The following is a 57,671-nucleotide window of genomic DNA, read 5'->3' as shown; positions in this document are numbered from 1 at the left end:
GATTGAAGCCGACTTCGGATACATGGTTTGTCAGAAGTCATATGCACCAACCGCAATACGGTTCACAGTCGTTTTCATTGCCGATAATTTTCACATGCGGAGCCGACGCCGCGTTGTCGAGCGTGCAAATCATCGTGCTTCGTCTGCTGCTGAGCAGACTGTCATATAACAACAAACACACTACCTTTGCATAACCTAGAATAAATAACGAGTTAAGTGACATTTTTCGTAAACGCTTACTTTCCTAAATTTGGCGTCACGTAAACGGCCGTATAGATGACAAGAGGTTTGAGCCATGCTGATCGGCTACATGCGGGTATCGAAAACGGACGGATCGCAAAGCACCGACCTCCAACGCGATGCACTCCTGGCGGCAGGGGTCGACCCGTCGAAGCTCTATGAGGACCACGCCTCGGGGAAGGAGGACGACAGGCCGGAACTGGCTTCCTGCCTGAAGGGCATGAATGCGGGAGACACCCTGTTGGTGTGGAAGCTTGACCGGCTGGGCCGGGACCTGCGCCACCTGGTGAACACCGTCCACAACCTCACCGAACGCGGCATCGGACTCAAGGTCCTCACCGGGGAGGGCGCGGCCATCGATACCACGACAGCCTCGGGGAAACTGGTCTTCGGGATCTTCGCCGCCCTGGCCGAGTTCGAACGCGAACTCATTTCCGAGCGCACCAAGGCAGGATTGGCCTCGGCCCGGGCCCGCGGCCGCAAGGGAGGCCGGCCCTACAAGATGACACCGGCCAAGGTCCGCCTGGCCATGGCCGCCGTGGGACATAAGGAAACGAAGATCGGCTCCCTGTGCGAGGAACTGGGTGTTACCCGGCAAACCCTCTACCGGCACGTCTCCCCGACCGGGGAGCTTCGGCCCGACGGCAAGAAACTCCTGAAATCGAAATAGCGGCCGTGTAGGTGACTTCTGAAACTCGTGCGGACGACTTAGAGGAAAACGACAATTTTGGTGGTGCTTGAATCGTCGAGTGACCCGCTTGCGAGCGGAATGATAGACAGTTTTTGTCCACGCGTCGTTTGGTCTCGTTGGGTGGATGCCGCACCAGAATCCTGTCTATGATGCGTCTGCGCTTGGAATACCTGCGGGAGAGGGCGCGTTGCCACCAATATGAAGGCTATTGGAGTTAGTGAATTCGGAGGGCCGGAGGCCCTCACCGTGCACAATGTCAGCGAACCGCATCCCGGCCCGGGCGAGGCCCGCCTACGCGTGAAGGCCGTTGCAGTGAGCCCGGTGGATACCAAGGTGCGCTCCGGAGGCCTGGGTACCGGTGAATTTGAACCGCCGTATGTGCCCGGCATGGACGCCGCTGGCGTCATCGACGAAACAGGCCCAGGTAGCCGCTGGGAAATCGGCGACGAAGTGATGGCCATGGCCCTGCCGTTGAGCGCCCACGGTGGCGCATATGTCGAGTATTTGGTCGGCCCCGATGAATCGATGACCCGTATCCCCACCAATCTCGACATGAACGCCGCATCGACTGTGCCGATGAACGGACTCGCCGCGATCCAGGCCCTTGAAATGGCGGGACTGGAACCCGGGCAAACCCTGGCGGTGACCGGCGCCGCCGGCACACTGGGCAACTATGTCATCGAGTTGGCCAAACATGCCGGCTTGGTGGTCATCGCCGACGCCGCAGAAAAAGACCGCGGGCTCGTGGAAGACCTCGGTGCCGATCACGTGGTTGCCCGAGGAGACGACGTGGCCGACCGCATCCGCGCCATCGTTCCCGACGGTGCCGACGCGCTCATCGATGCTGCCCGCATGAACGAGAAAGCACTGCCCGCCGTCCGCAATGGTGGTGCCTTCGTTTCAATCGGTCGTTGGGCGGGGCCGCCGACCCGAGACGTCACGTTCCATAAGGTCAACGTATTCCGCGAGTACCGTTCGGCCGACAAGCTGGACTTACTGCGCCGTTACGTCCAGGACGGTGTCCTCACCCCGCGCGTGGCCGCGGCACTCCCGGCCGAGCAGGCGGAACAAGCACATCGACGCCTCGAGGGCGGCGGGGCCCGCGGGCGACTCGTGCTGACGTTCTGAGTCGCCCAAGAGCACTTACCCAGGCCTGATGTTCCCGGCAGCACGAGCCACAGCCGTGGATGGCGCACCGGTTTCACCCGGGTGTATGGACGTGCGGCACGCGCTATTGGGTAATTCCGCCTTTAGCAGCAGTGCTGGATCCAGATCGTAGAAGTGGATCCCTCTGCGCCATAAAGTGGAGCCCAGTCCAAGGCCCGATTAATCCACGGGCGGCTTTACCGGTGCTGGCGCTTCGACCAGAAGCGGACGTGGAACGTGTGGGCAAAAGGGCATCATGCCCTTTCGCCCACACATTCCACGATATCGACCTAAAATGTTTGCCGAACCGTTCCTCGGTACAGAACTATTTCTTCAACATTCCGTTCGGGTCGATGACGAACTTTTTCGACGAACCAGCACTGAATCGTGCGTACGCGTCCGGTCCCTGGTCGATCGGAACGACTTCGGTGTTCATTACAGCCGGAAGATCGATGCGGTTCCAGAGGATGGCTTGCATGAGTTCGAGACTGTAATTTCTCACGGGAGCCATGCCGGTGACCAAAGTCAGGGACTTGAACCACGCTGCTCCGAGCGCCAAATCAAGGGTGCCATTTTTCGCTCGATCGTGCTTGCTGCCTGGATCGTTGCCGACATAGATTCCGGGGATACCAATGGCCCCGCCGGCTCGAACCACTTCAAACATCGAATTCAAGGCTGCTTCGGGAGCTTCCTTGTCACTGGACTCGCCAAGTCCGTGGGCTTCGTAGCCGACAGCATCGACACCGCAGTCAACTTCCGGGACACCGAGGATTGCGTCAATCTGGTCGGTCAGTGGAACGCTACTACTCAGGTCGGCCGTTTCGTAACCCGCCTTCTCCATCACCTCCAGACAGTTCCTTGTTTTGGTCGCCGATGATGACACATGCCGCTCCCAACAGCCGCGCACCGGCTGCCGCACAACGACCTACGGGTCCGGCCCCGGCAACATAAACGGTCGATCCCGGCTTGACCTGGGCGCTGACGCATCCGTGAAAGCCGGTCGGCAAGATGTCCAAGAAGAACAAGTTCAGTGGTTACCCGGGCAGGAACCAATAGCCCGGGTATTGGGGTTTGGGCGCTGAGGCCAATCTTCGGTCACGGTTCACCACCGGTTTCCGCAGAGCGAACCCCGGCGGAAACCAGATCTCATTTTCGATATCTGGCTTCACATCCAGTCCCGACACAGCTGGCCCGCCTGGATTCGACAGCGAGTACCGCGGCTTGCGGATCGTGATCATCATGGACAACTACAGCCCGCACCGTTTCACGAAAGGCGATTCCAGAGTCGGGGACTGGGCGGCGGCGAACAACGTGGAGCTTGCCTACGTGCCGTTCCACGGTTCACTCCTGAACCGGATCGAACCCCGGTTCACCGCGCCGCGCTACTTCGCGCTGAATGGCACCGACCATCCCGGCCACCGGGCGCAACCGGGCATGATCCGTCGGTACGTCCCCTGGCGCAACCAATCCAACAACGAATTGTGTGCTTTGTTTTCATTTTGGCGGCCCCGTGGTTGACGTTCATCTGCAAGGGGTCGTCTCGGAGTGCAAGGGGTCGTCTCCGAGCGACCTGTATCCATGCATTCGCGGCGGGGGTCCGTTCAGGGTTTGCCTGACCCTGTAGGTCTCATTGGACCTGTGGAGGCTTCGCTGGAGGTGGACCAACGCGGCTGGATCGATTCCTCAAGCTGGATGGACCGGGGCCACCGCCCTACGGGCCAATCGTCAGGGTTGCACCACGTTTTGCCGGTTCTATGTGGGAGGAATCAGGGGTGTTGGTGCGCGGGTTTGACCTCACTCCGTCCCTGCACTGTCAACGGAGTCCGTGGCTGTGCGCCAGGGCAATGGCTTCGGTTCGGGAGCCGACGTCGATTTTCTTGAATAGGTTCCGCACATGGAATTTGACCGTGTTTTCGCTGATGCCCAGTTTCGATGCGATGGTCCGGTTGCTGTGACCGGCGACAAGGTGCTGGAGTACTTCGAGTTCCCGAGCGGCAAGGTTCCAAGCGGCTATGTACCCGGCCAAGGGGGCAGGCGGAGCCAGCGGAAGAGTAACAACTACGTCTGCACCCCAGCCCGGCATAACGTCGATCTGCAGGTGGCCGGTTAGCGCTTCGACGCGGCGATCCAAACGCATAATGCTCGGATCGTCGGCAGCGAGTGTCCCGTCGCCGTCGTCGCGCACGTTGATCAGCAAGTTTTCACCGTCGCAGTCCCATTGCGTCCGGATTCTGTTGAGCTTGGGTTGCTCCATCATGGCCAACAAAAGCCCGCGAACGATGGCCCGTGCCGCGTGGGCAACCTCGCCTGGCAAGGCCCTACCTGTTAGTGGTGGTTCAATAAACTCAAACTCGATGTCGCTGAAGCGTGTCAGCGACTGCAGGTTCTCCCGGAGGCGTTCAAAGGCGGTTCCAACTGACTCCTCCACCAGATCTGTCGTTCGGTCGTTCAGGGTACGGAGCCCGACCAAGGCCTTGGAGGCGAGGTCCGTGACGGTGGAGCGGGCTGCAGCATCGTCCAAGGAGGATGAACGCAGGGCCGCCAAGAGGGTCTCCAAGGTCGTGGAGTGCAGGTCCGTTAGTTCCGCAGTCACGCGGATGCGTTCGGCCGAGGAAGCCCGCGATTCCAACAGGTATGCAGGTGGCGCATCGGCTACTTTCTCCTGAATCCGCCGGGCAGCAACGCGCCAAAGGTACGTCACCAAGTCAAGCCCCGCTTCGTACCCTGGATCCGCCGGGCGGGGATCCGTCAGCACGAGGAGAGCGTGACTGGGAGCGTATTTAAGGGCGAGTACGGGGCGTGGACGGCCGGCGAGCTCGGCTTCCCCGAACCAAGGTGCCTCATCCGGCAGGGAGGCACGAAGCGCGTCGAGCTCGGCGATGGAGACCCGGGAAATAATGTCTTCCTCGCCCGCTTTCTTTTGGGGTCGTCCCGTGCAGTCTTCGGTAAAGATGACCAGCGCACTGCTTCTGTAATAGGGAAGCACAGCCTCGCGTAGCCGTTTCGCTATCTCGGACAGCGGAGACTCGGCCAGTGCTGCCACGTTCTGCAAGAGCGGCCACGGTAGATCTGGATGGTGCATGGTGGATCCCTTCGGGGAGTGGGGGCGGTCGTTCCGCTTCTGGGACGAAGTCCTTGGGACCAACGCATCCACCCATCCTAAAGTGTAGTTACAACTGTCATAAAACAGCGTTACCCCTACCCCTTTTTTCCGAGAGGATGGATATCAAGCAGGAAACATCCATGCGGCCGCCACCGGCCACAGATCGAATCGGAGGGAAGATATCGTGAACCCAACACCGAGCGCGACACATACCGTGCACACCAGCGGGGGTGGGATCGACCGCAATCTGTCCCTCGTACGGGACGAGATCTCCGACACGACGGCCGCAGTCGATGGCCAAGAGATGGCCGACCTAGCAGACCTTTTGGGCCAGGGACGCCGGGTATTCGTTGCCGGTGCGGGCCGAAGTGGCCTGGTACTGCGCATGGCCGCCATGCGGCTGATGCACCTGGGCATGACCGTCCATGTTGCCGGAGCCACCACCACCCCGGCCATCGGTCCGGGTGACCTGCTCTTGGTGGCCTCCGGCTCCGGAACGACGCAGGGAGTGCTCAGGTCGGCGGAAACGGCGCAGCGGGTTGGAGCGCGCATTGCCGCCTTCACCGCCACCCCGGAGTCGCCGCTCGCCAAACTCGCCGACTCGCTGGTGATCATTCCCGCCGCCCTGAAAACAGACCACGGCTCCGGCCTCTCCCGCCAGTACTCGGGTTCCCTCTTCGAACAGGTGCTTTTCCTCCTCACCGAAGCGATTTTCCAGTCATTGTGGGACAGCACCGATGAGCCTGCCGAAAAACTCTGGGTCAGGCACGCCAACCTCGAATAACCAACGTCTTCGTTTTTAGGACATACCGCAGATCCCTACAGAAAGATCTAACATCTTGAAGCTCCAAGTAGCCATGGACCTCCTTACGGTCGAAGATGCCCTATTGCTGGCCGGTCAAGTTGCCGAATACGTGGACATCATCGAGCTCGGAACTCCTTTGATCAAGGCCGCAGGGCTGTCCGCTGTTACCGCCATCAAGGCGGCCCACCCGGACAAGATCGTCTTTGCCGACATGAAGACCATGGACGCCGGAGAACTCGAGGCCGACATCGCCTTCAAGGCCGGTGCCGACTTGGTATCCATCCTCGGAAGCGCGGACGATTCCACCATTGCCGGTGGTGTCAAGGCGGCCAGGGCCCACAACAAGGGCATCGTCGTTGACCTCATCGGTGTGGCGGACAAGGTCACCCGCGCCAAGGAAGCCCGGGCACTGGGGGCGAAATTCGTGGAGTTCCACGCCGGCCTCGACGAGCAGGCCCAGCCCGGTCACGACCTGGGCGGTCTGCTGGCGGCCGGGGAAGAGGCCCGTGTCCCGTTCTCCGTTGCCGGCGGTGTAAGCCTGGACACCATCGAATCCGTCCAGCGTGCAGGTGCAGATGTTGCCGTTATCGGCAGGTCCGTCCACAGCGCCGCGGATCCCGCATTGGAAGCCAAGAAGCTCCGCGCAGCAATCTCCTCATCCAACTCTTGACGATGGCTTCCCGCACCTTCCAAGAAGGACGGGTACTCCAGCTTCGGAGCGAGTTCCAACACTAGTTGCGCCACCCCGGCGTCAAATACAGTCTCAATATCAATAAAAACCGTGGCCATGCTTCCGCAGGCCACACATGAATGGAGTGTCATGTCCCAGAAAGTCCAAGCAGTCATCGTCCGAGCCAAGGACGCCCCGGTTGAAACCGTCACCATCGTGATCCCGGACCCCGGACCCGGGGAGGCAGTGGTCGACATCCTCACCTGCGGTGTCTGCCACACCGACCTGCACTACAAGCACGGCGGCATCGGGGACGAATTCCCCTACCTTTTGGGCCACGAGGCCACCGGTGTGGTCTCGGCCCTGGGCGAGGGCGTCACCAACGTCGTCGTCGGGGACCGGGTGATCCTGAACTGGCGTGCGGTGTGCGGGCAGTGCCGTTCCTGCGCCAAGGGCCAGCCGCAGTACTGCTTCAACACCGCCAACGCCACCCAGAAAATGACCCTGGAGGACGGCACCGAACTCTCCCCGGCCCTGGGCATTGGCGCGTTCGCCGAAAAGACCCTGGTCGCTGCCGGGCAGTGCACCAAGGTCGATGAGGATGTCGACGCCGCGGCCGTGGGCCTGCTGGGGTGCGGTTTGATGGCCGGGATCGGTGCGGCGATGAACACCGGCGAGGTCAAGCGCGGGGAATCCGTGGCAGTCATTGGGTGCGGCGGCGTGGGCATTGCAGCGATCGCCGGAGCCAAGCTGGCCGGAGCCACGACCATCGTGGCCGTGGACATCGACGACGAGAAGCTGGCGATGGCCAAGAACCTCGGTGCCACACACACCGTGAACTCCAAGACCTCCGACGCCGTCGAGGGAATCAAGTCCCACACCGGGGGCTTCGGCGCCGATGTGGTCATCGACGCGGTGGGCCGTCCCGAAACCTACAAGCAGGCGTTCTACGCCCGCGACCTCGCCGGCCGCGTGGTGTTGGTCGGTGTCCCGAACCCGGAGATGAAGCTCGAGCTTCCGTTGCTCGATGTCTTTGGCCACGGCGGATCGTTGAAGTCCTCCTGGTACGGCGACTGCCTGCCGAGCCGTGATTTCCCGATGCTGGTCGAGCAATACAAGCTCGGGCGCCTGGATTTGGATGCGTTCGTCACCGAACGCATCTCCCTGGGCGATGTGGAGGCGGCGTTCACCAAGATGGGCGAGGGCAAGGTCCTGCGCTCGGTGGTGGAACTCTAAATGGGCGCGCAGATCCAAAACATCATCACCTCCGGCACTTTCTCCCTGGACGGGGGGACCTGGGAGGTCGATAACAACGTGTGGATCATCGGGGACGACTCGGAGGTTTTCGTGATCGACCCGGCCCACGACCCGGAAAAAATCAGGGAAGCGGTCGGGGACCGCGCGGTCAAGGCCGTGCTGTTGACCCACGGGCACGACGACCACATCCGCTACGCCCGCGAGTTCGCCGAGGCGGTGGCCGCCCCGGTGTTCCTGAACCCGGCGGACCAGATGCTCTGGGAAGATGTTTTCCCCGGCACCACCGCGGACCACGAGATCAAGGACGGGGACACGTTCGAGGTTGCCGGGACCACCCTGGTGGCCCTGCACACCCCGGGGCACTCCCCCGGCTCGACCTGCTTCCACGTCCCGGATCTGGACACCCTGTTCTCCGGGGACACCCTGTTCAACGGGGGCCCCGGGGCCACCGGGCGCAGCCATTCGAGTTTCGAGACGATCATCGACTCGATCCGCGAACGCCTGCTCACACTGCCGGGGCACACGGTGGTCAACACCGGGCACGGGGACGGAACCACGATCGGTGCCGAGGCACCCACCCTAGAGAAATGGATCAAGAATGGCAACTAATCCGATTCGGGTTGCAATCGTTGGCGTGGGCAACTGCGCCACGTCATTGGTTCAGGGTGTCGAGTACTACCGTGACGCGGACCCGCAGGCCACCGTTCCCGGTCTGATGCACGTGCAGTTCGGCAAGTACCACGTCAACGACGTGCAGTTTGTCGCCGCATTCGACGTTGACGAGAAGAAGGTCGGGCTGGACCTGGCCGACGCCATCCTCGCTTCCGAGAACAACACCATCAAGATCGCCGACGTGCCGGCCACGGGCGTCACCGTGCAGCGCGGCCACACCCTTGACGGCCTGGGCAAGTACTACCGCGAGACCATCACCGAATCCTCCGCCGCTCCGGTGGACATGGTTGCAGCCCTGAAGGACGCCAAGGTCGACGTGCTGGTTTGCTACCTGCCCGTCGGATCGGACGCGGCTGCCAAGTTCTACGCCCAGGCATGCATCGACGCCGGTGTCGGCTTCGTCAACGCGCTGCCGGTGTTCATCGCCGGAACCAAGGAGTGGGCCGACAAGTTCACCGCTGCCGGTGTCCCGATCGTGGGCGACGACATCAAGTCCCAGATCGGCGCCACCATCACCCACCGCGTGATGGCCAAGCTGTTCGAAGACCGCGGGGTGGTCCTGGACCGCACCTACCAGCTGAACGTCGGCGGCAACATGGACTTCAAGAACATGCTTGAGCGCGACCGCTTGGAATCCAAGAAGATCTCCAAGACCCAGGCAGTCACCTCCAACACCTCCGCCAAGTTGGAAGCCGACGACGTGCACATCGGCCCGAGCGACTACGTTGCCTGGCTCGATGACCGCAAGTGGGCCTTCGTGCGTCTTGAAGGCCGAAACTTCGGCGATGCCTCGGTGTCCCTGGAGTACAAGCTCGAGGTGTGGGACTCCCCGAACTCCGCCGGTGTCATCATCGACGCCGTGCGCGCCGCCAAGATCGCCCTCGACCGTGGCATCGGCGGACCGATCCTCTCGGCATCCTCCTACTTCATGAAGTCCCCGCCGGAGCAGTACAACGACGACATCGCCAAGGAAAAGGTCGAGGGCTTCATCCGCGGCGACATCGAGCGAGACTTAGCAACTCAACCGGAACCCAGATCCGGTTCAGAGGCTTCCAAAGGTCTCCAATGCACGGCGGGGTACCTCATTCCAGCCTGAAAAGTGACGAATATTTCTTATAGGCGCCGAGGCGAGGAAGCCAAAATTGGTGCCCGCGCTTCGACGCTGGAACCAGTCACCCGTGGTGAGTTTTTAACCTGAATCCACCGATCCGCCTCTGACCGTCGTTTGATTTCTGCGGTCGGGGGCGGTTTCGTTTTGGGCACGGCTGGCCGGCCTCGCTGCCAGTGGATGTTCCACGGTGGTTTCCCAGCTTCGCCGGTGAAGGCGCGATGAACGGTTCCCATGCCACGTGGGGTGGGGCGTGGATGGCTGTGAAGACCCGTTCCCATTCGGGTTGCCAAGGCCAAGCCACCGGCATGCGGAGCCGGATTTTCCTGGCCCTTGTGGCGATGCGCGCCGGAACCTGGATGAGTTTGCGGCGCACCGTCCCGGTTCGGGCCTTGGTGACGGGGCTACCCCGACTAGTTTCAGCGTCGGCGGTGCCCGTCACACGTCGGCTGTCCCCAGGTCAGTCGGTGGGTGGGGACATCAACGCAGGGGGCACGCCCACGTCTGAGCCGCCCTCGTGGGTGAGACGCTCTTGAACCTTGAGCAGAGTCGGCGCCGGCACGAAGCCGCCGGCGAAGAGGGCTTCACCCTGTTGAAATCGGGGCGAACGGGCGAGCATTGACGGGGGAACGAACCCGAAGACGGTTGCAAGTTCCGTAAGGTCCACGGGCGAGCTCATTCGCATCAGCGCCAGGTTGTCGCATTGGGAGAGAATGCTCGGATGGATCTTGGAGGGCCTCTGGGTCGACAGCAGCAACCACAACCCGAACTTGCGGCCTTCGGCGGCGATCTGGATGATCCGCTCGCGCACGGCCCGATGCAGGGGGCTGTCGTTATCAGGTGAACACAGGTTGTGTGCCTCGTCGATGACGATGAGGATCGGCCGGCGGGCTTCGCGCTTCGCCCACAGGTCATCGAGAACGGCGAGGGCGATGACTAGCTTCTCGCCGGGGTGATAGGCGAAGCCTCCGATGTCGAGCACAGTCGCGTCGGGTCGCTCATCCAGGACGGTGTTCACGTCTGCACCACCATGGGCCCACACGGTCCAATCGGCCATCCGAAGATTCTCGACCCGCTTGATGAGCAGATCCGCTGCAGGATCATCGTTGGCACGCAGCGCTGGCAGGATCCCCTCACGGTCTATGTCTTTGTCGCCGGTGACCCGTGTGAGCACGTTGTACTCGTCCCTGTCGACTATGGGGTCGAGACGGAGGACCGCTGCTCTTGATTGCATGGAAAAATCTCGAAAGCGTGCTCGGAGGGCTTCCGGACCCTGTCCAGCGGGCCTTAGGACCCGGATGTCGCGGCCCCGGAGAGCGCGATGCGCGTCGGTCTGGCTGTCTGAGCGCAAGTCGCGGAGACGTACGAAGCCGGCATTGGGGTCGAAGATGACCATCGGCAATGCCGTGTGGATCAAGAGCTGTTCCAGTACGACGCCGAGCGCATAGGTCTTGCCTGAGCCACTCTGCCCACACCAGAATGTGTGTCGGTTGAATCTGCTAGGAATGAGTTTTGCCTCGATCTCGGGCGTTTCCACGAGTGTGCCCACGCCAAGCGTCGCACCGGCCGCCTGGTATACCGACTCGATCTCGTCAGCCGTCGCCTTCAGAAGCGCAGTCTCGAAGAATGGGCTCGCACGTGATGTGGTTAGGTTGCCGTCTGCGTCGATTGACCCCAGCACACGACCTTCGCCGGAGAGCGCGCCGGTGTCGGTGAGGGTGACGTGGTCGATGAGTCCGATGTGGCGCAGGCCGGATGAGCGCCCCGTGGTGACGAAGGAGCCCGGGACGAAGGGGGCATCGATTGATCCCAAGTACTGAAAAGGCGACCGTCGATCGAGCTAGCTGTTGTCACGGTGCATCCTTCGGCTAAGGGCGACTGGCGAGACCACCGGTACGCCAGCAATTAGCGATGGAGTGGTCTTCGCCTCATCTTATCCTCGGCGTCTTAACGGAGTCACCTGATGTGGAAGAAACGTGTCGCACCATAGAAAGATTAATTGGACTGAGTCCAGAAAAGCAGGTAGGGTCGAACCATGGCTACCGATCAGGAATTCGAGAAAATGTTGCGGGCAGCTTCGCTGCGCGTGACGCGTGCCCGTATTGCTGTTCTTAATGCTGTTGATGCCCGACCCCATGCCGATGCCAATGATGTTTTTGATGCCATTCACCAAGGGACGGATAGCATTTCTAAGCAGGCTGTCTATGACGTGTTGACTACATTGGTTGATGTTGGACTGCTGCGATGCATTAAACCTTCCGGGTCAACGGCACGCTATGAACGCAGGGTGGGGGATAATCATCACCACGCGGTGTGCCGCGATTGCGGAAAAATCACCGACGTGGATTGTGCCATCGGCCAGGGGCCTTGCCTGCATGCCTCTGACAGCCACGGTTACAGCATTGACGAAGCCGATGTGATCTATTGGGGAATTTGCCCGGACTGCACAGCCACAAAACTTTTGACGCAATCATCGTCGAACACCACAAGGAGCGAATAACAATATGACTACTGAGAACACTGCGCCACTGACCACCGCTGCAGGAGCTCCTGTTGCTAACAATCAGGACAGCCTCACCGCTGGTCCCCGCGGACCAATGTTGCTGGAGGACGTATGGTTTCTGGAGAAACTGGCCCACTTCAGCCGCGAGGTCATCCCCGAGCGCCGCATGCACGCCAAGGGCTCGGGTGCTTTTGGTACCTTCACGGTCACCAACGACATCACTAAGTACACCAAGGCGAACATCTTCTCCGAGGTTGGCAAGCAGACTGAGCTGTTCACCCGCTTCTCCACTGTTGCCGGTGAGCGCGGCGCTGCCGACGCCGAGCGTGATATCCGCGGCTTTGCCATGAAGTTTTATACCGAAGAGGGCAACTGGGATTTGGTGGGTAACAACACCCCGGTCTTCTTCTTCCGTGACCCGCTGAAGTTCCCTGACCTGAACCGTGCTGTTAAGCGCGATCCTCGCACCAATCTGCGCAGTGCCGAGAATAACTGGGACTTCTGGACCAACCTACCTGAGTCCCTGCACCAGGTTACGATCGTCATGTCTGACCGTGGCATTCCGGCAAGCTACCGTCACATGCACGGTTTCGGCTCCCACACCTATAGCCTGATCAACGCTGAGGGAGAGCGTTTCTGGGTTAAGTTCCACCACCGCACTCAGCAGGGCATCAAGAACTTGACGGACCAAGAAGCTGCTGCCGTGGTTGCGGGGGACCGCGAGTCGAGCCAGCGCGACCTCTTCGACTCGATTGAAAATGGGAACTTCCCGAAGTGGAAGCTGATGGTACAGATCATGCCTGAAGCTGATGCTGAGACTTACAAGTACCATCCGTTTGACCTCACCAAGGTCTGGTCCAAGAAAGACTACCCGCTGATCGAGGTCGGCGAGTGGGAACTGAACCGCAACGCCGAGAACTACCATGCAGATGTTGAACAGGCAGCTTTTACCCCGGCTAACGTTGTCCCCGGCATCAGTTTCTCTCCGGACCGTATGCTTCAGGGCCGTCTGTTCTCCTACGGCGATGCCCAGCGCTATCGCGTCGGTGTGAACCACCACCAGATTCCTGTGAATGCAGCGAAGAACGCTCCGGTCAATACGTACCATCGTGATGGTCAAGGCCGTGTTGACGGTAACCAGGGCCGCACCCCCGGCATTGAGCCGAACTCCTACGGCCGCTGGCCCGAGCAGCCAGCTTACGCCGATCCATCCCAGTCGATTGGCGCCGTTGCGGACCGTTTCAACTACCGCGAAGATGATGCCAACTACTTTGAGCAGCCTGGTATTCTCTTCCGCGAGAAGATGACGCAAGAGCAGCGTCAGGTGCTCTTCGAGAATACTGCCCGCGCCATCGACGGTGCGTCACAGGCCACCATCGAGCGCCACATCTACAACTGCACTCAGGCCGATCCGGCCTACGGTGCAGGTGTCCGTGCAGCCATTGAGGCTTTGCAGGCTGGAAAGATTTCCAACGTGGATGTCAACTCTGATGCCGTGTAGCCAATACTGACCATCGCGGTGGCACCCACCTTGAGCATTTGTGCATCAGGTGGGTGCCGCCGTTGTATGTCAGGACCTCACCTGCTGAGGCCGGGGTTCAACCAGCGGGGTTAATCAGGTGTTCGCGGGAGAACATCGTGGCAGCGGCTCGGGGCGACGGGGTGCCCGCATCTAGATCGGCACCGGCCGCCACAAGCTGCACGCAAATAGTCTCTTCACCCTTGAAAAGGGCTCCGGCGAGGGGCGACTGGTCCCTGTTGTTGCGGATATCGACGTTGGCACCGCGGTTGAGCAGCATGGTGACCGTGTCCACTTCGCCTTTATAGGCGGCGAGCATCAGCAAGGTGTTGCCGTCGGGGTCCTGAATATCTATTGGGAATCCATGGTCTAAGAATTCTGTTAATTCTGTGATTTTGCCTTCGCGGGCCAGGTCCATGGCAAGAGCCGTCAGTTGAAGAATCTGTTCTTTATTGAGGGAGGAATCGTTGTTCATTTCTCCACAGTAGGCGATGGGCCACTATTTTCCATTGCCTGATCAGTCCTTCCCACGCCGACACTGGCCTAGCGGCGCTAATCTGAATCCCTGACCGTACTATGTGTCGGATTCATGTCGCTGCACGAGAACAAATCTTTCTACCTCATGCATAACTGACACGCTGACCGCGGAGGGCCTTGTTCCCTCGATCGGTATTATGGGTGAGCATAAAATGACGCCGCTTCCGAAAATATAATGGGCTTGTTCAAAAATGAGGCAGTGCCCAAAGAGCCACCGTTCAGAACCGAAGCTTTGGCTACTGAATCCGATGTGCTTGATGCCGTGATTGCTTGGGTTCATTGGTAAAACTTTGACGGGCTGCATTCGAAGATAGGATGGTGCCGCCGGTGGAATTTGAACAGAAGACCAAGGCTCGGAAGAAGACTATGCAGAGCGCGAAGAAGTACTCACGCCACCTGCGTAACGTCGCATAATTGTCTACTCCTTGCAGGCAACCCCATTCGTGCTACGCGGTACCACGTGGATTCGGTTTTTTATGCCTGAGGAGCAGCGACATCGGTTGACCGGATCCCGACCTGACGGACGCAATTGTTGGCGCTGTTTACCTCTACGGATTCGGCAGCGGTCCAGGACCATTCGTTAAGCGTTACGCCATGGGTAGGTCACGGAAGTGAGTGGTGTTCTCGATCACCCTCTCCGTTCTGCTTATATGCGGAATCGAACTGTGGGTCTCCTGAATGCATCCTAGATCCGTTGTGAGTATTAGCTGAGAAAAGATGAGATCAACTGGTAAGTATAGGAGTGTACTTGCAAGCCTCTCATAGAGCGGCGCATCTAGTCGGAGATTGGCTGATGTCCCGTTCTATTCTTTTCTCCTTGCCCGCGCTGTTGTTGGTGAGATGAGCTGTCTTGGTGTGCCGGCACGGTCGCTCGCGACGTTCAGATCAACGTCTTCGGCGATGATGAATAAGATTTTCGGGCAGGAACCGTTGCGCGAATCCGGGATGAATTCTTCTTGCTTGTCGCCCTTATCGTAGCCGAGGTGGTCGGTGCGCTCGGCTTTCAGCCCGCGTTCAAACCCGGCGCGGATGATCTGTTGCTTGAAACCGTCTTTATCGTTGAGCTGGTCTCACCTCGGTTAATGAAGTCCATGAGCTCGTCGAAGAAGCCGGAGTCCTTGGCGGCCTTCATGAATACGAATGCGGTGAATTTCACAACTAGTTTCGTTGTTATGCTTTTATGACTGTTCGAAACGCATGATTGTAGAACCTCTGCTGCTCGAATGTTCCACGATTCTGATTTCGGATGATCATGTGCCGCGCAATAAAATTGGCGTCTCTCCGCTTGAATAGCAGTTATAGAATATTCTGACTTGATGGTTTAAGACTTCCCGAGGCAATGGAAGCAAACTCGATCTATGCTGATTCGGATGTCTCAGAAATCGCCTTATCCCTCTTGTTCCTTGGCGAAGAATGAGATCTTTCCGTTAGGCTCCAGCACCGCTAAATCGATATCCGAGAAGTTCTTGAACCCTTCTCCACGTGCCGCCGTCATAAAATCATGGAGCGCCATGCGTTCAGCCCGTAAAGCCTTAGTGTCCGGACGTCCGTTGCTCAAGCTAACCACGGGTTCCCCATGGAGAATGCCACTGAGCTTAGGCCAGCGTACGTTGGCCCAACCTACAATCACCGTTAACAGCGCCATCGTACTGACCGCCGCCAGACCTCCGGCCATCGAATGATCTTCTTGAGTAATTCCTTGTTCCACCAGGTCACCCATCGTAATGAACAACAGCAATTCAAACGAACTGAGCTCACCCAGCGTGGAGCGCCCGACTGCTCGGGTAATAAGCCACAACACCACAAATACCACAGCAGCGCGAAGAATAATTTCCATCAAAGAACCTTCCAGGTCTTGAGTTCAGCAGAGGCTACCAATTCATCACCGACGTAAACGCGGACTTCACCCGAGTCGAAGATTGAACTGTCCTGGCTCATGGTTCCATTAATATCTAAGCGAAAAGTCACGTGATCTGGGGCGTCATAGTCGAGTACCAAAAATTTTCCGTCGCTACTCTCACCATCGGGTGCCGGGGAAAATCATGCGTTGAAAAACCATTGAAATAGTCTTGTTCAATTTCAACGCTAATCGGTCCGGAAATCTTCTGTGCGGAAAGCAATTCCAAGCTGACTGTTGCGTCCATTCCGGCCCTCGTCGTACGCGGAGCGGTCACGGAAAGCTCATATCCCGGAGATGCACTTTTAATGAGTGATACCTGGCCGAAGACACCAGCCAGCATGGTCAGCACAAAAAGCGCAAGCAACCATAAGAGAAAGCGGCGTGCCACACGTCCGTTTCGCCCGCTCCGGGCATCGACGACATCATACAAAGTGGAATCGTCTAAGGTGTCAGAGGTACTGGATTCGGTGTCCATGCCTCATCCTAACCATGCCAGGTAGTGCCATATCTGAAATTCGGTCAATACCCAGGGATCCTGCATTCTCCATTACATTGAACCGTGACGAATGCTTGGTTTTGTGGGGATCGACATGAATTTTTGTCCAGTAAGGGCTCCCTCTACGGGCAGCTGGGCATAGTGCTGAGGACGATGGACAGAAGTGCTGAGAACTTCTGAAACTGACAAGTTGCCTCGAAAACCATCGCTAATGGGATGCAGGATCAACTGCTCGCGCATTATCCGTCAGTGAGTGGATTCGCAGTCTTTTCAGATTCCCGAAACCTGATTCCGGAACGGTATTTCCCACACTCCATTGTCAGTGGTTTACGGGATGCAGCTGACCTCAGATTTTTTGGCTGATTTTTAGATTTTGAGTCGTGCCCGTAAGAGGTTGTGTCTCCAATGCTTCCGTCTTGCGGTCCACCGTGAATAGAGGATATTGACCGCGAGGAGAAACACGGCCATTCGGATGCCTCAAGTGGCTGTTCACGGGAACCGGGCGAAGAACTGCCGGTGAGGCCTGCGTCATGGCGTAGCATGCCGGTGCTCCCTTAGGCTTGACCGGGACAATCCCAATTCGATTTACCTCGGGGCGTGGGTCCTGCACTTCAGCAAAGACTGATTCTTCATGACTGTTTACGGTTCTTGTGGGTTGCTGAGTAAATCTCTCTGGTCTTGACCTATACCTGTTGCCCGGCAGTAAGGTCAGAGGCCATAGAACTATTGGACAACCCAGGAGTTCATGTTGAACACCCAACGCAAAGACATTCATCTATCTCTCTCACCTGACCAGTACGATGACCTGACCAGCGCTTTGGAGACCCACCGCGACGGGTTGCAGCAGTTCGTCAAGGAGTCGGCTTTAGGTTTCGGTTTAGAGACCTCATATTGGTCTCACCGCGTTGCAGAGGTCCAAGGACTGCTCGAAGCTGTGCATCGTCTCGCGGCAGGAGAAAGCCCCGACGCGGTAAAGCACGACCTGCAGAAGCTTTCTCCGGAGTCGCATGAGCATCCGCCCTCGTAGCACGTACCACAGGCGCGCTTGATTTCTGAAGCTAAACCTGAACCTGCTCAGCTTTCGAAGCTGAGCGATGCTGGTAAGACTGGGGGAGACCGGAGCGATTAAAATCTGGCTTGTTGAGAGCTGCGGATTTAGCTGTGCGGCATGGCCGATGACTGGCCTTGAGCCGCAATGCTCCTTTCTCTGCCATCCGATAGTGTGCGGAAAGGGTCAAAGGCTCAAACGCTGCCCGTAGCTTTTCGTGTCTGCCGCCGGGTGGAACACCGGGATGGGCAGTGTCACTGCGCAGGAAGCCCAATACTTCACTCGGAAAGTTACCGCGCCTTGATTCCCTGTGCGAGCAAACAGCTCTTGGATTTGAGCTGTAGCTTCTTCCGGATCAACTTGCTGCAATGCCGGGTTCGGCGTGGAAACATAGAGGAATTTGAGTTCATCAGAACCAGCGTCGAGCATGGCAACCAACGCCGAACGCCCGTGCATGGATACCATGCCCATGACGTCGTTGACCGGTTCGGCAGGCACAGCCATGACCACTGGCATTCCCTGAACCCAACCGTGCGCGGTGAGGTGATTGCGTCCTTCGCGTGATCCGAGCAGTTCGCTCACTCGTTCGGCCGTTTGTGTTCTTACGAGACGTCCTGGCATTGGTACTACCTCCACTGTGTTCTTGAGTCTTCCGAGTGATCCCCATCAGCTTGGAACAAGGCGCAATGCAGACTGGCTGCCTGTCACTGTGGTTCTTTAGTGTGTTGTTTCCACCCTAAGACGATCGGCGCAACAAAGCTACCGATGCAGATGAACATTAATAAAAGTTCACGTCAACTGATAAATTGGCAGTTTTTTGAGGGAACTGCATTGCCTGTGGAAAGAAAATCTACATTAAAGGAAGATGCTGAAAAATGACTAGTCAGGCAGGTAAAGACAGGGAGCCGCGTGTTGCTCAGAGCGTATATGAAGCGTCGAAACTGGGGATCGGCAAGGATTCTCAGAAATTTCAGAGGTTTGACTAGGGGATTGGCACATGTTTCAGCGATTGTCAGATGATTGCTGGGCATCCGCCGGGTGGTTATCGTTGCTGACGTAGAGGGGGATCTGGTGGAGTGCGGCGCTATGGGCCCAGAAATGGACGCGAAAGGGCGTGATCCTATTCTCGCTGTGCCTGACGCAGAGTTCCTCGAGCGTAGTTCCCGATGGCAAGGTTGGAACTCTGGTGAAGATGGGGCTGGGAATGGTGACATGCCAGAGTTGCAAGGCGTCGGTTTGAGCGTCAGTGAGCACCAGGACCACAGCCCGCCCATGGACGGAAACGAAACCCATGACGTCTTCCACCAGCTCAGCTCGGTGCGCAAAGACTACCGGCATACCTTCCACCCATCCATACGCGGTGAAGTGCCTTCGTGTTTCAGGGCAGTGCAGCAGCTCATTGAGGCGCTCGGTGGTGTGGGTATGCAGTTCAGGCGTGTTCATGTTTTTCCTCCGTCGAGGGCAGCTCTCCCCAAGCTGACCGACCACGTGCGTTACTGCATTATTTTATGCAGGTGCGTTTCCCCGGGTGTCGCTTGTGGCGCTCGGTGATCTTCGTGGAGTGATCTTCTGAGAATACTCCTAACACGGAAATTGGCCATTGAATCAGTGGGAGGCTCTGGGCGTCTGCAAATCCAGTGAGAGATATTTAAACCGTTCAAAGTAGAGCTGTCATGTGGTCCGTGTGTGGTGCATTTCTTCAGGGCAACACGGTATCGATAGTGGCCTAAAAATATAATTATTTGATGCGGCCGTCCGTGTCAGGATTGAACGGTGCATACCCAAATCCCTGGCAACCTGCGATGCAGGCTCCCAAATTTCTTACATCTGATGTGTGTTGTTAACATCGAATAGTGCCACTTTGGGTATCTCAAATTTATTCCCCAAAATGAATTTGAGCAGTGGCAGGCCCTGCGTCTTTCCCCCAAGAAGGCGCAGGGCTCCCAGCCCGAGATGAGATCTTTGCGCCCCCAAGGATTTCTTGGAATCCAGGGGTATATCTGGTTATTCCTGCGTAGGTGGTTAGACCCTGCTGTGGTGACAATACTATGATGCGCGATTTCGGTGAGTTCCATACACACATTTTGGGACTTAACCCCATATTTCTAGGTGGGAACCATGGAGCGATTAGAGAGTGATGTACTTGGCCTGAAAGGCCGAAAATGTGAGAAAGCGTTCCGGAGTATCCCCGGAACGCTTTGCTCGACCTCGCGAAAAGGTTATTCAGTTATGTGCGCTGTGTGAGTTCGCATCTCGATCATAAACCGATCATCTGGAACAACATAGGCCTACATGGGGAGATTCAGTTAATTCACAGAATTTAGGTTGCAGCAAGGCACGGCAACAGCTGATATGCATCTATTAGATCCGGACAGTTAACGTGCAGGGTTTGAACAGTTGCATGGGTTGAAGAGGGCGGCGAGTTTGAGCTAAAGGGTTCCGCCCGCCGCCCTGAGTTTCCACTTTATCTTGTTGCTCGTTATCTGGAAACGGGTGTCCGCTGGCGCGGCCGGCTGCTGCCCGGATTGCGTCCGGTTCTTCTGTTTTTGCTGCTTTCCTTCGGAGTGCGCAGACCACCTCCCAACTCATAAGCGCTCGCTAAGCGTCGAGTACGAGGACGAGCTGTCCGGATCCATTGCGGGAAGGGAAGAGCTATCATGACAATTCCCTTTGGCTAACACCCCCTGAATAAACTAGGACGTCGCCACCACAATGAAAGTGAATCCCATCCGTGCCTGACAAATCTAAAAAATCTCAAACCGTCGCCTCGCAAGATGAGGGAGTTGCGATGTTTGAACCGCCTGCAGGATGGCGACGTTCTGAGCAGCAAACGTCGTCCAAGTTTGCTTTCGAAATGAGCAACACCACCAATTGGTATCGCAATGACGGCTATGGCAACGGGTATTTCGCTCCTGGCTGGGATAAAGATCGGATTGCGCGACGCACCGGTGTATTCCGATGGATCGGTCTGGGACTGGCTGTGGTCATCGTATTTGTTGGTGCTGTCGCATTTATGGGTCAGTTTGAGGAACAACGCAGTTACGATCGGTTGAGATCAGAAGGTGTTTCGGCCATCGGCATCATTGGGTCCGTCGCAGTGGAACATTCATCACGCAGGGCACGGGAAGGGTCACGTCAATACACCACCACGACGAGTGCTTTCATCACGTACGAGCATAGTAGTGAAAAAATTGAGGGTCGTGTAGAACATACCCAAACCCGGACAAGGGACTTCTTGTCCACCTCCAAGGTTGCCTCTTCTGATCAGTACCCTAAACCATTCTGGCGTGAAGGAGATGCAGTGGAGCTCTACTACGATCCTGAGCATCCTGAAGACTTTGTTCTGCAACATGCCTATAAAGAGCTTGATGCCGGGCAGATGCCCCGCGGCGTCTTGCTGGTGCTGATTTTTACTGGTGTGTTTCTCATAGTCCCTGTGCTGTTTATCGTTGTCGGGGTGAGGAACGTACGGCGCGCCAGAGAACTTTAGTGCCTGTCCCGTGGCGGCGTTAGCGGGTCCGGGTTTTGGTTCATGGGGCAGTGGATAGCGTGAATCTTATTGCTTCGGTCAAAGGTTCAAGTCTGTTTAATCCAGAGCCTTGATTCTGCGGTAGAGCGTTGCCCGGGACATTCCCATATCTCGGGCTACCTGGGTCGCTGGTTCACCGGCCTGAATAAGTTTCGAAGCTGTACGGATCTGCGATTCAGTGAATGTCGGGCGCCGGCCGCCGAGGTCCCCTCCGGTGGTGCGGCGTTTGGTGACGGAGTCGTTGATGCGTTCGCGTTTGATCTCAAGTTCCATTTGGGCGAGTGCGGCCATGACGGTGAAGACCATAGCTCCCATGGGTGTCTTGGTATCCACATCGCCGCCGCCGAGGTTGAGTACCCGTAGTCCGATATTCCGTTCGCGAAGTTCTTGGGCGAGGTCGAGCATTTTCTGGGTGGAGCGTCCGAGTCTGTCCAAGGTGGTGATCACCAGGGTATCGTCCGGGTGCAGCGAGTCGAGGGCTTTGTCCAACCCTGGTCTTTTACTCAGCGCACCTGATAGGCCGTGGTCGATATAGAGGTCATCGCGGCGGACGCCAGCTGCCAACAGGTCTTGGATTTGCCGGTCGGCGTCTTGGGTTTTGGTTGATACTCGGGCGTATCCGATCAGCTTGGTCATGGAATCCTTGAAAAGTGTCTCGCAACTAATGGTGTCAACATGATTCTATGACACTGGTTGCAACACATAGTTGCGAGAATTTAGGACCATTGATTTTTCAACATTTTTCAGCTGGGGAAGTGAGAGTCAATGAGACGTCTTGCAACCCTTGGGTTGCGAGGCCAGGATCGTGTCTGCAGATAGTCACTTTGGCGGGCAATATCACTTGACTGTTGAAAGGTGTGAACTACCATCTCGATGCGGAAGACGTGTCGGAGTGGTGGGGCCATGACGAACTACCTTACGGACTCATGACAAGATATACTCAGCGCATTTATGACGGTTGGCCTGCGCTAAGGGCGAGGGGGATGCATGCGGGAAGCATGGAGGTCACTTAAAGCAAACCATTCACAGTTAATTGAGGATGTTGCTGACGGCAAGCGGCTCGTATGGCTCGGGTCTGGGATATCCCGCTATCAGGTACCTGACCTAGTTAAACTGATTTCTCGTGTCCTGCGTTTCCTGCGAGATCGAGCGGCCTCCGGGGAGCCCGACGCTAGTAATCATGGGGAAGCGTTGCTGGAGATTCTCGATGCCCACCTTGCGGAAGAGCGTCAGCGATATTTAGCCGACCCAATAGGTTGGGAGCCAGCTGCGCTTGAGGTTCTCCGCGAGCGATACAGCCAGGTGCTGGGCGTCGGAGTCGCCGGGAAACCGAACGACTATCTGCTCATCGAGGGTGCAGGTCTACCGATTCTGTATGGGGATCCAGATCTCGAACCTGGACCGACCCACAAGATTCTCGCCATGTTAATTTCCGAAGGCGTCGTAACCACCCTCGCATCTGGAAATTGGGATGGCCTAGTAGAGAAAGCTCTCGCAGACATCTCCGCGACGAGCTCGCTACTCGACGTCTATGTCGATGTTAATGATCCGAGAGATGCTCAAGGCCATGCCGAGATCGCAAAGTTTCATGGATGCGCTGTTCTTGCACTGAACGATTCCGTGCGGTATCGCGACAAGATCATCGCTACCACTGCTCAGATCAGCAGGTTGCACGGTGACCCTGCATATGAGCACATGCGGGACCACCTGCGAGACCTGACCACACGAACGCGCTCGCTCGTACTTGGACTTTCAGTACAGGACAGCGATCTGCTAACCATATTCCAAGCCTCAGCAAGTCGCAGCCCGTGGCCATGGGACGACACTCATCCGGCGTACCTATTCGCTGAACCTGCCGTGCTGCCCAGCCAGAGAGACGTACTTGAGGTAGCATACGGCGACGACTATGGACGCGAACGCCCGAGTATTCTTCAGAAATCGGCGCTTGGCGCGTATGCCGGCCCGGTCACGGCGGCCCTACTCATCGAAGTGCTCGCGTCAAAGCTCGCGGCAGCCCTCCAGCAGCACCAGAATCTGCCGATGAACATGCTGCAAAGTCTGGAAAGGGGAATCCGCCGCCTCATATCGCGAATCGTTATAGCGTTTGGACGAGACGAGGCGGCGCTGGCAGACTTCCTTCTCGACGGGTATTCAGACTTCTTGAGGACGTATCTTGGGTCCGCCACTGTCGGAGCTACTCAATACGTTCCCTTTGCTAGAGGTACCAGAAGCCAGATCAGAACTGGATTCGCAGTCGTAGCTATGGGACTCGACCTTCTCGCAGTGGCAGTCGGAATGATCGGTTTTGGTGAGGAGAAAAATCGTTGGCGTGTCTCGCTACATAGCGAAGAAAAGGGCAGTCGAATTCTGGTTTCACGCAGGCGTGCATCCACCGGGACAACTCTGGTCGTCGTACACGGGGCTAGCGAGGCAATCGATGTCATGGCGAGCGATGACTGGATTAGCGGGCACGACGACATGGTTCTGCTGCAGATGAAACTTGGCTCTTTAGCTTCGACACGATCGCCCACGGGACGAATCGGCCGTGGAAGGAAGGTGCGTAAACGTCGTGAGGTAGCGTGGAGCGAGATCTCTGATTCGGTTATAGATATGGAGGACCTTATGGTTCGATTCGAGACTGGTGCTGGGCTTTGAAGAGCACCAAGTTCCGGGAAGAGCTTCGATCAGAGGTAATTCGTCTTCTGATGGATAACGGATACGTCGAAATGTCCAATAAGGTCACAGTCGGCGATATTCAGCTAGAAATTTCAGATCTGTGGGAGAGCCCGCAGGAAAACATGGATCTGTCGATGATCATCGAGCGGCCTGATTCACGCGAGTCCGAATTACGACTCTATTGGCTTGTTCAACGTTTGGCGCGGGCGCTAGATTCGGCGAGCTCACGCCGCACCGTGACGGTGATCTTGATCGGCGAGCCGTCACAGAATTCCGGGCTGAGCGAACTTCTCGAACTCGCTAGGGTGCTAGTGGTGGACGGGTCGTTAGCAACAGAACGTATGATCGGCCCGCTTCTGCGGCTCCGGTTGCCTGTTACCGCTACTTCCCAGCTTGACGGAATCGCTGATGTGGTAATCGCCATTGGCAAAAATCAGTCCACACGCGATCTCATGAGAATCATCCACGCCGCAGAGGCAGGGGCAGGTGCGGTGACTGACCGTTATCGTGTCTGGCTCGAAGAATCATTTTTAAACAAGGGAAGCTCAGATGTCTGAACTACGCCTAAAAGAGCTCATTGTCGAGAACTTTCGAAGTATTTCTGGGCGGTGCGTGATCCCGCTGGACGGTTCGATCACACTAGTCCACGGTGCTAACGGTGCAGGAAAGACTAGCCTCTTGAGCGCCATCGAACTTGGCGCTACGGGCCGAGTTGGTTTCTTAGAAGAACAAAAAGGAGACACGCGTTCGCTTCTCCGAAATCATGATTTCCCACACGGGAGCGTTAAATTATCTCTCGCCGACCATCGCAATGTCACTCGCGTGGGATCGTACGAAATGAACGGCGACGAAGTTACTGGGAATGCTGCGCTGACGCCGGCAGAGCAGACCTATTTCTTGGAGCGAAGTTTTCTTCCCCAAACCGCACTGGGGCGATTGCTGGAGTCGTATACGGAGACCGGTAAGCAGGTAGACACTGCGTTGGTTCGCTTCGTGAAGGCCCTCGTGGGCCTCGATGATCTCGACGCCCTCATCGAAGGACTGCATGCTTCAGGAGACCGGAGGCGAAGCAAGAAAATAGTTCACGGCTGGATCCGGGGAGCAGAAGAACTCGATGTCATGCAGCAGCGGCAGAGCGAGGTAACTGCGAAGCTAGATACTGCCAGGTCGCAGCTTGGCGTTGCTGTCTCTCTGCTTCGTGAACTTATAGGCGATCCAGACTTGAGCGACGTGAACGAGCTATTGAGCACGTCAACCGAGCATGGTCGAGGATCAGAGACTAGCCGGGCTGAGCTTGCCCGACTAGGGGAACTGCAGGTTAGGGTCGACGCTATTGCCAGTATGCGGAAGCAAGCCGCCGCCCTCTTCTCGGACAAAAACGACAAGCTCGAAACGGTTCGAGCTGAAGAAGCTCAGACCGCGTTCGAGACGTGGAAGGCGGGAACCGGAGACGCAACGCTTTCCGAACTGAACCGGATTCGGGAAACGTTGCTAAACCTATCAGCGGCCACAATCGGGCATTTGGCGGATGCCTACGACGAAGCCGTGGAGCGTGCTGCGTTTGCTGACAGCCTATACGCGGAGGCGGTCGCCACGGACCGCGAACGTGCCGAAAGAATAGGCTCGTTGGACCAGAGGATTCGGGAACTGGATCAAGAAATCGCGGCCGTTGAGACCAGGTCTCAGGCGCTCGAGGTTTCAACGGACGTGAGGGTTCTGATTGAGATCCTCGAACTGACTATCCCAATTGCAGGCTCGGAGCATTGCCCGGTCTGCGACGAGCAATTTACTGGAGCTGGTTCGCTCGCGGAGCATTTCGCTGCGAAGCTCGACCGGTTGAGCGCGAACGCAAGTCAACTAATGGCTGAAGAAAGAAAGCTGGCAAAGCTCCGGGAGGAACGGCTCGCGAAGGTGCAACAGGTCGTTGTTCAAAAAAGCTTTCCATGGTTTCAGCAGGGCGAGCCCATGGACGAGACAATCCGGCGCCTCAATGGACTTAACGATTCTGTCGCCGAAGGCAACCGGCTGAGGCGCAACCTTCAGTCGACCCAGGCGAGTATCGCTGAGTTGGCCGCTCACGCGGCCGAAAGTGCCATCTTGGCTGACCGAGTCGCCGAGGTTGCTCTGGCGCTGGGTCTGCCCGTCCACGATCTCCCTGTCCAGGAACCGGAATTAAAGCTTGAGAGCGAAATCGCGATGCGTATACGACTGATTCGCGATGCAGAGGTTCAGCGGCATCGCGAACGTGATGCACGCGAAACCATCGAGGATATGCAACGCTACGTCATGAAATTGGACCAGGAGTTGAGAGAATCCGAGCAAAGGATATCAACGTTACAGGGGCAGCTGTCGACGGCCGAGTCACGGATGGCGAGTTCTCGTCAGGTCCTGCAAATCGCTGAACGAACTCGATCCAAACTAATCAACGAGGTCTTCGACCAATCTTTGAATTCTTTATGGGCCCAGCTCTTCGGCCGCTTCGCTCCATCAGAAAGATTCACTCCCCGCTTTGTAAAACAAACTGAGTCGAGCCGGTCAGTGGATGTGAGTCTTGAGACCGAACTGCCTGGGGGGACAATTTCGGGAAGTCCCGGAGCCATGCTCAGCTACGGCAATACCAACTCCGCTGCGCTAGCACTGTTCATGGCCTTGCACCTGTCCGCACCAAGCGAGCTTCAATGGCTCATCTTCGATGATCCGGTGCAGTCTATGGACGACATCCATGTTGCGAACTTTGCGGCCATCATTCGTCAGCTTGCTTTCGTGCACCAACGCCAAGTGGTGATCGCGATTCATCAGCCGGAACTGCTCGACTACCTCTCGTTGGCACTCGCACCGAGTGATGCCACCCAATCGCTGGTGCGCGTTACGCTCGATCGTGGAGCCGGGACAACAGTTGCGCACGTGGACCGTGTTGAGTACGCAGAAGAATCGATCCTGGAGCGAGTGATCTAGCTATCCTCTCCCACGTTCTAACCTCGAAATCTCATTTCTAGTGCGGTTGAAATTCGGACCGGGTACGACGCCCGCCGCGAGTTAGTCAATCAAGCACTGGAGCATGCCATGGATACGTCGGCAAAACGACCTAGTATCTGGAGGGTTCCTGTGCATGGCACCTCGCCAAGCTGTGTTGTTCCGAGCGAAAGTGTCTCATAACTGCAGTGCTTCAAAACCCATAGCTTGCAAGACGTCGTTAGGTATATTCATTACGGCGAAAGAAGCGACTGGACAGCTGAAATGAACCCGATAAGGTCCACGCCGATAGACCAAGCAATAATATTCAAATTCTCGTCCAGATTTCTACACCATCTGATGGTAAGAACCAAAGAGGCAAGTACCGCAACTCCAGAAATTATTGCCACAGAAACTCCACCGAAGATAAGCGAAATCACAAAGGATAAAAGTGCAACAAAAACTACTAAAATACTAATAAGTATACGTTTAAATCTCTTTTTGTCCCTATTTGCATGATTTTTTTCTTCAGTTCTAGCCCGCTGTTCGGTCTGAAGTTCCTGCATTAGCTTTTGGCGCTCTTGTTCAGCATGGTTCAATTTTCTTTGAGCTTCTAACTCGCGGGCTTGAGCGTCTGTGACATCAACGTAGGCCGAAGCGATTTGCTCATTCCTGTATGAACGGTCGATATCATTCAATGCATTAAGTCTACGGGCGCGGGAAGCCATGACTTCAGCCGCAAGACTGGAAGGTGTTGAGTTCTGGGCAATTTCATCGAGCATTTCTGGCAGGTTATGTAGACGCGCGTGGTATAGATCCAAATTAGAACCCCCCTGCTCGGGGGATAGGCGAGTTGCCAGCTTTATAGCAAATTCTTTAGGAAAGCGAGCAGGCAAATCCCAGATTGCTTCGTCAACGAATTGCCCTGCTGCAAGGCTAGCAAGCCCCGAAAGTTCTTCAGGTTCTGCGCTAATGGATAGAACAGTGGTCCATTGAGCAAGGGTTAGCGTGATCGGCACTCTGTCATTGGACACCGAACCATATGCGTGATTCATAGCTCGATCAGTAGTGATAATCCAAGCCCCTGGCCAATTTGCTGAAGACTCTCGTCGTCTCCTGCGCCAAGCCATTGTTAGAGTTTCCGCATCCCGAAGAACGACCCTAGACGATCTTTGCCGAGTAAATTGACTCAGGTATTCATTGAGCGCATTATGGCAGGACTCCTTGCGATCGGGTGAAATCCCGTTTCCGTGGTGTCGCACTACAACGCCCATTTCGTTTAGGCGCTTCGTTAAAGACTTCGCAGCTACGACCACGTCATCGAGACTCTTATAAGTACCCTCACGCAGGGCCATTATTACCATTCCATGGAATTGATCATCTACCAGGCCGGCATAGAAATCCAACCGGGTATTGCTTTTACTAGCCTCGATGTATATATTCCTGAGGTTGGGTATCTCTCGTTCAACTAACTCATTCAATTCTTCTATCGAATGCTCTGGAACAATTACGTCCCATCCATCCTTTACGGCTCGACGGATAGTCTTCTCCACGTCTTTCTGTTCTTGTCTGGGACCAATCATTTCGAGCAGGAATGGGGTATCAATAATGGCACGTTGGTGCTCTGGTTTTCCGAGCAACGATGAAAGCTGCGCACCAGATGCTCCTGCTACATAGGTCTGCAGCACAGCTCCAGTGGCGATATGAGTTACCATCTCTCGGCCAAAAGGATCCAGCGGGTCGAGGGCGCTCACCGCTAATGATTGAAGAAACTCTACGATCTCTTGTCTCGGGCTGGCTGCTGAAAGCGAATCCAATGCAGGTTGAGGATCTAGAATTTTGGATGGAGCCTTTCCCTCAATTAAAGATTTTGCTGAACCTAAATGGATCGTCAGTGATTTGGCAATTGCTGGAATGAGAGCTGCGAAAAGGGCATCAAGCCAGAGTTGAGCCTCGTTGGAGTCAGGCTCTACCCCCAAACCTTGTCTAGACCTCGCCCTAATCTCAGCGGATGTGCGCTCACGCAGATTGCTGACCCAGCCATCATGGTGTTGAATGTCTGCGAGCCCATTTGCCGTAAGTTGCCAATTCGCGGATGCGTCAACCTTCGAGACTAGACCCAACTCGCGGCTAACATCTAATGCCGCTTCGACTCGTTCTATGGTTGGTCGCGAATCTGGCCAAATGCGCTCAGTTGCGGCACATACTTCCTCAACACTTGCTGGCCCATGCCGTAGATACTGGCATGCTGCGGCGCTTAGAAGGTCAGCTTCAGTGGCCGATGATCCGCTGTGTAGTACATTTTGAACCGCCCCAAGAAAGTAGTCGCCCTCAGTCAATTCCATTCGTTTCCCCCATTTTATAGTTGAAGGCTAATTCTAATGTCACGTTTGTGGCTTCGGACAACGAAGGGCAAACGCTAGAAGACATCGCTGTAGCCCACTCATAGAAGCGTCACTAATAAACTGTGGAGGGACCGCAAGTTCGCATGATCTGACTGTCAGATAGCCGTTCTCGGTACCGCGAGTCCATGTAACCGGTATCGGTGTTCCATGGATTGGGAACTGGCCACCGCTGCACTCCCACCAATGGTCAGCTCCCCGTTTACCGGCGCCCTGTATCGTTGAGCGCGGATCTACTGCTTAATCCCAGTGATCTCCCGTCTGGCGATTCTTCGTAGTTTGTTCACGGCGCATATCAAAAGAACCAAGGCTGATACGTCGAGAATTCTGAGCCAGTCGATTCACGATCGAGTCTGCCGCGACTCGGTCGTGAATCATATCCAGCCAATACTTCGGCCCACTTTGAGCCAATACCATCGTCGGAAGCCGCCGATCCCTGTCCGCCAAGATCGCGAACAAATTATTAGTCGCACGCGGATCGATACCGACCGTGAGGAAATCATCCAAAATGAGCAAATCCACGTCCTTGAGTTGATCCAGCAACTCCCGGTGAGCGATATGATCGCTTTGAACGCTGAGTATTTTCAGACTCAAATCATCCATCCGCCAATACCGGACGCTATGGCCGTTATGGCAGGCAGCAATCCCGATAGCGCACGCCAGATGGGTTTTCCCCGAACCAGACATCCCCGTGATGATGACGTTCACCGAGTCCCGACCCCAATCGTTGGTCGCGTAGCGGCTCATCCTCACCTTGTTCAATTCACCGCGGTCTTGCCTGTAATCCAACTCTTCAATAGCCGCATCAGCAAAAGGGAAATGCGCGTGCGCGATCAACCGTTCAATCCTGTTGGACCGGCGAATTTCCAAAGCCTGATCGACCGCTTGGCGAATCAGCACCTCAGGTGCCACCAATTCATTGGACTCATCGTTAAGCAGCTCATCCAGAAGTTCAGCGACCTTCGTCATCCGCAACGTCCGGAACTTCTCATAGTCTTCACTGGTGAAAACTGTCATTAGAACTCCTCCGAGTAGTAGGAACCGTCACGTACGAAAACGTCCTGATCTCCGTTGGTAACCTCGGGCTTGAGCGTGTTCAGTGCCGCCGGAGGTGCCTCTTGGACTTGGTTGTCGCTCGTGATTGTTCCCAGCACCCGTTTGAGGGTTGTGTAGGTCGGAACAGCATTGATGTTCAGCACCTGCTGACACGCGGCTTCCAATCTGGCCTTGCCTTTGCGGCCCAACGAATCAAGGATGTTCTGGCAATCCAAATATCCTTGGGCTTCAACAGCATGCCGGTCCAAGACTTGAGCGATCACCATACTGGTCGCCGGCCCAAACCCTTGCGCCCGGTCTAAGAACCACGCCCGGGACCAGAGATTGGCGATGTTTCGATGAACGGGCGGAACGTGCTCACTCAACGTTGAGTATTGGCCCTTACGCCCGTATTTACGCGGGTGCTCGCAAACCACATGTTCCTTGTCGAACAGCGTGACGCGCAGGTCCGTCAGCCGGACTTTGAGACTCTGACCTGCCAATCGATAAGGCACCGAGTAATGCTGGTAGTCGGTGGTGATGTGATAGTTCCGTCCGACTTTCACCTGTTTCCATGTCACTTGGGTAAACCGTTGCTCAGGCAACGAACCCAAATGCGAGCGCTCGTCCGCAGCGAAGATTTCGCGTTTGGTGATCCCTTGAGGATTCTTCAGGTCATTGATTTCTTCTACCTGCGCGGCAATGGCCGCGTTCAGCTCGTCAATCGTGGACCAGAGCTCACTGCTGAGGTAGCCGATGATTCGAGTATTCGCTGTTTGCACGGCCCGCTCAATGGCGGCTTTGTCAGTTGGCCGTTTCACTCGGGCCGGCACGATCGCAATCCCGTAGTGCGAGGCCAATTGTGAGTACCTGTCGGTGAGCACTCGTTGTCTGTCCCCGCGAGTGGGCCGGTATGTTGCGGTCTTGGCGTTATCCGGAATAAGTAGTTGCGGGACGCCGCCAAAATATTCCAGTGCCTGAACGTGCAATTCAATCCATGCTTGAAGATTCATCGTCAACGACGCTCTCGCGAACACCAACCCCGAATACGGGAGCACCGCGGCAAACAGATACGCCTTAGAAGGCTTTCGCGTAAATAAATCAGTCACGGTGAGGGTTTGCCCTGCCCAGTCCACCTGCATGGCCCGTCCTGGCTCGTGGTGGATCGTTGCCGCCAAGTCGTGGGTTCTCACGTGTGCAGCGAATAACTCGCAGAATTTCGAATACCCGTATTTCTTCTGCGCTGACGGACTGCCCACGTAGGTTTGCCAGGCCCGTTGCAAGGTGGAGTTCCGATCGAACTTCATTGATTTCAGCACCGGTGCTGAAATCAGGCTGGTCGAACGCCTCGGATTTTTGGGATCGCCCATCGGGAAACCACAGATCCAGTTGTTCCTCGCCCAGACGGTCAACCTGATCCGGAGTTGTGAGGTGGTGGTCGTTCAGGGTCTTCTTTGCGCTGGCGATAGCTCGTCGAGAGCAATTCTCAGTTCTGACGATATCGCTGTAGCTGTGTCCTTGAACGAGTAGGCGCATGATGGCACGGTAATTGGCCATCGTTCCTCCTTAAATAGTTTCAGCGCCCCACCGGGTGTGGTGCGCTGAATCTAGAGGAACATAGAACTTGGTGTAGCAGTACCCTGTTGATGGAATGGGAATACCGGATGCGTGGACCTTGAGTACCTTCAACGGCTATCTGACATCTGACAATACAAAAGCCTTAACTTGACATAACGGAGGTTATCGGCTCAAAATCAAGGGGGACAGGAGCCGCTGCGAATACTCACATATCGCGATAGTTCACAGAGCAATAAACATCTGGAATGGGGTCCGTACCGCTTAGAGACAATATGCGGGGTGTCACCAAGCGGTATAGACCTACTTAACAGGCTCACATTTCGAAACAAACCGGTGCGAACCGTACAAAAAAGGGGGTCTTCAGGTACAAACTTTGCTTATTAGCTGTGTGTAGCTAGAGATCCGAGTATCAGAACAACCCAGAATGCCAGCCAGACATAACCGATGATCAGCCCGGCTAGAGCCATGCCGCGCCCCGGTTGACCTGTCTTCTTTATCTGGCTGAGTGCGATATGCCCGAAGATGATACCGAAAAATCCCGTCACTAGTCCGAGGATAAGGGCAAGAATCGCAAAGACATTTGTGCTCGGCGGCGAGCTCTGCTGATAGATCGGTTGACCCTCCATGTTGTACCCAACTTGGGCACCGAGTAAGGGTTCTCCATGTGGGCCTACCTGCCGGGAATTGCGCTGGGAAGCTTTAGTGCTGGATGTTACTGCGACAACGATTACTACAATGACTATCGCAGCAATGAAAAGTAGCAGAAGTAAGTGCCATCCTTGCAGTCCGCCCATAGTTCCTCCTTATATCAAAATGATGGTGTCTGCTAAGTCTGATCCAAGGCGTGGGAAAAGCAAACTCTGATAAGGGATGAAACGTCATTTGGAATGCTTCCCGGCTGCCGGTGGAGAGATCAAAAGAAGGCCCGCAAGAATCAACGTGAAGTATTCCCAGGTAATGAAGAATCGGAAAATCCTTGCAACGGCTCAAGAGCGCTTCCTGCAAAGCGCAAATAGAACCTTTCGAGTTCAGGCAGCATGGCGGCCCGAGGGTTCCACAGTGTCCCGTCCTTCTTCCCAACGGGATGGACCGATGGACTACAGTCAACGATCTAACGGCACACGATGTGCTCTCAAGGATCATGAAACAAGGCTTTACCGGGGTAAGCCTTGAAGCGGGTGGCGTTGCTAATAAAAACAAACGATTCTGGGCTCGGGCATGCGAATAAGAATTAAAGGAACCTCACCACGAATTCGTGATGAGGTTCCTAATCGCGGCCTCAACGCAAACCACCGTGTTTTCACTCAAGCAGTTTGCCTTTTGGAACGTCCCCACGCTCTTCGGTCAACCACAGAACCTACCTCTCATGCTAAGGCTCAGACACATATTTCGCATTCGATCTTCAAATTTTCAAAGAGAATTCAAAGCGGAGCAAGCAGTGATTCTCCGACGCATGCCAGCATGGCCTGTGCCGCCCTTATGACGACTCAAAAATATCTTCCTTCCAATAACAGGTTGAGAATCTATGTAGAAAACTATATAGTTTTTATATGACTACTCTCAGCATCACAGAAGCATCCCGGACAGGGCTTTCAGCTCTTGTTGCTGCGGCAGAAAAAGGCCGCGAGATCCCTCTGTCGCGTCACGGAAAAATCGTTGCAGAAGTCGTCTCGGCTAGGGAGATCGCTGAATTGCGACACGACCGGGAGACACTTCGCGATGCCGCCTTGGTCATGGCACGTTTCGCCACCGATAGCGGTGTGCGCACTGATCTGGACCGCGCTATGGAATTCTTCAATTTGGACCGCAAAACACTTGAAGAGGAAAACGCTCAAGAGACTGAGACTGAGACTGAGACTTCGTGAACCAACCTCAGCAGCGCTTGTGCATCGTCCGGCTGACCGAAGACGCAGTTGGCGATCTATATCGAATACACAAAAAAGATCCCAGTATTCTGCGTGCAGTTTTCAAAAAAATGTTGCTTCTGGAAAAATCGTCTACTGCCGGCGAACCTCTTCTGGGTGCTTTGGTAGGTTTTCGTAAACTAGTGGTCGGAGACAGGGACTGGAGAATCGTCTGGCGCATTACCGAAGATTCTTCTGGCATTCCGGTGCTTGATATTTCCGAGGTGTGGGCGGTGGGAGCTCGTTCGGATGGCGAAGTTTACGATGAACTGACTTCACGGGTCGCTCGGATGGGCAATGACCCAAAAATCCGACCGCTCAAAGACGTTATCACCCAATTGGGCAGGCTGTATGAATCGGTTCAGGTAACCGCCGAACCATCCCGGGAATCAGTACTCCCCGAATGGATGGAAGTTGCATTGAAAGAGCAACTGCATCTTCAACCGCAGGAAATCGCGGAACTCACAGAGCGACAAGCCCAGCAAAAGCTCATGGAGCATTGGTCCAAGAAAGCAGATAGCTAATACGCATACGCTGTGGTCCTATAGCGCGCTAAATCTGACTAAGCCGAATGAAGTAAAGCCTGCTTTACGTAATCAAAATTATCGGCTTTTGAACAACGGGAGTGAAAGTGGTTGCGGAAACTTGCTTCAACCATTGCTCCAAGAGGTCGACAAAGTTCAGCATGGCTCCTCAACATTGCGGCACTCCGCTCAGCCTAGAGGTTTAAGAAAGATCGGTACGGAAATTCACGCTAACGACATGTCGGTGTCGATCCTGGCGGAGACGGGGCTTGTTAAATAGTGAAATGCCCAACGTCACGCTTCCGCTGCGTCGGGCAAACGGTGAGAGCTGCACGTCGTATCTTTCGACAGTGACAGGTACGGGTCTAGGAGTGGTTGTGCGTTACCAGTGGCGACCAACCACTGACAAGTCGGCATCGTCTAACTAACAGAAGCGGTCAAGGTACACTGCGAATGTCTAGTCGGGGAATATGCTGAATCCCACGGCCTGCACATCACTTAGAAAATCAACTGCCCCTGGAACCCATTCCACAGGTTGCGAACGCCTTAGCGTGAACTTTCGGGCAGAACTTACTCAGAACCCAATTCCTAGAGAAGCATGCCTAAGCTGCGCAAGAGAGAATAAACTAACTTCATTTCCTTGGAAACAAACCGAACCCGACTGCCTTCCTATGCAGTCGGGTTCACCGTTTAATCCGCCTTTTATGATTCCTAATGCACCGTGGATTGTGACTTCTTCATCTTCTCAAACGCCGAGGCCAGCATTTTTGCACCTGCGGCCCCCGCAAATGTTAGTCCGAGGATAAGAGCCGTCGCTCCGACGGCGAGTAGCGTTACAAATTCATTCGATCCAAGGAGCATGGTGAGCATACTCTGCCCTATCGAACTCTCAAAAGCTTGAAAAAGTTCTAACCAACTAAAATATCCGGCAGAAAAACCGACGAGCGCGCCAAGTAGAGGGGAAAACTTTTTCATATTGAGTGCCTCGAACTATTCTTTTACTACGCGTAGACGTAAGAAGAGCTTACCGTACAGGCCGGGGTGTTGCCCTTATTGTAATTGCTAGTGTTTGTCCACACCTTCGTAGTTGTGTGGTGCCGAACCTTATTCCCGGACTGTGTAAACCATGATTTGGTGGTAATGACTTGGCCCTTAGCAAGTTTAGGACACTTCTTTGAACTCGTTCCGGTCAACGACGATTTAACATCTTTGAAGACTGACCAACCCAGCACTGTCGCACCTACGGCTTTTATCCAGCGCGATTGTGGAGCGAAGGTCAGGATAATCCCTGGAACGTGCATAACGACGGCGGTTCCTACAGCTTCCGCGGCGCTGACGGTTTTTTTCGTGGTGTGGGCTGCAGGTGCCATGAGCACGTTGTATGAAACGCTACTTAGCCGAGGGATGGAGATCTTGACGCTGGCGACTGCTGTCCAAGGTTTAACCGACATATATTCAACATGTGATCCCTTACCGCGATCAAGACTTTTACTTCCTAAGCTAGGGCCTCGTGACGAGATAGCAAAGCCAACATCTGCGTGTAGACCAACTTGTTTCGGAACTTCGCGAGCGTTATTATACTGAATCTTTATTTGCTTCTTATGGGGAACCCAACTAACGCTTGTAACATTAGTAATATTTCCGATCCAAGCAGCATCTGCTTTGTAGGGCGAAAGTCCCAAAAATACCAAGGACAGGGTAATGGCAAGACAGAAAGCCATAATTTTTCTAGGGAGCCGCTTTTTCCCGACTGCTTGTGTGTAATTCATTCAATAATACTTACTGAAATTTTGCTCGTTGAACAGTTTTTTCATTTTTTGTTACCAAACCGTTGCGATCGTGAAACATGATTATCGGACCCCTTAATAAATATCCGATAAATATAGGGTTCACCTTTTAATAGACTCGCTCCTGGTTAGTTGAAATTTGGTTCGACTATAAGGCAAAAGTCTGTCTGCCTAATATTTTGGTTGCAAGCACAAAAATTCGTGGCCGAATTGTGTCTTGTTGCTTCGCGAGATTTGAGCGAAAGGTCTGTCAGTTCACGATAAGTTAGGACAAATGTGGAACTTTTTTCTTCGCTGGTTGCGCTGGTTTTTTGCTCACCCAGCAGTTCGGTGGGGTAGCAGGTGAAACTAGACCGGGCAGAAGTTCAATCGTGGCTGGATGTAGTAGCACCAGGCACTGGTTTGGTGCGCCTTGCCCAGTTAGCTGAACTTCCGCGGCTGCGAGTCACCCAGCAGGTCAGCAGTGGCAATGTGGCGCCTTCAACCATTACAGCCATTGCACGGGGCCTCGGCTTGGATCCTTTGGACGAGCTAACCCAGTTTCGGGAATTCGCAAACATCACCACCTCCGCGCCCGCCGCAAACGAAATAGCAGCGTTCATTCCCACGGCAGGCCTTTTGCAGGGAACAGTTCATCGTTTAAACTCAGAGACAGTCAACGAGGCTGAACTCGGCGAGGAATCTTACGATCATTTGGCGTTGCATTGGTTTGATTGCGCCGACGATGGAAATCTTCGAGCCCATATCCAACTGCAGCTGGGCGTCGCGCAGCCAACCTTGTGGAAGATGCTGCGCAGCCGGTTACGAGAAGATGTGGCTCTCGAAATCGCCAAATATGCCAATTTCCCTTTAGCATCCGCTCTGGTGGTGTCAGGTGTACTCACTGGTGCTGAGGCAGGATGGGAGCCAGAGTGCCGTTCCCGCTGGCTCAACACATTACCTTTGGGGCAGTTACTTGCCGAATCGGAGAAACGCCTGCGCGAGGTGGGAAAACAGGTACGCAATTTGGAGACATTTGAGAATCATCTAGGCTAAAAGCCTATGGTTTTTTCTTCCTGGGCAGCAATGATCTTAGCAAGCGCGTTCACTCTGGCACTTGGGTTGAGGCTTCCCCGCCTGATTCAAGGCACAGGCAACCTCTGGTTATGGCTTACTCATCTGGGCATGAGCATCGGCTTATGGCTTGCAGTGGAACCGATCTACCTCACAATTGATCGCCTGCTCGGCTCCATTAATTTAGCGAATCTCGTCTCGCATTTTTGCATCAACTTCGTGTTCTTGGCCGCCGGGGTCCAGATTGCCCTCAGTATCGGCCGGTGCGATGTCGCAACCAAGATCCGCCGCTTCTCAGCTGCCGGACTGCCATTATGCGTGGCACTGATGACCGTGTTGTTCTTCGCGGCGGATCTTTCGTATTCGAGCATGGGGCTGGATGACTTCAGGGATACCGAAACGGCCGTTGTGCTTTATAAGCTGTCCCTCTACCTTTATCCGGCGGTGGTTTCGTCCATGCTGGTGAAACCACTGGTGCAGGCGACAACGCCTTCGGTGTACCGGGTGCCGTATTACTCGAAGAAGCTGATGTCGGTTGGCTTTGCCTTCGGCGTCGTTGCACCGATCGGCCATCTGGTGGAGCTGTCGAACCGGCAGCTGGACTGGCTGACCGATTTGATTGTCTATCCAGCGATGCTCTGTGTTCTCACAGGTCTTGTTCTGGCGTGGATCTCTGCTTTGCTGACACATCGCCGCGAACTCCAGCCATCCCCACGCTTACACCACCAGAAAGTCTCCTAGACTCACCAGCGTGCCGATGAGAGTTCCTGCCATGACTTGGGTGGGAGTGTGGTGACCGGCGCGGATTCTTGCCCATCCCACCAGTACGATGAAGGCGACCGCGATCTGCGCTCCTGCCGGCAGATCCAGCAGGCAATGCAAGGCCGCGAAAGTAGTCAGGGCTGCGTGGATGGACAGCTTCCAGACCAGGTTCACCAGGCCGACGATCAGCAGCCCGGCAAGCATGAACAGTACTTCCACTAGGATCTGGGTTGGTGCGGAGATTGCCAGCAGTACGGCGATGCCGCCAAGGATTGAAACCAGGGTGATCAGCAGGATCGGCCAGCGTTGGCGGCGTTCGGTGACGTGCACGTCGGTGACCCGTCCGCGCAGCCGCATCCAGATCAGCGCCGCCCAGGGCACCAGGCCGGCAAAGAAGGTGGCCAGCAAGGTCGGCGGCCACGCGACGCCCGGGTACCGCAGTGGGGTGCTCAGCAGGACGAGGGTGACGACCGCTGGTGGTGAGGCAATATGGCTGATGAACTTGGCGTATTTTTCCACCGTTCGAGCCTAGCAACAAGCGCATTGGATTCCTCAACCGGGGATGCTTACCCCTTGTTCTTTGAGGAATTCGACCGGGTTGGTGTCTGCTTTGCCTTCCCAGACTTCGAAGTGCAGGTGGTAGCCGGTGGAGTTGCCGTTGGTTCCGACCTTGGCGATCTGCTCTCCGGCTTTGACTTCGTCTCCGACGTGGGCGAGCACTCCGTTCTCGAACATGTGCACATAGAAGGTGCTGATCCTCTGTCCGTCGATTGTTCCGTGGTCGATCTGGATCTGGCACGGAGAGCGCCCGGTCACCAGGTCCGAGCAGCTGGCCCGGATGACCTGGCCATCGGCAGCAGCATAGATGGGTGTGTCTTTCGGCGCGCTGAAATCCTCTCCAGCGTGGGGCCACAACCCACGGTTTTCGCCGTAGTTGTACTGGATTTTCGAGATGCTCTCCACGGGGAACACCCATCCGGAATTGCTCTTCGGACCCTCGTAGGAATCCCCTGAGTCCGGATTTCTGGTGTCTCCCCCGTCCTTGCACTGGGCATACTCTTCCTCGTCGTCTTCAGAGACTTCGACGGTGGCTCCTTGCAGCGCGGCATAGAGCAGTTCCGCATCGGAGCGTTGGTCTGCATAGTTATCTGGCAGTCCTGAGACTTGGACTTTTTCAGCGGCCAGTTCGTAAGGCAGGGACTGCCAGCCGGGAACTTTTTTCAGCCTGTCGAAGAAGGTGCTGGCTGCGTAGGAGGGGTCCATGATCTGCTCGACGGTCCCCCAGCCAGCGCTGGGCCGCTGCTGCATGAGGCTCAGCGCATCCCAGGCGTGCCCCACTCCCTGGTGTGGAAGCTCCAGGGATTCGAGGACGACTTTGCGCGCTTGCCCCCATTCGGCTTCGGTCATGACCTGCGTTCCTTGCGGGTACTGCCACCTCCCGTCATTGGCCAGTATTTTCAACGAGCTTTCCTGGATGGCCGTCATCAGTCCGATGATGGCCCCTTGCTGCTGGACGTCTGCTGACTTGGCTTCGTTGATGATGACCGCGGCGTTGGTCAGCTGCTGCTTGTTGTAGGATCCGACCTCGGTGGTCGGCAGGTTCTTGACGTTGATTTCTTTCGGCACCGCACTGTCAGGCGAGCAGTCAGTTTCGGTGTCGACCTCGCTGCCCGGACTGTCCCCCAGCAGGAGGATCCCGCCGAAGACCATACCGAACAGCAGCACACTGACCAGCCCCAGGACAGTGAAGAGTCCCCGGCGTTTGGAGCGTTTCATCAGCTGTTGCTCGTGATTTTCTCGACCATCCACTGCCCGTCAGCTCGGCTGAGCAAGAATTCCAGGGTGGAGGCGTTGGTCTGCACGCTCACGGTGGCGATGGCCGGTGAAACGCCTTGGACAGGTTCGTGAACCTTGATGACTTCGGTGGAGGCGATGTTGAGGTTTGAGGTCTGCTGGAACGTGCTCCGTGCGCTCTGGGACAGGTACGGTGCCAGGGCTTTGAACCACGCCGATTGGTCAAGGTCCGGGCGGGCGTAGGCTTTGGCGGCCTGGGTTGCGGTGTGTTTCGCTTCAGTCGAAACCTGCGGGTTCCATTCATCGATCTGCACTTGCTCTGGGGATGCTTCGATCTCATGCATGGGTCCGTGATCCGCGTGCGGATCACTGGTTTCTTGGTCCGGCGCGGGGGTGCAGGCGCTCAGTGAGACCGCCAGGAGCACGGCGGTGGACAGGATGATTCGGCGTGTCATCAAAACCCTTCAAAGTCTTATTTTGGAATGAAACTGACTATATCAAGACTAGTTGATACTATGGGTTCATCCAAGGAAAGGGGACGCAGATGGGCACCGAGTGGCCAGGCGACGAACGCAGAAAAGCGAAGACCGATGTTTTGACCGTATCGAACGCTTCCGACAAACCAGAAGCTTCGTTACAGATCCTCAACAACCCAGAACCAGTAAAACCCACCGCACCAGAACCGACGCGCGCAGCGCCTCTGGCCGCCGGAACACCGCTGGTCACTGGAACACTGAGCAGCGCGATCACCGGATCAGACGCGCTGGAAACACCCTTGCCTGCCGAAGAAGGCTGGCAGCGCACAATCCGCACATGGACCGGCGGCCTCATCTCCCCCAAACCAGGACCCCAAGAATTAGCTCGGCGTACCACGCTCGCGTCCATCCGGCGTGTCTACCCGCGTCCCGTCACCGTCACTGTCGCCCAGCCGGCCGGCGGGTCAGGTAAAACCTCGATCAGCGTGGCTCTGGCCTCCACCATCGGCAACACCTCTGACCATGCGGTCTTAGCGATGGACAACAACGAAACCATGGGCACCCTCGGGGTGCGCACCCGTTCCAACGGATCAAAGCTGACCATCATCGACCTGCTCGATGCCCTCGAAGAGCTCAAAAATGAACACACCCGCAGCGGCGACGTCCAGTACTTCACCCGCCCGCAAGGGGACAACCGTTTCGCAGTCCTCGCCTCTGATGAAGATCCTGACCGGATGCAGATGCTCACCCGCGAAACCCTCAACGAACTGCTCGAAGTAGTCCAGCGTTTCTGGAACGTCATCGTCCTGGACACCGGCAACAACACACGCGCCGAGAACTGGCTGGCCGGCATTGAAAGATCCGACCAGCTGGTCTTCCCCGTGGAAATGAACGATAAGTCCGTCGTCTCAGTGCTCCGAACCATCGAACAGCTCCAAGCCATGTCACAGCTCTCGGGCAATGACCACTACGCCGCGCTGTGCCGCCACGCGGTCCTCGTCATCTCCCCCGGTTCCCATCGCCGCTCAGTGGCCCCGGAACGGCGCAAAGAACTGCGCACCATGCTCGAGCAAGCCCTCGGCGAGGAAGCTACTTTCCTTCCCGTCCCCTACGAACCAGCCCTGGACACCAACGGGCTGATCGACTGGCAGCTGGCCACAGATGAGTCCGTACGAGCTTTTGAAAAAGTTGCTGCCACAGTCAGCGAAGGCATGCACCACGCAGCAGTCCGAGCAGAATCCACCAAACGAAACAAGAAAGAAAACTAACCATGGAACCGTTCATCCCCACCTTGCAAGTAACAGCAGAAGTCAAGAACCCTTTCGACGGAGTATCCCCCGACATTGCACCGCTTGGCTCAGGGTTCGACAATGCTCTGACCGTGATCCTCGGTGTCATCTGGGGACTGGTGCTGATCTATGTATCAGTGAAGCTTCTGACCAGCTTCGTAAAATTCTCCGGAGCCAGAAAACAGGGCCATTACGAGGAGATGGGCGAACACACTGACGAGCTCAAACGCCGCGGCGTGGCGGTCATCGCGGTGGCGGCCTTTGGTGTGCTCATCGGTGCGGTACTCAAAGTGGCGGGGATGCTCTAATGACAAGCCGCCGGAGCCTGATCATCGCCGCCGTAGTCATCATAGCGATCGTGCTGGTTGCTGTCGCCAGCTATTTCATCTCATCGACCACGAAGGAGAACACTTCGGCGGCCACACCCACTACTCCTTCTGAACCCACCCGGATCAGCGACAACGGGTTCCCTGTATCCTCGTTCCGCGCCAACGAAGGCGGAACCAAGACCGCAGCAGATGGCCAAACCCGCATCGGATACACCGCCTCGTGCGACGACGCAGTGCGCGCAGCGGTCAACTATGTTCCGGCTGAGTCCTATGGCGCCGGTGACTGGGAGAAGCGTGAAGCAACCCTGGAAACGGTCATTGCAGATAATGAGGATGGCGCAGAGTATATTGACGCGCTGCGTTCATTAGCCAGAGACGGCGGAACTTCTGAAACTGAGCTTCTTGAACCCTCGATTTTCAAAGTCGTCAGCTGCGAATCAGGTAAAACAGCATCCGTCGCAGTGGCTCAACGCATTAAAACTAATGCGTTCAAACTCGATGGGCGCACCGTTCCTGCAGCCGTGGAGATTCGCGTCGCTGAACAACTCATGGTGTGGGAAAACGACGATTGGAAACTTGATTTCAGCGGTGAAAACGCCACTTACCGGCCAGAAACTCAGCTTCTTTACACGCAAGGCAAGAAGGAACCCTCTGCAGCGCGCGAAATTCTTGGTGATCTGTTCACCGATTCAGACGGCAACCCATTGAGCAGGGATGGCTGGATGGAGTTGGCTCAGTGACAAAGCTTCTCAGCGTCCTTTCCTCTCTGGCGGTGATCGCATTCCTTTCCACCTTTCTCTTGGTCGCCGCTCCGTCGCCGGTTCATGCTGATGAGGACACCAAGAAAGTGGAAGAAGCGCTCACCCAGGACCAGGTGAAACGCTTCGAAAAGATGCCTGAGAAGGAAAAAGCCCAGCTTCTTGATGAGGTTCTGTCAGGGATTGCCAAGGAGAAATGCGGCGAGTTCGAGTACTACACGAAGATGGAGAGCGTCTTTTCTTTCCAGAAGCGTAACTGCGAAGAGCAGACTCGTGATGCCCTGCACCATATGTATCCCACGGCCCAAACCCTCATTTTGGGCGAAGGCGAAAAGATGGACTTCTGCGAAGCTCTCAAGGAAACGGGCGCCAGCGGTCAAGGTATTAGCTACTGCATCAAGCAGAAAATCAACGCGCAATTCAAGGATTGGAGCGGACAGAAGGTCCGCGGATACCTCGAGCAAAGCGAACTGGGCCGTTCCATACTCAACGTCACCGACGCCATCGACAACACCATCGAATTCGTGGCCGATCCCAAATCGAACCTGGATGAACTCGCTAACAGCAGCAAATCTGAATCCATCGCCATGACCTCCAAAGTCCTCGAAGAAATCTCTTCGACCACCGAATTTGACGCGTCCAGCCCAGAATTCAAAGACCGATGGGCGCTCTATGCCGGGCTGGGAGTGGTCGGTCTTGGGCTGATGATCATGTTCCTTTTCAAACAGCACAGCAACGGGGAGATGAGCGACGACGATTTCAGCAAATCCCTGCTCTATTACCTGCCCGCAGCGTTATTCATGGTCATCTACGGCCCCTGGGTGATGAATGAACTGCAGCAACGCGTCGCCCCACTCACCGATGGAACCAGTGATTGGGCGGCCGAATCCATCAGCAACTTCATTACCGTGATCTCCCGGTTCGGCTCCCTGGAATCCACCAGTTGGTTCGGCCCGTTGGCCGCCATCCTCTTCTTCGGACTGCTGTTCGTCGGAGCGCTGGCCTTGCTGGTGTATTTCCTGCTGATTCCGATCTTCCAACAACTCATGGGCCTAGCTATCGCCCTGCTGATTGGCATGCTGCTGTCACCGAAAACACGTCGCTACGTCATGAAGATTGCTACGACGCTAGTCACGATGAGTCTGCTGAAAACCTTTGCCTTCCTCGTGCTCGGTGCAGTGTTCGCTGTCCTCGCCACCCAACCAGCCTTCAAAGACGGGGTCGATGACGTGCTGGTGAACGTCGGCAACCTGGGGGCAACAGCCGCGATCATGCTGATGATCGTCCTGTCCCCCGCAGCGATCTTCCGGTGGATGCCCGTGCTCGAAAGCCGCGAAGCGAAATTCGGCGGGATCTCACCGGAAATTTCTGCCGGTGTCGGCGGCGCCGTAGGCGGTGCAATCGGCAGCGGTGCCGGATCGGTTCGCCGGGCGATCTCCACCAGGCGCGGCTCCGCCACAAGCCGCAGCGCACAAAGCTCTGGTGGTCAAGGCGGTTCAAGTGGAGAAGGCAGCTCTCCCAGACCTAGTGGTCCTTCCCCAGATGGTGGCAGCACCACTGCTGTCCAAAGCCCGGACACCGGTTCACCGCAGAAAACCAATGGCGCACACGAACGCGCCAGCCAAAACCAGGCTGGTGCACCCACTGGCGCACCAGCTGCAGCAAACACCTCTCAGCAAGGCCAGAACCCTGCGCCTCCAGCATCCCCGGATCAGAACGGCCAGCAAGGTGGTTCGCCACCGCCGGCCCGGACCGGCGGTACTGACCCAGCACGGCAAGGTCCCACCGAGCAGAACAGCTCTGCGCCTGCCTCCAGCGGGCCAAATGCACCCTCCTCCTCTTCTAGACAGGGCCGGAAGAACCCGCCATCCGGCCGGGCGAAAAAAATCGCTTCAGTGGCGGCAACTGCAGCCTTCAGCCCCCTGACCGCCGGAGCGGTCGGCCTGCTGGCCGGAACCAAATACGCTGCGACCAACGCTGCAGCTCAAGCACGAATGGCCGCAAACGACGCAGACCCAGACTCGTGGGACTCCTTCAAGGATCGGTGATCACTCATGACACGTCAGGTAGCCCTCGGCGGCGAGTTCAAAAAACGCGGACTGCTCTCAGGCCGCTCCACCCCCGAACAGGTCATCCTATGGATCGGCCTGGGTATCGCCGCCATAGTGGTTCTGATGGGCATGGACCAGTTCTTCTTCCTCTTCGCCGGCCTCGTCATCGCTGTGCTCAGCGTGGTGATCACCGTTCCCATGAACATCCACGGGGGACGCAGCTACGCGGCACTGAAAACCGAAACCGCCTACCGTGCCTACCGTAAGCACGCCGGGCTGGGTGTCTATGACCCCGTCCATGAACAGACTGCGCTGGCCAGCGTTCAGGAATACCGGGCTGCGAAGAAGAATAAGAAGAAAGCGGTCCGGCCCCGCGGGTTGGCAGTGCGCCGCGCCGAACGCCGCAAAGAGCATGTTCAGCCGGCCCCGCTGATGGTGGGACGGCTGAGCGTGAAAGAAGTTGATTTCAACCCCCGCGAACGCCTCGCCGTCTTCCGCCACGCCAACTCAGATCCGGCCTTCTATACCGTGATCTTCGAAGTTCGCGGCAGTGCCGGCGGCGTGGTCGAAGAAGACGTGGAAGACATCCCCCACCTCGGCTTCGGACGTGTGCTGGCCAGGGCGGCGCGGCGCACCAGTGCGGTGTCCCATATCCAGAGTTTCACCCGCTCCATCCCCCTGGACATCACCGACCACGTCTCCTGGCTCGCCGACTACGTGGACCCCAACGCCCACGGAAACCTGGTGCGCTCCTACCAAGAGCTGTGCTTGCAGGTCGAAGACCGGGCCGAGCAGCACCGCAGCTACTGGGTGCTGCGGTTCGACAACCGCACCGCCTTGCACCGGGCCGCCAACGCCCAGCAGCCAGGGCCTATGGCCGTGCACGCAGCAATCGTCCAAGAAGCCCAAGCGCTCATGGCGCAAGCCGTCGCGCACAAAGCCATCCGCGGCTACCGGGCTGTGGATTCACAGATGGCTGCCGGGATCCTTGCCCACCTGCAAGACCCCTACACGTACGCCATTGATGACACCGATCTCGGGTTAGAGGCGGTCTGGCAGAAACTCGACCAGGAACAGACGCCCAAAGCGGTCGTGGTCAACAACCACGCCTACACCCGGGTCGCCTATATCCCCAGGGATGGGTTCATGGCCGGATCAGCCTTGCCAGTCCAAGCCATGCGCCAGCTCGTCTCCGGGATTGTTCCCGCAGTCATCCATTCAGTGTCCTGGGTGAACGAAGTCGTTGATGCCAAAGAAGCGCGCGCCCAAGCGATGTCTGACCGCACCAGTGACAAAGCCAAACGCCACTCGAACGCGTCCAAAGGCAAGATTTCGGATGGCACCGAACAGGTCATGTCCAATTCCTCCGACCAGCGCGCAGTGGACCTGACGCCCGGCAGCGGTCACCACGGCGTGAAATGGGGAGCCTACGTCAGCTTCACCGTGGATTCAGAAGAAAAACTCTTGCAGGTCTCCACCCAGATTGAATCCGTCGCCACCGATTGCGGCATAGACCGGCTGTACTGGCTCGATAACCGCCACGACATGGCCCTCATGGCCGTGCTGCCCATGGGAAGAGGAATCCGCAAATGATCAGCATCTTCACTCGAGCACCTAAGAAAACCATCAAAAACACAGTGAAAAAGACACGCCTGCCTCCCGAGTCCGTCTCGGCGCCACTGGCGGAACAGCGCCCGGACATCACCTGGGATGCCGGACGCCAAACACGCAAAGGCTCACGCTACGGACTCTATGATCCAGCCCCGGAAGGCGCGATCTCCACCACCCGGCAAGCTGAAGTCAGCAACCTCGCCGTGCCCTGGTCCCCCACCTCCTACAAAGGCCTGCTGTTCGGCATTGATCTGGAATCAGGGTGGGGCGTCATGCACGACCCGATCTTCGCCTACCCCCACACCGTGAACAACGCCAACGTCGTCGTCATCGGCGACATCGGCTCCGCGAAAAGCTCCGCCGGCAAAACCTGGGGATGCCTGCGCCCCATGATCATCGGACGCAACGTGATCGTCATCGACAAAAAACCCAGCGACTCCAACCCGGAAGAAGGCGAATACGCCGAACTCTGCCGGTACCAGGGCGGGGAACCTGTCACGTTCAAGATCGGCGGCGGAGGATCCTGCATCAACATCTTCGACCCTTCCATCTCCGCTGAAACAGAAGAAGACAGCACCACCGGCGAAACCCCGCCCAGCCAGTCCATGCTGCTGCGCGCGGTCGCCGAAGAAGTCCTCGGCCGGCCCATTAGTCCCCGCGAAGGCAAAGCCCTGCGCACAGCACACCGCCGCGCATTGAAAGACGCAAAAGCTCAAGGTATCACCCCGACAATCCGGCTGGTCATCAACCGGATGATCGACCCAGCCGAAGAAGACTCCGCCCACCTGGAAATCAGCAAAGCCACCTTGCGCGAATGGGGGTACGACGTAGCCTTCGAGCTCGAACGCTTCGTCGAAGAAGACCTGGCCGGAATGATCGACAACGAAACCACCAAGGATGTGAAGCTCAAAGACGGACTCACCGTCTTCGACGTCTCCCAACTGCCCGAAAACGGCCCCGCCCTGGCGATCGTGATGACCGTGATCAACACGTGGATGACCAACCGCCTGTTCAAAGCCAAGAACCGCCGCCAAACCCACTTCGTCGTCGAAGAAGCCTGGCACCTGGTCCAGACCTCGGTGGCCAAAGTGATCCGCCGCAACCAGAAAGTCTCCCGCGCCATCGGCTTGTCGAACTGGTTCTTCTTCCACCACGTCTCAGACATCCCCGCCGGCACCGACGCGGAAGCGATCATCAAAGAATGCGACACCGTGCTGGTCTACCAGCAGAAGAAAGCACCGGACGCCCGGGCAGCAGTGGACATGTTCGACCTTCCAGCCTCCAGCTACCCCACGATCCTGAACCTGGCCACCGGCACCTGCCTGATGAAAATCGGCAACGAAGCCCCCTTCGAGGTGAAGCATCTGCGCAGCGACGTGGAAACAATCCTCACCGACACCGACAAAGCACTGGTAGCCAGGACAACCAGTGAAAAGGAACAGGATCATGGCCTCCCCACAGCGTGAAAGCAGCTTCACCACGTTCCTGATCATCGCAGTGCTTGCCGGAATCGTGCTGGCTGCCTTGAACTGGGGCGAGAAAATCACCCCCACGAATTCCAAAGTGTCCTGGAATCCGTTGGATCTGCTCGAGGCAGGCCTGGACGGGGATCTTGCCTGGCCGGCCGCGTCCTGGTTCATCCTCGGCGCCTTCGCCGTCCTGCTCATCGCCGGATACGTGCTGATCACCGAACTATGGATCAGCCCGCGCAAAAACACCACCACGTTCAACCCTCAAGGTGCGGCGATCACCTCGATGATGGGCTTCACCGCCGCATGGCATAAAGCACGCCAGATCTACGGTCCGTCGGTCACCAAGAAAACCTCGGAAGCGTTCATCGCACTGGCTGTTTACACCAACGCTTCCAAAAAAGTGCCACTGTATATCCAGCTCGAAGACAGCCTCTGGGTCTATGCCCCGGCCCGCGGCGGCAAGACCTCCAGCATCGTGGTCCCCATGGTGCTCGGCGCACCCGGACCAGTCCTGGCAACGTCGACCAAACCCGACGTGGTCGCCTGGACTGCCACCGCTCGGGAAAAACAAGGTCAAGTGTTTGTGTGTGACTGGGAGAACATCACCGGCTGGCCCAACACCGTGAAATGGACCCCGATCTACGGGTGCGAGGACGAAGACGAAGCACTGGAACGCGGCAAAGCTTGGGCGAACGCCGCACCCATGGAAGGCACCAAGAACGGGTCCTGGTTCAGCGCCAAAGCCGGCTCTGTCCTCGGCCGCCTCCTGCACGCCGCAGCGCTGGAAGACCGCACCATGGATGACCTGCTGCTGTGGATCTTCGACTCGCATAACCCCGAACCCATCACGATCCTGGAAGACCACCATAAGTCCCGGGCTTTCATCCAGCCTCTGCGTGAGCGCACCGAATCGCGGGCCGGGGAAACCGAAGACTCCATCAAATCCACCCTGCTCTCCCTGGCCGAACCACTGGTCAGCGAGAAAGTGCTCTCCCAGTTCCGGTTCCGCCGCGGCGAAGCCTTCGACATCAACACGTTCCTTGAAGGACAGAACACGCTGCATATCGTGGTGGACGGCGAAAAATCCCCGCTCGGCACGTTGAGTACGATGTTCGCCGATCAGGTCTACCGGGCCGCACGGCGCAAATCCAGCCAGTTTGCTTCTGGCCGTCTCTGGCCGGTGTTCCGCATGGTGCTTGATGAAGCACCCAACGTGGCAGCATTCAGCAATATGGCCGAGCTGATCACCGATACCGGTGGCCGTGGAATCCAAGTGATCGGCATCAGCCAGTCTTTCATCCAGAACGAAGCACGCTGGGGCAAGGAAGAAGCTAAAGCCATCGAATCCAACGCCAGCCTGAAACTGATTTTTCCTGGCATCAACAGCGAGGATTTGAAAACATACGCGAGCGACATGGGCGTACGGGATAAGACGCGCATCAGCCATTCCTCCAGCAAAACCGGTGGCTCGAGGACCACCAGCACGGAAGAAAAAGCGATCGTGCGCGCTGAAGAGCTCAAGCACCTGAAATTCGGGCAAGCCACCGCCGTATACCGGAACTTGCCGCCGCATGTAGTGCACACCGAGATGGTGTGGCAGCGCAAAGACCACAAGGACTTGAAAGACATGAAAGACCAGACACTGCGCACCTGCGGCAAGATCTTCCTGGATGCCGACCAGATCGGGGCCGAGGCGGTGGACGTTGAGCGAGCAGAGTAACCGCGATGAGCTGATCGAGTTGCTGGTCCCGATCGTTGAGCCACTGGTGGAACGCCAGGGCAAGGTCGAGCAAGGGCTCCAGGAACAAGAAGCAGTCCTTGTAGAGCTCGCCGGCCAGCTGGAAACGCTACTGAAAAAGAGCAAAGAACCAGAGCCATCCCCATGGAACCTCTACCAAGGCAAACCCGAGGAAAATGCTGGGCTACTGGAAGAGATCAATGCATGGCTGCCGTGGTTCAACACCACATATGGGGCTGGGCAAAGCACCAACATGATCCCGCCCTGCTGGTTCCGCCACCCCAACGTCGTCGCCCACCTCATGGGGTTCTACCTGTCTTGGAAAGCCGCCAACTACGGGACGGCGAGCCCCAACAGTGACCTGGTGTATTGGAACCTGCGCTACCTGCCCGATGTGCTGGACATCGTCAACGCACCTGTCGATAAGGGAGGCATGGCCGGATGCAGGCGCGAGCATCGTGCCCCAGACCGGGTCGATCCAGTTCCCGAGTCGCTGAATGAACAATTCACTCAGTGGCTTGATGGTACCTACCTCACGACCCAAAACAACGATCCGAATTCTTTGATTCCACAATCTACGGCTCGCCAGTGAATGAGAGAAGAAATAGGAATAACCTGCATTCAAAATTAGACTGTTCACGTGCCTTTACCTTTAGATCGCCTCATCTACATCGATGATTCCGGACATCCCAAAAGCGGACTCGTCGTTTACGGATGGATTGAGTTCTCACCCGATCGGTGGTCATCAGTACTGCGGACCTGGCTAGACCTACGCAAAAGGCTCTGGCGCGAGTACAGAATCCCAGTCACTGAAGAACTGCATACCACCGAGTACGTCAACGGCCGTGGACGCATCTCAACCAAAATGCCAGATAGATTTATCCATAATGGCATTGAGTTCTGGAAAGATTTCGGGCGAGAAGTAGCCTTAGAATGCTTAGAAACTTTGCGCTACACCGAAGGCCTGCGACTTGGTGCCGTCTATCGAAGCGGCGAGCCTAAAGCTCTCGCGCAGACGAGAACAGAAACTTATTTATCTCTCGTCAACAGATTTGAGTCAGAACTAGAGGAATCCAATTCTCTGGCCATGATCCTGATGGACGGCGATGGCACTGACGATTCCTACAAAAATACCCATCGCAGCCTAGAACTCAGCAAAAGGCACGTGATTGAAGATGCTATCCATCTCGACTCAAAAACTTCGCAGTTGGTTCAGATGGCTGATCTCGTTGCATGGAGTGCCAACGCCCTCATCGACCAGCATCCCAAAAATGGGTTCGCTCAAGACTGGTACCCGAAATACCTCTCAGAACGCGATCCAGAGCGCTTGCCCAAAGCAATCTAGGAGTTAAACAGCTAGACCCCCTGATCTCAAGTGTATGAGGGGGGTCTGCACCTCTAACTATAGTTGTGCGCGCGTGGAAAAATCAACCCGCCCGTAATAGCATGGGGCATATAGCAAGGGACAAGGACTCGTGCTTTATACATCGAAGAAACCCACGGATTCGTGGGTTTCTTTCGTTAAGTTCCTACACTACGTAAGCGTCGGCCCCTGAGGTCCCTTGCGGCGTAGCTCGTCATCCTGAACACGGTTCTTCTGCTCATCTTGCAGTTCAGTGCGGTTCCTGCGCAGTTTTTCAAGCAGCGACTCGGCCGCCGGGGTTGGCTTCTGCCCGCTCATTTCATGCTCGAACTCTGCCGGCACAGTGTTCTCCTGTTCTGTCGTGGGTTGCGTAGTTCCTTGGCTCAGTCGGCGCAGCTGGGCAAGTTTCGCTTCAGCGCTCGTAGGGCTGAGCGTAGTGATGGCCTGATCATTCTTCCGCTGTACTGCCTCGGTTTTAGCTGCCTCTGGCATTGGCTCACGAGTGGTCAGTTCCGAGTGCTTGTGCAGCGCAGCCGCGCGGTTGCGCAGGTTCTGGGCCACTTCACTTTTCTTCAGATGTGTTTTGGGGAGTAGTTCTGGTTCTGATTCAGCGATGTTGTAGGTGCGCCGGCAGGCTGCGACTTCGGCCGCGACCCGGCGCCATTCTTCGGCCCGGTCGCTGCGTCCTGGCACCGGACCCAAGGCATCCAGCCAGACCGGCGGGTTCTGCGCCAGATCCGCGCCGACCCGCTGATGCTCGGTATCCAACGCCTGGCGGTATCCGGTCAGCTGCTGCTTCCACGCGTCCGGGGTGCGAGGATCATGCAGCTCGGCGGTGGGTGCGTACCATTCACCCAGTTCATTGCGAACATGCGCTGGTTGAAGGGCTGGTTGTTCGAGTTCACGCAGCTCCAACTCGCGGCTGATGCGTTCAAGAATCGTTCCGGCAGCGGTGCTGTGCAGCTCGTGGCCGCGGTCCAGGGTTTCTGCTTGCCGCAGCAGCTCTGGCATTTTCTCACGTCGTTGTTGCTCTTCGCGCAGCTTGTTCAGGGACCAGGACAGCAGTTTTTCGTTGTTTTCCGGGTCGGAGGGAATTTGGCGTAGCAAGTCATCGCTGGTGTCTTTGACTCTGTTGGCTAGTGCGTCATCGGTCAGGTGGCCATACAACCGGCGCGTATAGGGGCTCAGTCCTTCCTTAGTGGCCAGCTGCGTGGCAGTCTCCCGGTAAGGGACAGCCAGAATGTCTGCTTGCGCAGTGGCTCGGCGTTCGAGTTCTTCCAAGTGCTTGGTGGCCACGTCGCGCAGAGGGCGATGCGCTTCGGCCAGGGTTTCGGCACGGTTTTCGATCAGCGGTTCCATGCGCCAGGCCAGCACTGCTGCTGGCTGGTCCGCATTAGCGAATTCGCGTTGGTGGTAGGCATCAGCCAACAGCGTTTCAAGCTTAATCCCTTGGGATTCTGCGTTCTGCAGGTGATGGGTGACGGCTCCCCATGCTGGGTCCGCAAGGAACGGTTCGGCCACACGAGCGCCAACGGCGGTGCGGAGGATCTGCTCAAAGCGTGCGTTGCGCGCTTGGTCTGCCAGATCCCGGTAGATTTCACCTAGTCCATTCAGGTCTCTGGCTTTGTCGTGTTCGCGGGTGATCGATTCGTGCGCGGTGATGTTCAGGTCAGTGCGTTCAGCGATGCCCTTCAATACTTCATCGGGGCGTTCGTTCTCTGCTAGTCCGACATAGATCTGGTTGTCGTATTTTCCGCGGCTGGTCGCCACATATGCTCCTGCGCGATCGCTCTGGTTGGTGAGCAGGGCGTGGGCGGTATCGACGGTGGCGCCTTGAGCGGTGTGGACTGTGTCGGCGTAACCGAGGATCGCATGCTTTTCGGCGTAAGAGGCAGGAATGACGGCGAGTCCTTGGTGCTGTTGGTGGCGTGCCAGCAGGTTGCCATCTTCGATGCTTTCCACTATCCAGGCATCGTTATTTTTGACGAAGTCTTTGCCCTGGTGGACACTGATCCGGCGGTCATTGTTCTTCGTCAGGATGACATCGCCGGCATAGATCTGGGCGTTGTTCCGGCCGGTCAGCGATTGGGCATCATCAAGCTGGCCAGTGTGCAGTCGGTAGGCTTGGGCCTTCTGGTTCAGGCGATCAACTTGCGTGTTGGTTCCGGCGAGCATGAGGGATTTCAGTCCCTCGTTGGTGTCTTTCTGCCACGCAGCAAAGACCTGGTCAGCCATGTGGTCCACGGTTCCGGCTTGGATCTTGCCTTCGGCGCGGTAGTACGCCCACGGGTCATCTTTACCCACCGCAGGTGCTTCACGCAGTGCCAACGAGGCGGCGGCTTCTTCCAGGTTGGCGGTGCCATCTTCGTTGCGGAACCGGTGGATCTCCTCCAAGTTCACCAATTCTTCTTCGGCGTTCAGCAGACGCAATAGTCCGCCGGCTCCGACGGCGGAAAGCTGCTTGTCATCGCCGATAGCCCGCACCAGGGCCCCGCGCTTTTTCGCTTGCAGGACGAGGGTCACGAACTGCGGGGTGCCAAGCATCCCCGCCTCATCAACCAGCACAACGTCGCCGGGGTTCAGCATGTCCGGTGCACGCAGAAGACGGTCAACGGTCATCGCTTCCGCGCCGACTTCGCTGCCCAGCAGGGAGGCTGCTTTAGCAGATGGGGCGACCGCCACCACATGATGGCCGGCGTGCTGCATTGCCGTGACAGCAAGACGCATGGAGGTAGTTTTGCCGGTACCGGCCGGCCCGATCCCGGCCACCAGAAGCTTGGGACTGCAGGAGAATTCCTGGGCCAGCGCGATCTGATGATCGTTCAGCCGGCCATCGAAGTTCTCCAGGACACGGGTGAATTCACCCTGCGTCACTGCCGGGATCACGTCGGTGCGGGCGGCCTGCACGGCGGTATGCTCTGCTTCCAGAATGGTCTCGGAGGTGTAGAGGGCGGCGTGGGGTTTCTGGTACCGGTACACGGCAATGACCGCCCCAGGAACGGCTGCTGGGACGGGCAGATCAGGGGTGACTTTCAAACTCAACGAGTCCAACGCAGCGGCCCGGATCTGAACGATGACACTGTCTGCGACGGGTTGGGCTTGGTACTCGTGGGTGAGTTGGCGGCGCACTTCGGCTTCCACATGAGCCGTCGTCCACGTGGACCGGTTTTGTTCCAGACGGGTGATCGTCGACTGCGCTAAGGTCTCGATCTGCTCAGCGGGCAGGACGTCCACCAGGTCGTAGTTCGGGTTCTGGGTTTTGGAATACGCGCGCACCGCAGCGAACAGATCATCACCTGTCAGTGCTCCAGGAACAGCGCTGAACTTGGTCTGCCAGTGCCCGGTGAGCTCGGACAGGGAACGGCCTTTCTTCTTCTCCGCACGGGTTTCCAGTGTGGCTTGCTGGGAGAGCTTGATCAGCTGCTTCGCATTCGGGGCGCGTCCGTGGCGCTCTTCAAAGCCAGCAACCAACTGCGTAAGGTTCTCTTTGATGCTGCTCCGGCGTGAAGAGGCCGCTTCGATCGCGGCCATTTGTACCCCGCCGATTTCGATGATCGGACGCTTGCCCTCCACCGCCCGAGCGACTGGAGCTGCTCCCAGTTCTTTGCAGACGTACTGCATGACTTTGGCGTTGTAATGCTCGGACGCGGACACCGCGTACTTATGCAGAACGGTCCCGTCCAGCGCGCTCCATTTGCCATCCATGCCCAGAACCTTGTTGGACACCACGATGTGATCGTGCAGCTGCGGATCACCATCGCGTGAGTCATAGTGCCGGAAGGAGGTGTAGATCAGCCCGCCGTCGACGTCTTCGGAGCGGACCCCGTTCTTCCCGCGCCGGGTGAACGTGGCGTTGGTTTCCAGGTACGTCATCGCGTCTTCAATCGCCGCATGATGTGCCTTCTCAATGGCGGCTTGGACTTTGCGGTCGCTCACGCCCCAGAGGTAGGAGATGCTCTTGGATGGGGAGAACACCATGTCGTATCCGGCGACCGCGTTGGACCCCTTGTGGGTCTGCCGGGAGATGAACTGGGAGAGCTCTTCCTTATTCTTGGGCTTGCGACCATGCAGTTGGTGGAAGTGCTGTCCGCCGGCTTTGGCACGGATGATGCGTCGTTCGTCAACGGTAGGTTCGCGGTGCTTCAGTCGGGTGAAGTCACCCATGGCTGTGGTGATCTTCTTCGTCAGTGCCGCATCGTACTGGTCGAAACGCTTGTAGCGCTGGCCGAGTTTCGCGTCGATCTTCGCACCGGTCTGAGGGTCAATCTGCCCTGCGAGGGGGTGCTGTCCCAGTCCGTAGAGCAGTTCCATCTGCTCCTCAGTAACTTCGCCGGACACGCCGAGATTCTTCGCTCCGCGGCCACCCCAGATCCCTGGCGGGTGGCCGGTGACGGTGTAGTAATCCCCCAGCGTCCGGTCACCGGTGCGCAGCTCGTCAGCGGAGGCGACTTCACGGGTGTAGTACTGATACCCGTCCCCTGCGCTGAGCTTATGCAGGGTCATCACACACACGATTCTAGCAATCCTGGCCAAAGTTATCGAGGATGCAAGAGGTGTGACAGATCAATTCTTTGAGAATCGGGTAAAAATACTGGCCGGAGGTCGTTGACCGTTTCTCAAAGTCGACTGGACGTGTTCAGCTGAGGGACGAGGATGGAGGGTACACAGGAAGGATGATTGATCTGGCCATCAAAACTTTTTTCTTTTGGTGCGGTTTTGCACATGCGATCTTGGCTGTGTGCAGGTGTGGCCAAGGTGGGTTTGATAGGCTCGCAGCTGTGCCCAGCTAAGTCTCTTGTGTTAAACCGTGCGTGGAGTTTTCCACGTGTGGGCGGGTGGAGATGTTTTGCGATCTCATGGCCGTCCCCAGGTGGGAAACTCCACGCAGGACAGAGCCTGAGCGCCAGCGAAGTCCGTTAACGCATTTTTGGGCCGGGGTGCGCGAGGGGTGTCCCCTCGCCAAAAAGTTGTTGTTGTAGATGGTGAAGGAAAAGATATTAGATGAGTAAGCCACGCAAATCCTCCGCCGCGTTAGCCGCCAGGGAGAAAGCACGCGCGAAGGCCGAAGAGATCACCCGCCGTAACGAGGAGCTGATCGAGCTGGCGGCAGGGTTCTTCGTCCACGAGGATCAGCTCGCCAAGATTGACGAAGACACCGAACAGAAGATTGCGGAACTTCGCGCGGCAGCTGAGCAGAAAAAGACCACCACGCAAGCCGAAGCCATGAAGGTGGTGGGCCAGATGCTGGAGACGGGTGAATCCAAGAAATCGATCGGTGAACGTCTCGGGTTGAGCAGCGCAGAGCTCAAAATGTATATTCCGCCGGTAGCCCCGAAGTCACCGGAAGAAAATTAAACGGGACACCGTGTGCAATATTTAGCCTTGGATCTGGCACCGGCCAGGAGCGCCTGCTTTTTTCATCAGTCTCTTAGCTAAGCACGCTCTGGATTGTCCAGCTCGTTTTGGGAATGATCCAAAATCACACAGGAACGACTAGCGCGGCAAGATTACCGCGCCACGCGCGAAAGTGCCCTTCGCACTTCCTCTAGGAAGTACGAAGGGCACCTTGAACTTTATTTAGCCCAGCTGGGGTTGAACGGTTCGCACAGTCCATCAATGGGCCGGAACTCCTGCGGGTCCAACCCTTCCAGAGCTTCCGGCCCATCAGCTTGGCCACTCGCCCAATACCAGTACGCCTCTTTACTGATCGCCAGACTTCGCGCGTCACGCGTGCGATACCAACGTGCGGTTACGTCCCCCTCGACATAAGTGCAGTACCCGAATAGCTTTCCTTGCTCGTCTTCGGTCTGCGCGACGGCGAAGATAATGTATGGCCAGGATCCTAGATCCCATCCGTCCCGGCCCCATGCTGAGAGTTCATTCCAGCTAGTGCCGGTGACGCTCGCCATCCAGTCATACCCTTCTCCGTAAACGTCCCGTTCAACGGTGGCTGGGACGGTGACAGCTTCCTGGGTGTCTTTGGTTTTCGTCTGCATCTTTTCGTTCCTTTCGCCTGAGGTGAGAGGAACAGGGAACTAACCACCTGCCCAACGTCTCCCCCAGTTGTTTTTTGCCTGCTGGCGAAATGAAATGAAGCGGGGTCAGCCGGAAAACCCATCAACCCGTCAGGGGTGCGAAAGCAATAAAATCTTGGGTCGGAAGAAGCGACGTAGGAGCGCGGTCCAAGAATTTTTGGTGGAGCACGCCCGAAGCGCAGCGAGTGGCTTGTGGGTTTGGAGGTGGCCCGTACACTCCGAAGGACAGCAGCAAAAAACAGGAAAAGACCGGACGCAGTCCGGGCAACAGCCGGCCGCGCCAGCGGACGCCCGTTTTATGGATTTTTGAAAAGTAGCAACAACATGCCAAAGCTCTCCATTCTCAGGACACCCATCCGTGCTGGTCGAACCAGAGCCAACGAATATTTAGGAACTCACTTACCCGCAAACGCAAGAGTTCGTCCGCGACATAATCGACCTACCCTCGGCGACTAACTCTTCATAGCACGTTCGAGAAAAAGACACTTACAGCCCAGGGATACGTTCTCTCGACTAAATGAATATCTTCACCTTAGTCAAACGGTCTATAAAATTCTCATGGCCAAACTTACACGCGAATATGAACGTATTTGAAACAAGAAGATGGCCAGACATCGCAAACCATCGTTTTCCAAAATTTTTTATATAAAACTCGTGACTTTACCCTTAAGGCGTGTAAAGATTCATATATCAATCGTTCTGAGAAGCGAAACGAATCCGCCCATCGACGGAGTAAACATGATCAAGAAGACTCTCCTGAAATCCGCAACATCCATCTCAATCGTTGCAGCAATGACGTTGGGTGGTGCAGCCGGAGCACACGCAGCAGCACCAGCAGTAACCGCACCCGCCACATCC

The 57,671-nt window shown here is 56.5% G+C and carries 50 protein-coding genes and 1 pseudogene; 30 read left to right on the top strand and 21 right to left on the bottom strand.

Features of this window, described 5'->3' with window-relative positions:
• Positions 1 to 295 precede the first annotated feature (295 nt).
• Entirely contained in the window at positions 296 to 910 is a 615-nt protein-coding gene (locus IEX04_RS17645; protein ID WP_188687389.1) for a recombinase family protein, read from the top strand.
• A 267-nt stretch (positions 911 to 1,177) separates the two neighbouring features.
• On the top strand, positions 1,178 to 2,059 hold the full coding sequence (locus IEX04_RS17640; protein WP_229677229.1) for an NADP-dependent oxidoreductase: 882 nt from the start codon (positions 1,178 to 1,180) through the stop codon (positions 2,057 to 2,059).
• A gap of 343 nt (positions 2,060 to 2,402) precedes the next feature.
• On the opposite strand, the gene IEX04_RS17635 is transcribed toward IEX04_RS17640, so the two are convergent.
• On the bottom strand, positions 2,403 to 2,921 hold the full coding sequence (locus IEX04_RS17635; protein WP_229677228.1) for an MDR/zinc-dependent alcohol dehydrogenase-like family protein: 519 nt from the start codon (positions 2,919 to 2,921) through the stop codon (positions 2,403 to 2,405).
• Positions 2,922 to 3,316: 395 nt separating this feature from the next.
• Here IEX04_RS17635 and IEX04_RS17630 point away from each other — a divergent pair, with 395 nt between their 5' ends.
• On the top strand, positions 3,317 to 3,595 hold the full coding sequence (locus IEX04_RS17630) for a hypothetical protein (RefSeq protein WP_229677227.1): 279 nt from the start codon (positions 3,317 to 3,319) through the stop codon (positions 3,593 to 3,595).
• A gap of 295 nt (positions 3,596 to 3,890) precedes the next feature.
• Here the strand turns inward: IEX04_RS17630 and IEX04_RS17625 are convergent, their stop codons facing one another.
• Positions 3,891 to 5,159 carry a helix-turn-helix transcriptional regulator gene (locus tag IEX04_RS17625; RefSeq protein ID WP_188687387.1) on the bottom strand — a complete coding sequence of 423 codons (1,269 nt, stop codon included), beginning with the start codon at positions 5,157 to 5,159 and terminating at the stop codon, positions 3,891 to 3,893.
• A 205-nt stretch (positions 5,160 to 5,364) separates the two neighbouring features.
• Between IEX04_RS17625 and hxlB the strand changes: the two genes are divergently transcribed.
• From hxlB to IEX04_RS17600, 5 genes and pseudogenes are all read left to right on the top strand, one after another.
• Positions 5,365 to 5,964, top strand: a complete 600-nt coding sequence (gene hxlB / locus IEX04_RS17620; protein ID WP_188687386.1) for a 6-phospho-3-hexuloisomerase — start codon at positions 5,365 to 5,367, stop codon at positions 5,962 to 5,964.
• A gap of 55 nt (positions 5,965 to 6,019) precedes the next feature.
• Positions 6,020 to 6,655 (top strand): 3-hexulose-6-phosphate synthase, encoded by a 636-nt coding sequence (hxlA, locus tag IEX04_RS17615; RefSeq protein ID WP_188687385.1) that lies wholly within the window; start codon positions 6,020 to 6,022, stop codon positions 6,653 to 6,655.
• 150 nt (positions 6,656 to 6,805) lie between these two features.
• Positions 6,806 to 7,891, top strand: coding sequence for an S-(hydroxymethyl)mycothiol dehydrogenase (locus IEX04_RS17610; protein ID WP_188687384.1), 1,086 nt, complete (start codon positions 6,806 to 6,808; stop codon positions 7,889 to 7,891).
• Positions 7,892 to 8,521 carry an MBL fold metallo-hydrolase gene (locus tag IEX04_RS17605; protein ID WP_188687383.1) on the top strand — a complete coding sequence of 210 codons (630 nt, stop codon included), beginning with the start codon at positions 7,892 to 7,894 and terminating at the stop codon, positions 8,519 to 8,521.
• Positions 8,511 to 9,593 (top strand): annotated as a pseudogene (locus IEX04_RS17600) (inositol-3-phosphate synthase); the annotation flags it as partial. The gene IEX04_RS17605 and the pseudogene IEX04_RS17600, both read left to right, overlap by 11 nt.
• A 559-nt stretch (positions 9,594 to 10,152) precedes the next feature.
• Here the strand turns inward: IEX04_RS17600 and IEX04_RS17590 are convergent.
• Positions 10,153 to 11,505, bottom strand: a complete 1,353-nt coding sequence (locus tag IEX04_RS17590) for an ATP-binding protein (protein ID WP_229677226.1) — start codon at positions 11,503 to 11,505, stop codon at positions 10,153 to 10,155.
• 222 nt (positions 11,506 to 11,727) lie between these two features.
• Between IEX04_RS17590 and IEX04_RS17585 the strand changes: the two genes are divergently transcribed.
• Both IEX04_RS17585 and IEX04_RS17580 read left to right on the top strand, forming a co-directional pair.
• Positions 11,728 to 12,192: a Fur family transcriptional regulator gene (locus tag IEX04_RS17585; protein ID WP_188687381.1), complete on the top strand. Its 465-nt coding sequence runs from the start codon at positions 11,728 to 11,730 to the stop codon at positions 12,190 to 12,192.
• A 4-nt stretch (positions 12,193 to 12,196) separates the two neighbouring features.
• A complete protein-coding gene (locus IEX04_RS17580; RefSeq protein ID WP_188687380.1) occupies positions 12,197 to 13,696 on the top strand; it encodes a catalase in 1,500 nt (499 codons plus the stop codon).
• Between the two features lie 97 nt (positions 13,697 to 13,793).
• On the opposite strand, the gene IEX04_RS17575 is transcribed toward IEX04_RS17580, so the two are convergent.
• Positions 13,794 to 14,189, bottom strand: a complete 396-nt coding sequence (locus IEX04_RS17575) for an ankyrin repeat domain-containing protein (RefSeq protein WP_188687379.1) — start codon at positions 14,187 to 14,189, stop codon at positions 13,794 to 13,796.
• 865 nt (positions 14,190 to 15,054) lie between these two features.
• Complete coding sequence (locus IEX04_RS19180) at positions 15,055 to 15,258, bottom strand: transposase (RefSeq protein WP_407646320.1); 204 nt, start codon at positions 15,256 to 15,258, stop codon at positions 15,055 to 15,057.
• Here IEX04_RS19180 and IEX04_RS18915 point away from each other — a divergent pair.
• Positions 15,208 to 15,435 carry a hypothetical protein gene (locus tag IEX04_RS18915; protein ID WP_229677225.1) on the top strand — a complete coding sequence of 76 codons (228 nt, stop codon included), beginning with the start codon at positions 15,208 to 15,210 and terminating at the stop codon, positions 15,433 to 15,435. The two genes, IEX04_RS19180 and IEX04_RS18915, sit on opposite strands and share 51 nt — an antisense overlap.
• Before the next feature lie 203 nt (positions 15,436 to 15,638).
• On the opposite strand, the gene IEX04_RS17565 is transcribed toward IEX04_RS18915, so the two are convergent.
• Complete coding sequence (locus tag IEX04_RS17565; protein ID WP_188687378.1) at positions 15,639 to 16,088, bottom strand: DUF421 domain-containing protein; 450 nt, start codon at positions 16,086 to 16,088, stop codon at positions 15,639 to 15,641.
• 127 nt (positions 16,089 to 16,215) lie between these two features.
• Positions 16,216 to 16,626, bottom strand: coding sequence for a hypothetical protein (locus IEX04_RS17560; protein WP_188687377.1), 411 nt, complete (start codon positions 16,624 to 16,626; stop codon positions 16,216 to 16,218).
• A 766-nt stretch (positions 16,627 to 17,392) separates the two neighbouring features.
• Between IEX04_RS17560 and IEX04_RS17555 the strand changes: the two genes are divergently transcribed.
• Positions 17,393 to 17,674 (top strand): hypothetical protein, encoded by a 282-nt coding sequence (locus tag IEX04_RS17555; protein WP_188687376.1) that lies wholly within the window; start codon positions 17,393 to 17,395, stop codon positions 17,672 to 17,674.
• 207 nt (positions 17,675 to 17,881) lie between these two features.
• On the opposite strand, the gene IEX04_RS17550 is transcribed toward IEX04_RS17555, so the two are convergent.
• Together IEX04_RS17550 and IEX04_RS17545 are read right to left on the bottom strand one after the other, a co-directional pair.
• Entirely contained in the window at positions 17,882 to 18,316 is a 435-nt protein-coding gene (locus IEX04_RS17550) for a hypothetical protein (RefSeq protein ID WP_188687375.1), read from the bottom strand.
• A 381-nt stretch (positions 18,317 to 18,697) separates the two neighbouring features.
• A complete protein-coding gene (locus IEX04_RS17545; RefSeq protein ID WP_188687374.1) occupies positions 18,698 to 19,138 on the bottom strand; it encodes a hypothetical protein in 441 nt (146 codons plus the stop codon).
• 1,288 nt (positions 19,139 to 20,426) lie between these two features.
• Between IEX04_RS17545 and IEX04_RS17540 the strand changes: the two genes are divergently transcribed.
• Complete coding sequence (locus IEX04_RS17540) at positions 20,427 to 21,185, top strand: DUF3592 domain-containing protein (RefSeq protein ID WP_188687373.1); 759 nt, start codon at positions 20,427 to 20,429, stop codon at positions 21,183 to 21,185.
• A gap of 96 nt (positions 21,186 to 21,281) precedes the next feature.
• On the opposite strand, the gene IEX04_RS17535 is transcribed toward IEX04_RS17540, so the two are convergent.
• Positions 21,282 to 21,860 (bottom strand): recombinase family protein, encoded by a 579-nt coding sequence (locus IEX04_RS17535; RefSeq protein ID WP_188687372.1) that lies wholly within the window; start codon positions 21,858 to 21,860, stop codon positions 21,282 to 21,284.
• A gap of 351 nt (positions 21,861 to 22,211) precedes the next feature.
• Between IEX04_RS17535 and IEX04_RS17530 the strand changes: the two genes are divergently transcribed.
• The 3 genes from IEX04_RS17530 to IEX04_RS17520 all read left to right on the top strand — a co-directional run bounded on the left by IEX04_RS17530 (position 22,212) and on the right by IEX04_RS17520 (position 26,855).
• Entirely contained in the window at positions 22,212 to 23,879 is a 1,668-nt protein-coding gene (locus tag IEX04_RS17530; protein WP_188687371.1) for an SIR2 family protein, read from the top strand.
• Positions 23,880 to 23,950: 71 nt separating this feature from the next.
• The gene (locus IEX04_RS17525) at positions 23,951 to 24,457 is read left to right on the top strand and encodes a hypothetical protein (protein ID WP_229677224.1); all 507 of its coding nucleotides are present in this window, start codon (positions 23,951 to 23,953) and stop codon (positions 24,455 to 24,457) included.
• Entirely contained in the window at positions 24,450 to 26,855 is a 2,406-nt protein-coding gene (locus IEX04_RS17520; protein ID WP_188687369.1) for an AAA family ATPase, read from the top strand. The genes IEX04_RS17525 and IEX04_RS17520 overlap by 8 nt, the downstream gene beginning before the upstream one ends.
• Before the next feature lie 251 nt (positions 26,856 to 27,106).
• Here IEX04_RS17520 and IEX04_RS17515 read toward each other — a convergent pair whose 3' ends face one another.
• The 4 genes from IEX04_RS17515 to IEX04_RS18910 all read right to left on the bottom strand — a co-directional run bounded on the left by IEX04_RS17515 (position 27,107) and on the right by IEX04_RS18910 (position 32,661).
• A complete protein-coding gene (locus tag IEX04_RS17515; RefSeq protein WP_188687368.1) occupies positions 27,107 to 29,197 on the bottom strand; it encodes an AAA family ATPase in 2,091 nt (696 codons plus the stop codon).
• Positions 29,198 to 29,494: 297 nt separating this feature from the next.
• Complete coding sequence (locus IEX04_RS17510; RefSeq protein WP_188687367.1) at positions 29,495 to 30,271, bottom strand: ATP-binding protein; 777 nt, start codon at positions 30,269 to 30,271, stop codon at positions 29,495 to 29,497.
• A complete protein-coding gene (gene istA, locus IEX04_RS17505) occupies positions 30,271 to 31,596 on the bottom strand; it encodes an IS21 family transposase (RefSeq protein ID WP_229677237.1) in 1,326 nt (441 codons plus the stop codon). Before istA ends, IEX04_RS17510 begins: the two co-directional genes overlap by 1 nt.
• A gap of 651 nt (positions 31,597 to 32,247) precedes the next feature.
• A complete protein-coding gene (locus IEX04_RS18910) occupies positions 32,248 to 32,661 on the bottom strand; it encodes a DUF4190 domain-containing protein (protein WP_229677223.1) in 414 nt (137 codons plus the stop codon).
• A gap of 756 nt (positions 32,662 to 33,417) precedes the next feature.
• Here IEX04_RS18910 and IEX04_RS18905 point away from each other — a divergent pair.
• Together IEX04_RS18905 and IEX04_RS17490 are read left to right on the top strand one after the other, a co-directional pair.
• Positions 33,418 to 33,732: a type II toxin-antitoxin system Phd/YefM family antitoxin gene (locus IEX04_RS18905; protein WP_229677222.1), complete on the top strand. Its 315-nt coding sequence runs from the start codon at positions 33,418 to 33,420 to the stop codon at positions 33,730 to 33,732.
• Positions 33,729 to 34,295 (top strand): type II toxin-antitoxin system RelE family toxin, encoded by a 567-nt coding sequence (locus IEX04_RS17490; RefSeq protein ID WP_188687365.1) that lies wholly within the window; start codon positions 33,729 to 33,731, stop codon positions 34,293 to 34,295. The genes IEX04_RS18905 and IEX04_RS17490 overlap by 4 nt, the downstream gene beginning before the upstream one ends.
• A 711-nt stretch (positions 34,296 to 35,006) precedes the next feature.
• On the opposite strand, the gene IEX04_RS17485 is transcribed toward IEX04_RS17490, so the two are convergent.
• Both IEX04_RS17485 and IEX04_RS17480 read right to left on the bottom strand, forming a co-directional pair.
• Positions 35,007 to 35,270, bottom strand: coding sequence for a hypothetical protein (locus IEX04_RS17485; protein WP_188687364.1), 264 nt, complete (start codon positions 35,268 to 35,270; stop codon positions 35,007 to 35,009).
• A gap of 26 nt (positions 35,271 to 35,296) precedes the next feature.
• Positions 35,297 to 36,064 (bottom strand): hypothetical protein, encoded by a 768-nt coding sequence (locus IEX04_RS17480; RefSeq protein ID WP_188687363.1) that lies wholly within the window; start codon positions 36,062 to 36,064, stop codon positions 35,297 to 35,299.
• A 420-nt stretch (positions 36,065 to 36,484) separates the two neighbouring features.
• Between IEX04_RS17480 and IEX04_RS17475 the strand changes: the two genes are divergently transcribed.
• Positions 36,485 to 37,117 (top strand): hypothetical protein, encoded by a 633-nt coding sequence (locus tag IEX04_RS17475; RefSeq protein ID WP_194446480.1) that lies wholly within the window; start codon positions 36,485 to 36,487, stop codon positions 37,115 to 37,117.
• A gap of 6 nt (positions 37,118 to 37,123) precedes the next feature.
• On the top strand, positions 37,124 to 37,876 hold the full coding sequence (locus IEX04_RS17470; RefSeq protein WP_188687361.1) for a hypothetical protein: 753 nt from the start codon (positions 37,124 to 37,126) through the stop codon (positions 37,874 to 37,876).
• Here the strand turns inward: IEX04_RS17470 and IEX04_RS17465 are convergent.
• From IEX04_RS17465 to IEX04_RS17455, 3 genes are read right to left on the bottom strand one after another with little or no spacing between them, the layout of a single operon-like run.
• The gene (locus tag IEX04_RS17465; RefSeq protein WP_188687360.1) at positions 37,853 to 38,416 is read right to left on the bottom strand and encodes a phosphatase PAP2 family protein; all 564 of its coding nucleotides are present in this window, start codon (positions 38,414 to 38,416) and stop codon (positions 37,853 to 37,855) included. The two genes, IEX04_RS17470 and IEX04_RS17465, sit on opposite strands and share 24 nt — an antisense overlap.
• A 33-nt stretch (positions 38,417 to 38,449) precedes the next feature.
• Complete coding sequence (locus tag IEX04_RS17460) at positions 38,450 to 39,673, bottom strand: M23 family metallopeptidase (protein WP_188687359.1); 1,224 nt, start codon at positions 39,671 to 39,673, stop codon at positions 38,450 to 38,452.
• The gene (locus IEX04_RS17455; RefSeq protein ID WP_188687358.1) at positions 39,673 to 40,146 is read right to left on the bottom strand and encodes a hypothetical protein; all 474 of its coding nucleotides are present in this window, start codon (positions 40,144 to 40,146) and stop codon (positions 39,673 to 39,675) included. Before IEX04_RS17455 ends, IEX04_RS17460 begins: the two co-directional genes overlap by 1 nt.
• Before the next feature lie 89 nt (positions 40,147 to 40,235).
• On the opposite strand from IEX04_RS17455, the gene IEX04_RS17450 reads away from it, so the two are divergent.
• The 9 genes from IEX04_RS17450 to IEX04_RS17410 are packed head-to-tail and all read left to right on the top strand — an operon-like array spanning position 40,236 to position 50,760.
• On the top strand, positions 40,236 to 41,435 hold the full coding sequence (locus IEX04_RS17450) for a MinD/ParA family ATP-binding protein (RefSeq protein ID WP_188687357.1): 1,200 nt from the start codon (positions 40,236 to 40,238) through the stop codon (positions 41,433 to 41,435).
• 2 nt (positions 41,436 to 41,437) lie between these two features.
• On the top strand, positions 41,438 to 41,764 hold the full coding sequence (locus tag IEX04_RS17445; RefSeq protein ID WP_105678929.1) for a hypothetical protein: 327 nt from the start codon (positions 41,438 to 41,440) through the stop codon (positions 41,762 to 41,764).
• Complete coding sequence (locus IEX04_RS17440; RefSeq protein ID WP_188687356.1) at positions 41,764 to 42,525, top strand: DUF8175 domain-containg protein; 762 nt, start codon at positions 41,764 to 41,766, stop codon at positions 42,523 to 42,525. Before IEX04_RS17445 ends, IEX04_RS17440 begins: the two co-directional genes overlap by 1 nt.
• Entirely contained in the window at positions 42,522 to 44,591 is a 2,070-nt protein-coding gene (locus tag IEX04_RS17435) for a TrbL/VirB6 family protein (RefSeq protein ID WP_188687355.1), read from the top strand. The genes IEX04_RS17440 and IEX04_RS17435 overlap by 4 nt, the downstream gene beginning before the upstream one ends.
• Before the next feature lie 6 nt (positions 44,592 to 44,597).
• Complete coding sequence (locus IEX04_RS17430) at positions 44,598 to 46,187, top strand: hypothetical protein (RefSeq protein WP_188687354.1); 1,590 nt, start codon at positions 44,598 to 44,600, stop codon at positions 46,185 to 46,187.
• A complete protein-coding gene (locus IEX04_RS17425) occupies positions 46,184 to 47,671 on the top strand; it encodes a putative type IV secretion/conjugal transfer ATPase (RefSeq protein WP_188687353.1) in 1,488 nt (495 codons plus the stop codon). Before IEX04_RS17430 ends, IEX04_RS17425 begins: the two co-directional genes overlap by 4 nt.
• Positions 47,652 to 49,397: a type IV secretory system conjugative DNA transfer family protein gene (locus tag IEX04_RS17420; protein ID WP_188687352.1), complete on the top strand. Its 1,746-nt coding sequence runs from the start codon at positions 47,652 to 47,654 to the stop codon at positions 49,395 to 49,397. The genes IEX04_RS17425 and IEX04_RS17420 overlap by 20 nt, the downstream gene beginning before the upstream one ends.
• A complete protein-coding gene (locus IEX04_RS17415; RefSeq protein ID WP_188687351.1) occupies positions 49,381 to 50,007 on the top strand; it encodes a DUF4913 domain-containing protein in 627 nt (208 codons plus the stop codon). The genes IEX04_RS17420 and IEX04_RS17415 overlap by 17 nt, the downstream gene beginning before the upstream one ends.
• Positions 50,008 to 50,055: 48 nt before the next feature.
• Positions 50,056 to 50,760: a DUF3800 domain-containing protein gene (locus IEX04_RS17410; protein WP_188687350.1), complete on the top strand. Its 705-nt coding sequence runs from the start codon at positions 50,056 to 50,058 to the stop codon at positions 50,758 to 50,760.
• A 189-nt stretch (positions 50,761 to 50,949) separates the two neighbouring features.
• Here IEX04_RS17410 and mobF read toward each other — a convergent pair whose 3' ends face one another.
• The gene (mobF, locus tag IEX04_RS17405; protein WP_229677236.1) at positions 50,950 to 55,281 is read right to left on the bottom strand and encodes a MobF family relaxase; all 4,332 of its coding nucleotides are present in this window, start codon (positions 55,279 to 55,281) and stop codon (positions 50,950 to 50,952) included.
• A gap of 498 nt (positions 55,282 to 55,779) precedes the next feature.
• Between mobF and IEX04_RS17400 the strand changes: the two genes are divergently transcribed.
• Positions 55,780 to 56,133, top strand: a complete 354-nt coding sequence (locus tag IEX04_RS17400) for a hypothetical protein (RefSeq protein WP_096289314.1) — start codon at positions 55,780 to 55,782, stop codon at positions 56,131 to 56,133.
• 218 nt (positions 56,134 to 56,351) lie between these two features.
• Here the strand turns inward: IEX04_RS17400 and IEX04_RS17395 are convergent, their stop codons facing one another.
• Positions 56,352 to 56,774 carry a hypothetical protein gene (locus IEX04_RS17395; protein WP_188687348.1) on the bottom strand — a complete coding sequence of 141 codons (423 nt, stop codon included), beginning with the start codon at positions 56,772 to 56,774 and terminating at the stop codon, positions 56,352 to 56,354.
• Positions 56,775 to 57,671: the final 897 nt, after the last annotated feature.

Origin of the sequence: Glutamicibacter ardleyensis, from assembly GCF_014644555.1 — a bacterium.
Taxonomy (GTDB): Bacteria; Actinomycetota; Actinomycetes; order Actinomycetales; family Micrococcaceae; genus Glutamicibacter; species Glutamicibacter bergerei.
The sequence above is the reverse complement of the archived record's forward strand: the minus strand, read 5'-3'. Positions and strand labels throughout refer to the sequence as shown.

Coding starts and splice junctions, on each gene's coding strand:
- IEX04_RS17645 (WP_188687389.1), top strand. CDS start 296: ATGCTGATCGGCTACATGCGGGTATCGAAAACGGACGGATCGCAAAGC.
- IEX04_RS17630 (WP_229677227.1), top strand. CDS start 3,317: ATGGACAACTACAGCCCGCACCGTTTCACGAAAGGCGATTCCAGAGTC.
- IEX04_RS17625 (WP_188687387.1), bottom strand. CDS start 5,159: ATGCACCATCCAGATCTACCGTGGCCGCTCTTGCAGAACGTGGCAGCA.
- IEX04_RS17610 (WP_188687384.1), top strand. CDS start 6,806: ATGTCCCAGAAAGTCCAAGCAGTCATCGTCCGAGCCAAGGACGCCCCG.
- IEX04_RS17605 (WP_188687383.1), top strand. CDS start 7,892: ATGGGCGCGCAGATCCAAAACATCATCACCTCCGGCACTTTCTCCCTG.
- IEX04_RS17585 (WP_188687381.1), top strand. CDS start 11,728: ATGGCTACCGATCAGGAATTCGAGAAAATGTTGCGGGCAGCTTCGCTG.
- IEX04_RS17580 (WP_188687380.1), top strand. CDS start 12,197: ATGACTACTGAGAACACTGCGCCACTGACCACCGCTGCAGGAGCTCCT.
- IEX04_RS17575 (WP_188687379.1), bottom strand. CDS start 14,189: ATGAACAACGATTCCTCCCTCAATAAAGAACAGATTCTTCAACTGACG.
- IEX04_RS17565 (WP_188687378.1), bottom strand. CDS start 16,088: ATGGAAATTATTCTTCGCGCTGCTGTGGTATTTGTGGTGTTGTGGCTT.
- IEX04_RS17560 (WP_188687377.1), bottom strand. CDS start 16,626: ATGGACACCGAATCCAGTACCTCTGACACCTTAGACGATTCCACTTTG.
- IEX04_RS17555 (WP_188687376.1), top strand. CDS start 17,393: ATGTTGAACACCCAACGCAAAGACATTCATCTATCTCTCTCACCTGAC.
- IEX04_RS17550 (WP_188687375.1), bottom strand. CDS start 18,316: ATGCCAGGACGTCTCGTAAGAACACAAACGGCCGAACGAGTGAGCGAA.
- IEX04_RS17545 (WP_188687374.1), bottom strand. CDS start 19,138: ATGAACACGCCTGAACTGCATACCCACACCACCGAGCGCCTCAATGAG.
- IEX04_RS17535 (WP_188687372.1), bottom strand. CDS start 21,860: ATGACCAAGCTGATCGGATACGCCCGAGTATCAACCAAAACCCAAGAC.
- IEX04_RS17530 (WP_188687371.1), top strand. CDS start 22,212: ATGCGGGAAGCATGGAGGTCACTTAAAGCAAACCATTCACAGTTAATT.
- IEX04_RS17525 (WP_229677224.1), top strand. CDS start 23,951: ATGTCCAATAAGGTCACAGTCGGCGATATTCAGCTAGAAATTTCAGAT.
- IEX04_RS17520 (WP_188687369.1), top strand. CDS start 24,450: ATGTCTGAACTACGCCTAAAAGAGCTCATTGTCGAGAACTTTCGAAGT.
- IEX04_RS17515 (WP_188687368.1), bottom strand. CDS start 29,197: ATGGAATTGACTGAGGGCGACTACTTTCTTGGGGCGGTTCAAAATGTA.
- IEX04_RS17510 (WP_188687367.1), bottom strand. CDS start 30,271: ATGACAGTTTTCACCAGTGAAGACTATGAGAAGTTCCGGACGTTGCGG.
- istA (WP_229677237.1), bottom strand. CDS start 31,596: ATGAAGTTCGATCGGAACTCCACCTTGCAACGGGCCTGGCAAACCTAC.
- IEX04_RS18910 (WP_229677223.1), bottom strand. CDS start 32,661: ATGGGCGGACTGCAAGGATGGCACTTACTTCTGCTACTTTTCATTGCT.
- IEX04_RS18905 (WP_229677222.1), top strand. CDS start 33,418: ATGACTACTCTCAGCATCACAGAAGCATCCCGGACAGGGCTTTCAGCT.
- IEX04_RS17485 (WP_188687364.1), bottom strand. CDS start 35,270: ATGAAAAAGTTTTCCCCTCTACTTGGCGCGCTCGTCGGTTTTTCTGCC.
- IEX04_RS17480 (WP_188687363.1), bottom strand. CDS start 36,064: ATGAATTACACACAAGCAGTCGGGAAAAAGCGGCTCCCTAGAAAAATT.
- IEX04_RS17470 (WP_188687361.1), top strand. CDS start 37,124: ATGGTTTTTTCTTCCTGGGCAGCAATGATCTTAGCAAGCGCGTTCACT.
- IEX04_RS17460 (WP_188687359.1), bottom strand. CDS start 39,673: ATGAAACGCTCCAAACGCCGGGGACTCTTCACTGTCCTGGGGCTGGTC.
- IEX04_RS17455 (WP_188687358.1), bottom strand. CDS start 40,146: ATGACACGCCGAATCATCCTGTCCACCGCCGTGCTCCTGGCGGTCTCA.
- IEX04_RS17450 (WP_188687357.1), top strand. CDS start 40,236: ATGGGCACCGAGTGGCCAGGCGACGAACGCAGAAAAGCGAAGACCGAT.
- IEX04_RS17445 (WP_105678929.1), top strand. CDS start 41,438: ATGGAACCGTTCATCCCCACCTTGCAAGTAACAGCAGAAGTCAAGAAC.
- IEX04_RS17440 (WP_188687356.1), top strand. CDS start 41,764: ATGACAAGCCGCCGGAGCCTGATCATCGCCGCCGTAGTCATCATAGCG.
- IEX04_RS17430 (WP_188687354.1), top strand. CDS start 44,598: ATGACACGTCAGGTAGCCCTCGGCGGCGAGTTCAAAAAACGCGGACTG.
- IEX04_RS17425 (WP_188687353.1), top strand. CDS start 46,184: ATGATCAGCATCTTCACTCGAGCACCTAAGAAAACCATCAAAAACACA.
- IEX04_RS17420 (WP_188687352.1), top strand. CDS start 47,652: ATGGCCTCCCCACAGCGTGAAAGCAGCTTCACCACGTTCCTGATCATC.
- mobF (WP_229677236.1), bottom strand. CDS start 55,281: ATGACCCTGCATAAGCTCAGCGCAGGGGACGGGTATCAGTACTACACC.
- IEX04_RS17400 (WP_096289314.1), top strand. CDS start 55,780: ATGAGTAAGCCACGCAAATCCTCCGCCGCGTTAGCCGCCAGGGAGAAA.
- IEX04_RS17395 (WP_188687348.1), bottom strand. CDS start 56,774: ATGCAGACGAAAACCAAAGACACCCAGGAAGCTGTCACCGTCCCAGCC.